Here is a 56,954-nt window from a genome sequence, read left to right on the forward strand (position 1 = left end):
GAACCGGCTGCACACCATCAAGGCCCTCCTCGTCGCCACCCTCGGCGACTGAGCGCGCCGGCCACATCCCCACCGCCACACCCGTACAGGAGAAACCATGCGCATCGTCGTCGCGCTCGGCGGCAACGCCCTGCTCCGCAGGGGAGACCGCCCGGACGCCGCCGTCCAGCACGCCAACATCCGGGCGGCCGTGGCCGCCCTGGCCCCTCTCGCCGCCCGGCACGAGGTGGTGATCACGCACGGCAACGGGCCCCAGGTCGGCCTGCTCGCCCTGCAGAACGCCGCCGACCCCGCCCTCACCCGCCCCTACCCCTTCGACGTCCTCGGCGCGGAAACCCAGGGAATGATCGGCTACTGGCTGCTCCAGTCCCTGCAGAACGCCCTGCCCGGACGCCAGGTGTGCGCCCTGCTCAACCAGACCCTCGTCTCCGCCGCCGACCCCGCCTTCCACGACCCCACCAAGTTCGTGGGCCCGGTCTACGCCCGCGAGGAAGCCGAACGCCTCGCCGCCGAACGCGGCTGGACGATACGGCAGGACGGACCGCACTGGCGCCGGGTCGTCCCGTCCCCCGACCCGCAGCGCGTCGTCGAGACCCGGCTGATCCGCCTGCTGCTCACCTCCGGCGCGGTGGCCGTGTGCGCCGGAGGCGGCGGCGTCCCCGTCATCCGCGACGAAGAGGGCCAACTCGCCGGCGTGGAAGCCGTGGTGGACAAGGACCTCACCGCCGCCCTGCTCGCCGAAGCCCTCGACGCGGACGCGCTGCTGCTGCTCACCGACGTGCCCCAGGTCGTGCGCGGCTACGGCACCGCGCAGGCCGAGCCCATCGGGCACACGACCCCCGCACGCCTGCGGGCCGAACACTTCCCGTCCGGCTCCATGGGACCGAAGGCCGAGGCGGCCTGCCGGTTCGTGGAACTCACCGGCGGCACCGCCGCCATCGGCGCCCTCGACGACGCCCAGGCCCTCCTTGACGGCACCGCCGGGACCATCGTCACCCCCAGCGGGCACGCCCCCCGCGGCATCGAGGATCCGCGGAACCCCACCGACACTTCCCGGGACCAGACATGACGACACACTCCGCCGCACCCGCCGCACCCACGTCCGGCGGCGCACCTCCCGCCGCCCCGCCGGCCGAGCGGAGAAGACCGCACTTCCCCTCGGCCTTCACCGTCCTGGTGCTTGTCACCCTCGCGGTGTGGGCCCTGACCTTCGTCATCCCCGCGGGCCGCTACGACACCAAGGACGGCAGCCCGGTCCCGGACACCTACCACTCCGTGACACTGACCACCGGGTTCTGGGACCGCCTCAAGGACCTCTTCCTCGCGCCGGTCAACGGGCTGTACGGAGTCACCGACACCCAGAGCGGACTCACCGCCCCCGGTGGCAGCGGGGCGTTCTTCGGAGCGGCGGGCGTGTTCCTGTTCGTCCTGGCCGTCGGCGCCTTCATCACCGTCACCCTGCGCACCGGCGCCCTCACCTCGGGCGTGGCCCGCCTCGCCGAACGCCTCGCGCACCACCGGACCCTGCTGCTCGTGGTGCTGGTGACCGTGTTCTCGCTGGGCGGTACGACCTACGGCATGGCGGAGGAGACCCTCGGCTTCTACGCCCTGATGATCCCGCTGGTACTCAAGCTCGGCTACGACCGGATGACCGGCGCAGCAGTGATCATGGTGGGGGCCGGGACCGGCACCCTCGCCTCCACCATCAACCCGTTCGCCACCGGAGTGGCCTCCGACAGCGCGGGCATCGGCACCGGCGACGGCATCGTCCTGCGCCTGCTGATGTGGGCTGTCCTCACCGCCCTGGCCGCGGCGTACCTGGTGCGCTACGCCCGCCGCGTCCACGCGGATCCGGCCCGCTCTCTGGTGGCCCCGCTGCCCGAGGACGACGAACTGCGCTCCCAGGGCAGCACCGCCGAGCCACTGACCCTGCGTCAGCGCATGGTCCTGGCGGTCTTCGCCGCGACCTTCCTCTTCATGATCTTCGCGATCATCCCCTGGGCGGACCTGAACATCACCTTCCTGCCCACCCTGGGCTGGTACTTCCCCGAACTGGCGGCCTTGTTCATCGTCGCGGCCATCGCCGTGGGGCTGTTCGCGGGGCTCGGCGAGAAGGGCACCACCGACGCCATCGTGGCGGGTGCCGGAGACTTCATCGGAGCGGCGATGATCATCATGCTGGCCCGCGGAGTCACCGTCATCATGAACAACGCGAGCATCACCGACACCATCCTGCACAGCCTGCACAGCGCCGTCTCCGGCACTTCCTCGGGGCTGTTCGCCGTCTTGATGTTCCTGGTGAACCTGCCCCTGGCCTTCCTTGTCCCCTCCTCCTCCGGACACGCGGCCCTGGCCATGCCCGTCCTTGCCCCGCTCGCTGATTTCGCCGGCGTCAGCCGCGCCCTGGTGGTCACCGCTTACCAGTCCGCCTCCGGCTGGATCAACCTCATCACCCCTACCTCCGCGGTCGTCATGGGCGGCCTGGCCCTGGCGAAGGTCCGCTACGACCGGTACCTGCGCTTCATGGCCCCCCTGATGGGCATCCTGCTGGTCGCGATCGCCGCGTTCCTGGCCCTGGGGGCAGCATTCGGCTGAACGGGACTGTCATGTTGGCGGTCGGCCTGGTGTGGGAAGTTCGGCCAGGACTGCGCCAACAACCTGCGCCGACGACGGCCCCGCGCCCCGGTGGCAAGTGGCATCTCGACGAAGTGGTCATCAAGGTCAACGGTGAGTGGAAGGACCTGTGGCGGGCTGTCGACCAGCACGGCATGGTGCTGGACACCCTCGTGCGAAATCATCGTGACAAGGCCGCGGCCAGGGTTCCTGGCAGATGCAAGGGAGTTGTATAGACCTCCCGGAACTCGCGCCTCCGTTGCCATGTCCCTGCCACGCTGCTTACGCAAGATCCCTAGACATGACCAATCGAGAGGATCGACGACGTGAAGCTGATGCCGGGGAAGAAGAGTCTGGTGCGGGTGATGGGCCTCGTCGCTGCGGCCCCTGGGATCATTGGGATCGTGGCAGGTCCCGCCTATGCTGATCGGCCGCACGTGTACGTCCAGCAGTCTGCCACCGGCCACTGCCTGACGTTCCAGAACGGGGGAATATTTGCCGGGAGCTGCGACAATGGACTCGCCAACGACTTCGCCGAGCATGATCTGGGCAACGGATATTTCCAGTACGAGGCAACGCAGCAGCCCGGCACCTGTCTGGGCATGAACCCCGACAACAACGACACAGTCGGAGCGTGGCCGTGCAGCGCAGGTACTCAGTCGACTTGGTGGGTCGACAAGCGCAGCGGTGGCATCGGCGCCAAGTTCTGGAATCAGTACGCCGAGGACGCGGGGCGCGCCGAGCAATGTCTGGACGCTGGTAACGACGGGATTCTGCGTACCTCGGGCTGCAATGAGGGTGGCTACCAGCGCTGGTCGGCCCGCGCCCGATAACTGTGGCGACCCCCCTTCGTCGCTCTGGAGGGGGCTGTGAGGTCCGACAGTGGGCCGTCCGGTGGCGGAGAGCTCATCGTCACCTGACGGCACGGACGAATGCGGCACTTAAGCTCGCCGGCACTACACCGGAGCCGGGGGCCGTGGGCTCTTGGCTTCGCCTTCTCCCTCGCGAGACTCTCCAGGTAGCCGCGGCAGAGGATCATCTGCGCGTGGGCGTGCAGGGTGACCTCCTGGCGGAGGGTTTCGCGCAGGTGGGGGATCTCCAGCGGCTGGCTGTGGCGTGGGGGACGCTGAGGGGCTTCGGTGGATCTCGGCTCGATGTGCGGAACTGGGCCTCAGTTCCCGTGAGTTGGCCCGGCGCCTGGAGGAGATCCGGGCCGCGCCCGGCGGGGTCGCGGTGGCCCTGCCGCCACGGCCCGTGCCGCAATGGTGTGGGCCCACAGTCCGTGCTGCTGCGGGGTGGGGTGCAAAGCCATGGTGGCCCCTGAAACCCCAGATGTAACGTCCGGGTAACTCCGAAGTCGCACACCGGCATTCGAAGCAGGGCACGGCCGCATTTCTCCCTCCCCACCCGTCGCGATCACCCAGGTGGCACGATGAATCCCGCTTCCTCCTCATCCATGCCGCGCCGCCCGGCGCACCGCCCCCGGCCACGGCACGCCTCCGCCCTTGCGCTGGTCATGTACCTGATCGCCATGGTCCTCGGGCTCTCCCCGGCCCCGGCACGGGCCGCGAGCCTTCAGCAGGTCACGGGTTTCGGCTCCAACCCCGGCAACCTGCAGATGTTCCAGTACATCCCCGACAGCCTGCCGTCCGGCGCGCCGCTGGTCGTCGCCCTGCATGGCTGCACCCAGAGCGCGGATGACTACTACAGCCACTCGGGCTGGCCCAAGTACGCCGACATGTACGGCTTCGCACTGGTCTTCCCGCAGACCACCAGCTCCAACAACCCCAATTCCTGTTTCAACTGGTACCAGTCCTCCGACTACATCCGTGGCCAGGGCGAGGCCCTGTCCATCAAGCAGATGGTGGACTACGCCAAGTCTCATTACGGCAGCAACCCTGGCCGCGTCTACATCACCGGGCTGTCGGGCGGCGGCGCGATGACCTCGGTCATGCTTGCCGACTATCCCGACGTGTTCGCGGGCGGAGCGATCGACTCCGGCATACCGGCGGGCTGCGCGACCGACCTCTCCAGCGGTCTGACGTGCGAGTACGGCGCGGTGAACAAGACGCCGCGGCAGTGGGGCGACGCGGTGCGCAGCGCCTCCGGCAACTGGGGCGGGCCCTGGCCACGCGTCGCGGTCTGGCAGGGCACCGCCGACAGCACGGTCAATCCGGCCAACGCCACCGAGGAGCGCGACCAGTGGACCGACGTCTGGGCCATCAGCCAGACCCCCTCCTCGACGACGAGCCTGCCCGGGGGTACCACGCAGGCCGTGTACGACGACGCGGGCGGGAAGCCCGCGGTGGAGACCTTCACCGTCTCCGGCATGGCACACGGCCTCGCGGTCAGCCCCGGATCCGGCACCGACCAGTGCGGCAGCACCGGCACGTACTACCTCAACTACATTTGTTCCTCGTACTGGACCGCGAAGTTCTGGGGCCTCGACGCCTCGGGCACCGGCGGCCTCCCGGCGCCCGCGGGCCTCGCGGTCACTGGCACGACCGACACCACGGCGTTGCTCTCCTGGTCCGCAGTGGGCGGCGCAGCGTTGTACAACGTGTATCGCGGCGGTAGCAAGGCCGGCTCGGTCAGCGGCACGTCGTACACCGACACAGGGCTCAACACCGGCACGACATACACCTACACCGTCGCCGCGGTGGACGCCGACGGCAAGGCCGGCGTCCAGTCGTCGGCGGTATCAGCCACCACCACCGGGTATCGGCCGCAGTGCTTCACGGACAACAACTACAACCAGGTCGCGGCGGGCCGTGCCCACCAGAGTCTCGGTTACGTCCACGCCGACGGCTCCAACCAGAACATGGGCCTGTACAACCACTACACCACCCACACCCTCGAAGAGACCTCGTCCGGCTACTACGTGATCGCCGATTCCGGCTGTCCGTCCTGACCGCCGTGCCGTGAGGACACTAGGAGGGGTGCCCGAGCCACGGCGCTCGTAACGCATCACTGCGGACTCCTTGCCGAGACCGTGCGCGCGGACCGTGTCAGGACCCGAGCCGGCGACGGCCGTCCCTCACACGCTCTTCGCCGTGCGGGTCGAGGACGACCGGTGGGGCGGTGTCGAAACGAATCGTGGACGGGTGCTCGGCGTCGTACGCCGGCCAGCCGGGATCGCCGGTGCGCGCGAAGGGGATCCAGGCGTCGTGCATGGCGTGGGCGAGTCGCTGCGGCGGCGCACCGGTCCGTCCACCGGTCACGTCGGCTCCGCCGTCGGACGTGCCAATGGCAGCCGGGCCGCGGGCCCCGGCTGACATGAGTGAATGAGCGACGGAGCGGTGATCACACGGTCTCAGCCACCCCGTTCAGCACGGGGCCGGGGATCGTCTTGGCGATCTCGACGGGCGGCGCGGGGGATGCGGCTGCTGCCGCCTCCCGGGCGAGGAAGCGTCGGGTGTAACCCCACACTCCAGGACCCGGTGCTGCGTATCGGCGGGAATGATGAACCCCTGTCAGCAGATACGGGGCAGTTGCTCGCCGACCGGCATGTCGACGACGCGGCGCGCTCCGACCAGGGTGCGCATCACGACCCGCCCCGCATGCCCGGTGACCACCTCGCCGATGCGTACGGCGTCGGCGCCCCCGGGAAGCCCCCGCATGGCGTCGAGCGCGGCATCGGAGGCGTCCGGGGCGACGAAAGCCACCAAGCATCCCTCGTTGGCGACATGCAGCGGATCGAGGCCGAGCAGGTCGCACGCGGCGGCCACGGGAGCGGGGACGGGCACGGCGGCCTCGTCGATCTCGACCTGTACGGCAGAGTCCCGGGCGATCTCGTTGAGTGAGGCGGCCAGGCCGCCCCGGGTGGGATCGCGCAGTACGTGGAGATCCGTGCCGAGGCCGGCAAGGCCGCGGACCAAGTGGTGCAGCGGGCGGGTGTCGGAAGCGATGTCGGCCTCGAAGCCGAGGCCCTCGCGGGTGCTGAGGACCGCGGTGCCGTGCAGTCCGATGGGGCCGGAGAGCAGGACGGCGTCGCCGGGCCGGGCGCGGGCGGCGGAGGGGGCCAGGCCGGGGATGCGGTGGCCGATGCCGGTGGTGGTGATGAAGACCTTGTCGGCGGCGCCCCGGCCGACGACCTTCGTGTCGCCGGTGATCACGGGCACGTCCGCCTCCTGGGCGGCCTTGCCGAGCGAGTCCACGACCGCCCGCAACTCGCTCAGCGGCAGCCCTTCCTCGATGACCAGCGCCACCGACAGCGCAACCGGAATCGCCCCGCGCATGGCCAGGTCGTTGACCGTGCCGTGGACGGCGAGCGAGCCGATGTCGCCGCCGGGGAAGAACAGCGGGCTGACCACGAAACCGTCGGTGCTGATCACCAGTTCGGGCAGACCGGGGAGCTCGGCTGCGTCTTCCAGCGCACCGGACGGCGTGCCGAGCGCGGGGAGCACGAGCTCGTCGAGGAGTTCGGCGGACAGTCGCCCGCCCGCGCCGTGGCCGAGCAGCACCCGCTCGGTCTCGGGAACGGGCACGGGGCAGGACAGGTTCTGGGGGGACACGGGAGCGGCGGTCATGGGTCAGCCCTGCCTCAGGTCGGTGGTCACGGTGTCCGGCCGTCGGCGTCCCGCCGTGTGGAAGGCGGCGCAGGTGCCCTCGGCGGAGACCATGGGCGCGCCCAGCGGAGTACGGGGGGTGCAGCGGACGCCATAGGCCGAGCAGTCGGTGGGGAGCGCGGTGCCGATGAGGATGGCACCGGCGATGCACTCCGGGTGCTCGGCCGGGCTCAGAGCGGCGACGTCGTAACGGCGTGCCGCGTCGAACCGGGCGTACTCGTCGGCGAGCGTGAGGCCGCTGGCGGGCAGGGGACCGATGCCCCGCCAGGCGCGGTCGGTGACCCGGAAGACCCGGCGGATGGCCGACTGCGCCTCGGTGTTGCCGGTACGGCGGACCGCGCGCACGTACTGGTTCTCGACCTCGGCCCGCCCCTGTTCCAGTTGCCTGACGGCCATCAGGATGCCTTCGAGGAGGTCCAGCGGTTCGAAGCCGGTGACGATCACGGGTACCCGGTAGCGCTCGACGATGGGTTCGTACTCGGTCCAGCCCATGACCGCGCACACGTGCCCAGCGGCCAGGAAGGCTTCGACCCGGCAGTCGGGGGAGTCAAGGAGCGCCGTCATCGCCGGTGGTACGAGGACGTGGCTGACCAGCATGCTGAAGTTGCCCAGGCCCAGGCGGGCGGCGTGCAGCACGGCCATGGCGTTGGCGGGCGCGGTGGTCTCGAAGCCGACGGCCAGGAACACCACCTCGCGATCCGGCCGTTCCTCGGCGATGCGGACGGCGTCCATGGGCGAGTAGACCACCCGTACATCGGCGCCCCGGGCGCGCAGGGCGAGCAGGTCGGTCCCGGAACCGGGCACGCGCAGCATGTCGCCGAAGCTGGTCAGGGTCACTTCTGGCCGGGCGGCGATCGCCATCGCCCGGTCGAGGGTCTCCAGCGGTGTGACGCAGACCGGGCAGCCCGGCCCGTGGATCATCCGGATGCCGGCGGGCAGGAGTTCGTCGATGCCCTGGCGGACCAGGGTGTGGGTCTGGCCGCCGCAGACCTCCATGATCTGCCACGGCCGGGTGGCGGTCCGGCGCAGCTCGTCGAGCAGCCGCCGGGCCAGTGCGGGATCGCGGTACTCCTCCAGGTACTTCACCCGGACTCCCCTCGCGAGGTGTTGCCGGTCGGGCCGGTGGCCCGGTCTTCTCGTGGGGGTACTGGGGGTCGCTCCCCGGGAGAGTGCGGCATGCCGGTGGGGTCCCTTCAGGTGCGCTCGATGCTCAGTTCGAGGAAGTGGGTGGAGCAGGAGATGCACGGGTCGTGGTTGCGGATGGCCCGTTCGCACAGGGCGGTCAGTTCGGTGTCGCCGGGGTCGCCGTCGTCCATCGCGGCCTGGACGAGGCGGCGCAGGTCCTCTTCGATCGCCCCCTGGTTCTGGGCGGTGGGCGGGACGAGGCGCGCGTCGGTCACCGTGCCGTCGGCGTCGAGTGCGTAGCGGTGGTAGAGCAGGCCGCGCGGTGCCTCGGTGGCGCCGTGTCCGATGCCGGCGCGGGGCGGCACCTCGACGGACGGGCGGGGTGGTGGTTCGTAGGCGTCGATGATCCGCATGGCCTCGTCGATCGCGTACAGCACTTCCACGGCCCGGACGATGATGCTGCGGAACGGGTTGCGGCACACGGCCTTGAGCCCGGCCTCGGCGGCTGCCTGGCGGGCTGCCGGGGACAGCAGGTGACCGTTGATCGCGTAGCGGGCCAGTGAACCGGTCAGATGGCGGCGCCCGTCGAGTTCCGACTGCAGCGCGGTGGAGTGCGGAACCTGGCGTTCGACGACGTGCTCGCAGAAGTCCTGTACGGGGAAGGAGCGTTGGGGGCCACCGTCGCCGGGCAGCACTGTGGGAGTGCCCGCGGCGATCGCGTATCGGCCGGGTTCGGCCAGGGCGAGGAGGTCCTCGTCACAGTGCGCGTCGGGGAAGTCGAAGCGGCCGACCCAGCGCACGGTCGACCAGGCGTCGTCCAGGCCCCGCTTCAACCGCTCGTACAGCGGCCGGAGTTCCTCACGGGTCGGGACCCGGTGGAAGCCGCCGACACGGACGTTGACCGGGTGGATGGCCCGGCCGCCGAGCAGCTCCATGAGCGCGTTGCCGGTCTGCTTCAGCCGCAGTCCCCGCTCGACCTCGGCGCGATGGGTGCGGGCCAGGTCGATGGCGCTGACACGGCCGAGGAAGTCCGGGGCGTGCAGGAGGTAGATGTGCAGCGTCTGGCTCTCGATCCACTCCCCGCAGTACAACAGCCGCCGCAGTTCGGCGAGTTGGCCGTCCACGGTGATCCCGCAGGCATCCTCGATCGCCGCGCACGCGCTCATCTGGTACGCGACCGGGCAGATTCCGCATACCCGGGCGGTGATGTCCGGCGGCTCGATGTACCCGCGGCCGCGCAGGAACGCCTCGAAGAAGCGGGGCGGTTCGTAGATCTGCAGCCGGGCCTCGGCCACCCGGCCGTTGTCCACCCGCAGGTGCAGGGCACCCTCGCCCTCGACACGGGAGAGCGAGCCGACATGCAGGACGCGGGATCCGCGATGGGTCACGGGGTGCTCCCTTTGTCATGTTCCAGGGTTGTCGAGGCCTCGGCGAAGGCGGGGGCGTAGGCGTTGAAGGTCCGCAGGAGCCGCACCACGTCGCGGTCGTCCAGTCCGTCGGTGCGCAGCCGGGGGATCAGAGCGGGCAGGTTCGTGGAGGCCGACGGGCCGAAACAGCCGTAGCAGCCCCGTCCGTACGCGGGGCAGATCGCACCGCAGCCGGCGTGGGTGACCGGGCCCAGGCAGGGTGTGCCGTGCGCGACGGTGACGCACACGGTGCCGCGCCGCTTGCACTCGAAGCAGACGCTGTGCCCGGGGATGCCGGGCGTGCGCCCGGAGAGGTGGGCGGTGATGACTTCGAGCAGCTGGCGGCGGTCGATGGGGCAGCCCCGCAGCTCGAAGTCCACCGGCACGTGGGCGGAGACCGGGGTGGAGGTGGCCAGGGTGTCGATGTAGTCCGGGCGGGCGTAGACCGCGGCCCGGAACTCCTCCACGTCGGCGAAGTTGCGCAGCGCCTGGATTCCTCCTGCGGTGGCGCAGGCACCGATGGTCACCAGGCGGCGGGAGACGGTCCGGATGTGCTGGATCCGCTCGGCGTCGGCCGGGGTGGTCACCGAGCCCTCGACCAGCGAAAGGTCGTACGGTCCGGGACCCGCGGCGCTGGACGCCTCAAGGAAGTGCGCGATCTCCACCTGTCCGGTCAGGGCCAGCAGTTCGTCCTCGCAGTCGAGGAGGGTGAGCTGGCAGCCGTCGCAGGAGGCGAGCTTCCAGACGGCGAGCTTCGGGTGCGCGGGCATGTCACAACTCCCTTACGGCGAGCAGGGGTTCGGCATGGTCCCAGCCGAGGACCGGGCCGTCGCGGCACACCAGCACGGTCCCGAGCTGGCAGTGGCCGCAATGGCCCGTCGCGCAGCGCATGTTGCGCTCCAGCGACACCCGGATCCGCCGGGCGGGGACACCGCGGCGGACCAGGTCACGGGCTGTGGCGCGGATCATCGGCTCGGGACCGCACACGAAGGCCACGCTGTCGGGCGGGTGGAACCGCGCCCGGTCGAGCAGGGTCGTGACCATGCCGACCTCCCCCGTCCAGCGGTCGTCGGGACGGTCGACAGTGACGGCGACGTGGGCCGCGGGCGCGGTCGACCAGTGGCCGATCTCGGTGCGGTACAGGAGGTCGTCGGGGGCGCGCGAGCCGACCAGCACATTGACCCGGCGGTGACGGTCCGGCTCCGCGAGCGCGTCGACCACCACCGGGCGCAGCGGCGCCAGCCCGATGCCGCCGGCCACGATCAGCAGATCGCGTCCCCGGGCGGCGGGCAGGTCCCAGCCGGTGCCGAACGGGCCGCGTACTCCCACCGTGTTGCCGGGCCGCAGCCCGCACAGGGCTTCCGAGACCGCGCCCACCGCGCGGACGGTGTGGACGAGGCCCTGGTCGTCGGGCGTGATCCCGCTGACGGAGACCGGGATCTCGCCGACCCCGAACGCGTACAGCATCGCGAACTGGCCAGGCTGGAACGGCGCAAGCGCCGCACCGACCGGCCGCAGGGCGACGGTCACGGCGTCCGCCGTCTCGCTCTCCCGGCGCACCACCTGGTACGGCATCGGAGTCGTCATGGCGTCGGCCCGCTTCCGTAAGGACCGTAGAGGTCGAGCAGGCGCATACGGGTGGCCTTGAGCCGGTGCGCGATGATCTCGGCCACGGCGTGTGTCAGCGCGTACCCGAGAGCGAGGTCCTCCCCGCACAGGACGCGCACCGTCGCCGCGTCGAACTCGTCGGCGCGCACCGGGCCGCGAGCCTCGGCGCCGAGGTGCCACGCGTAGGGCGGGAACAGCCACGACCAGCCGAGCAGGTCGCCGGAGCCCAAGGTCTCGACCGTGGGCGCGCGCCGCCCCGGGATGTGGACGGTGAGCGAGACCGATCCGCTGCGGATGATCCAGAAGCGGTCGGCGCGGCCGCCTTCCTCGAAGATCAGGGTGCCGGCGGGGAAGGCCACCTCGTGTCCCAGCCGCAGCAGCCGCTCCCGGCTCCCGGCGGGCAGTGTGTCGAGCAGATGCGGGACGACGGTCACTGAGCCACCGTCCTTTCTGCGGTTGCCAGTTGGGTGCTCGTGGTGGAACGTCGGTGAGAGCCGGCGTGACGGCCCGCGATCACGGGCCCGCTCCGCCCTCGGGGCCCTCGGCCGTGGGCGAGGACTCCGCGTGGAGGGCGGCCGCCTCCTCGGTGATGTCGATGCCGACCGGGCACCACACGATGCAGCGGCCGCAGCCGACGCAGCCGGACGAGCCGAACTGGTCGTACCAGGTGCCGAGTTTGTGGGTCAGCCACTGCCGGTAGCGGCTGCGTCCCGAGGTACGGACCGGGCCGCCGTGAAGATATGAGAAGTCGAGATCGAAGCAGGAGTCCCAGGTGCTCCACCGTTCGGCGTGGTCGCCGGTGAGGTCGGTGACGTCCTCGGTGGTGGTGCAGAAGCACGTGGGGCAGGCCATGGTGCAGTTGCCGCACGTCAGGCAGCGGGCGGCGACGTCGTCCCAGCGTTCCGCGTCCAGCGAGCCGGCCATCAGCTGCCGCAGGCTGACCGGTGGCATCGAACGTCCCATCCGCCCGGCAGCGGCCGTCACGCTCTCCCGCGCCGCCGTCGCCGTGGCCTCGGCCGTCGCCGGGTCAGCGCCCGCCTGCCTCGGCAGCAGGGCCAGTACCTCGGCTCCCTCGGCACTGCCCGCGCGTGCCCAGAACCGGTGCCCCGCGTCGTCGAGAACCTCGGTCAGCGCGAGGTCGTAACCCGCGTCGGCACCCTCGTCGACGCCCGGTCCGGTACCCATCGACACGCAGAAGCAGGTGGCGCCCGGCTCGGTGCACTCCACCACGACCAGGAAGGCACCGTCGCGGCGGTCGCGGTAGGCGGGATCGGCGTACTTCCCGCCCGTCAGGACCCGGTCCTGGATCGCGATCGCCCGCAGGTCGCACGGCCGCACCCCGAGGAACGCGTACGACGGAGCGGGATCGCTGTCCGCCCGCATCGTCACCTCGCCGCCGGGGCCGCGCTCCGCGCTCCACTGCCGTACCCGCTGCGGGTGCAGATACGTCTTCCAGGACTGAGGGCCCGCGCTGTGCGCGAACGCCATCCCGTCCTCCCGGGGGCGCAGCCGGTAGTACCCGGCCTCCAGCTCGACGCCCCAGCCGTACGGCAGTTGCTCGGCGGAGGCCAGCTCGGCCAGGACGATCGCACCGTCACGCACCGAGGGGCCGATGACGGTGCGTCCGCGTTCGACGAGCACCTCGACCAGCGTTGCCAGGCCGTCCTTTCCGATGACCACGCCCGCCGGTCCGCCCGAGTCCGTCATGGGAAGTCCCTTCCGTGCGAGGGCCGCTTCGTTACTCATCCGCAGAACTCATCTTCAAAGCGACCATGGGTGGGGGCTCTCCGGCTAGGGCCGAATGGTCCCGAGGCCGGTGCGGCGCGGTCACGGCCGTGCGTCGGGCAGCGGCTCGCCCAGTTCGCCTTCCACCGCTCCGGCCATGGCGCGCAGCACGCCGAGGGTGCGCTGTGCCTCCGCTTCGTCCACCGTGGTGATCGCGAACCCGACGTGCACGATGACGTAGTCGCCGAGGGCGGCCTGCGGCGTGTACTCCAGGCACACCTCCCGGCGCACCCCGCCGAAGTCGACCGTGGCCATACGCAGCCCGGCACTGTCGCGGACCTCCAGGACTCTGCCGGGGATGCCCAGGCACATGCCGCTCACTCCTTCCCGAGCCGGGCGGCGGCCACCGCCGCCTGGCCGTAGCTGATGCCCCCGTCGTTGACGGGGATCGCGCTGCCGACCAGCACCCGCAGTCCCTGCGCCCGCAGGGCCTGGCCGATGCCGGTGAGCAGCCGCCGGTTCTGGAGGCAGCCACCGGACAGGCATACGGTGCGCGGTGCACCGGCCGCCACGGCGCGCTCCACCAGGGCTGCGGTGACGTCGGCGAGCGTGGTGTGGAACGCTGCCGCGAGCCGGGGGACGGCGGTTTTGGCGGCGAGCTCTTCGAGGAGCGCGGTGAGGGTCGGTAGCGGATCGTAGACCCACAACCCGCCCCGCCGCACGAGCCGCCACGTCAGCGCCTTCGCCTTCAGATCTCCGGCGGCGGCCTCCAGGGCGATCGCGGCCTGGCCCTCGTACGACACCTCGTCGCCGAGCCCGAGCAGGCTCGCCACGGCGTCGAAGAGCCGCCCGGCGCTGGAGGCGCGGGGGCAGTTCACCCCGCGGGCGATCATCGCCCGCACCGCTGCGGCTTCGCGCTGCTCAAGGCGGGCGGTGAACGGCTCGGTGAGTTCGGGCGCCGGTGCGGGGCTGCCGAGGACTTCGCCGCCGTGGAGGTAGCCCAGAGCCATGCGCGAGGGGTGCCGGACAGCCGCCGAACCACCGGGCAGCGCAGCCGTGGCGAAGCGGCCGACGCGCCGGTATCCGGTGAGGTCGGCGACGAGGATCTCCCCGCCCCACAGCGTGCCGTCGTCACCGAGCCCGAGCCCGTCGTAGGCGACACCGGTGAAGGGCCCGCGTACGCCGTGCTCGGCCGCGCAGGCCGCGACGTGGGCGTGGTGGTGCTGGACCGCGATGCGCCGGTGCGCCGGCCAGTGTGCGGCGGCCCACTGGGTGGACAGGTAGCCGGGGTGCAGGTCGTGGACGACGGTGTGCGGGTCGATGCCGGTCAGGCGCACCAGGTCTGTGTACGACGCCTCGAAGGCATCCAGGGTGCGTGCGTCCTCAAGGTCACCGCCGTGTGGTGCGACGACGGCCCGGTCGGCTGCGGCGAGCGTGAAGGTGTGTTTCAACTGCGCCCCGGAGGCGACCAGTGGCACGGGAGTGTGCCGGGGCAGGCTCAGGGGAGCCGGGGCGTAGCCGCGAGCGCGGCGGATGGTGAGCATTTGGTGGTCCGCGATGTGCACGACGGAGTCGTCATGGCGGGCGTGGATGACGCGGTCGTGGGCGAGGAATCCGTCCGCGATGCCGGCCAGCTGGTCGAGGGCTTCCGCGTCACCGATCGCGAGGGGCTCTTCTGCGAGGTTCCCGCTGGTGACCACGAGCGGCCGGTCCAGATCGCGCAGAAGCAGGTGATGCAGACCGGTGGTGGGCAGGAACAGCCCGATCCGGTCCGTCCCGGGGTGGACGGAGGGAGCCACGCGGTCGACCGCATGGGCGACTTGGGCGGGGTGATCGCCCGGCCGCACCTCCGCGGCGGGTCCCGGCTCGCTCGCCGGCGGACGGGCCACGAGCAGGACGACGGGCCGGGCCGACGACGTGAGCGCGGCCCGCTCCGTACGGCTGATCCGCGCCAGGCACTCCGCCGCCGCGAGGCCCCTGACCATGACGGCGAAGGGCTTCGCGGGCCGCGACTTGCGACGGCGCAGCTCGCCGACCGCCGCGGCGTTCGTGGCGTCGCAGATCAGCTGGTACCCACCCAGCCCCTTGACCGCGACGATCCGTCCCATGCCGATCGCGGCAACCGCCTGCCGCAGGGCTTGTTCGCCGAGGCAGTCGGCGCCGCAGGTCGGGCTGTCCTGCCAGGACAGGCGGGGGCCGCAGGCCGGGCAGGCGAGTGGCTCGGCGTGGAAGCGGCGATCGCCGGGATCGCGGTACTCGTCGGCGCACTGCGGGCACAGAGGGAAGGCCCGCATGGTGGTGCGTTCCCGGTCGTACGGCAGGTCGGTGATGACCGTGGCGCGCGGGCCGCAGTCGGTGCAGTTGATGAACGGATAGCGGTAGCGGCGCTCCCGGGGGTCGAACAGCTCCTGCAGACAGGCCGCACAGGTCGCCGCGTCGGGCGGGATCTCCCGTACGGCCCCCGGGTGGGAGGGCGCGGCGCTGCCCAGCACCGTGAACCCCGTGCCGGGCGGTGGCGCCTCGCCGGCCGTCTCGCCGACCCGCACCGTACGGACCACGGCCAGCGGGGGCGCATCCCGGCGCACTCCGGCCACGAAGGCCTCCAGAGCGGCGGGCGATCCGGCGGCAGCCACCATGACGTGGCCGTCCACGTTGCGCACCCAGCCGTCCAGACCGAGCCCCGTGGCCAGCCGGTGGACGAACGGCCGGAAGCCCACCCCCTGCACCGTCCCGGTTACCTCGACGTGCCAGACACGGCGTGACGTCTCGGACGCGGCAGCCTTCGTCGCATGTGTCACCGCGTCACTCCTGCCGGCTCTCGGGCGTGCGGGCGGCGACGTCGCGATGCTGGACGATCTCCTGCTCGATCCGCCGCGCCAACGGCTCCACCACCTCCGCCACGGGCTCCGTCAGACCCGTGCCGAGGGTGTGGTCCTGCCCCTCCACCGCAAACACCACCAGTCGCGCCGGCAGTCGGCCCAGCGTGCGCGACAACTCGACGGCCTCACCCAGGCCGAGCCCGTGGGAACTCGTCTGCCCGGACCGCCGCAGCTCCCCGCCCTCCAGCTCAATCCGGTGCACCCGCCCCGGCCGCCCGGGATGGGCATGGGCGGCGTCCACCACGATGGCGAGATCCGCGCCCTCCCACAGGCCGATCAGCCGGCCGGGGTCCCCGTCGCTCACCGTCAGCTCCACCCCGCCTGGCAGCGGCCCGCGCTCCGCCCGTTCCCTGAGCCGGGACACCACTGCCCAGCCGACTCCGTCGTCGCGCCGGAAGTCGTTGCCGACGCCGATCACGACGGTCCAGGCCTGGGAACTCATGGGCACCTGCCGTTCCGTCGCGTTTTTCACTCGCGCGTCCTTCCCAGGATGTGGGTTCGCATCGCCGCCCGCTCGGTGGGAGCGGCCGGTGCGAGGCGGCGTCGAGTGTCACCGTCAGTGACGCCCGGTGTATCCGATGACGCCGACTGCATTCGGCTTCTCCGAGGCCCGCGCCTCGCTGTCGTCGGTGTCGAAGCCGAGCTCTTCGTGTACGGTCACCACTCCGTCGACCGCGCGGCACAGCCGCACCGCGATGGGGATCAGGCTCTTGCTCGTCACCCTGCCGCGCAAGGTGACGACTCCGTCGGCCACAGTGACGCCGACCGCGCCGGGCCCCACCCGCAGGACGCGGTGCAGAACCTCGCGGGTGATCTCCTCGCAGATTGCGGTGTCCTGGCGGAGGAAGACCCGCAGCAGATCGCTGCGGCTGACGATGCCGACGAGTTGTCCGGTCTCGTCCACCACGGGCAGCCGCTTGACCTTGTGCCGGTCCATCGCCCGGGCCGCTTCCACGACGTTCCAGTGCGGGCGGGCGGTGATCGCCGGCGCGCTCATCAGACCGCCGGCGGTGTCGGCCTCGGCGCGGCCGCGGTCGCGCGTGCCCAGCCGCAGCGCGGGGGCGTGTCCCTCGGGGTCCGGCAGGACGGCCTCGTGCCGGAGCAGGTCAGCCTCGGAGACCACGCCGATCGGGCAGTTCCGGTCGTCGACGACAGGGACGGCCGTGATGTCGTTGTCGGCGAGCATCGCCGCGACCGCCTTGAACGGAGTGTCCTGGCGTGCGTGCACGACGCCATGAGTCATCAGATCCTGCACGGTGCGGTGCTGCAGCATGATCCTCACACTCCTCCTCGAAACTGCTGGGGGTTGTTCCACACGTTCCTCGAGTGGCGCGGTTCTGCACAGGGGCCGGACGGCCCTTCTCAACGACCTCCTCGACCGGGTCCGCACGCAGGCCGGAATGCGGATCCTGGTCATGGCTGGCCAACGTCTGGTGGGGATCGTCACCCCGCACGCCTGATGCGGCTGCTCCGGCAGCGCAACTCTGAGGCACTGCGGGGGCAGCGCGCAGCCGGTGGCCTGCCGGTGTGACGCGCGGGCTCACCGCCCGCCGGACCGATGCTCGGCGGCACCTTTGACCGCGTTCAGCGTGGTGCACAGCACACGATGCTGACGCCGCCCGGGACGAGCGTCCGGTACGGCAGGAACCGCGCGGTGTACTCGGCATCGGTGCTGAAGGTGCGGGCTTCGTAGGTCAGCAGCGTTCACCGTGCCCCGTACGGATGGACGACGCCGGCGGCGGCCATCTTGGCCCCTCCCGGCTCGTCGAACAGCGGGAAGTCCTCCCGCTCCATTCACCGTGCACAGCAGGCAGGAATGCAGAGGCTTCCAGCAACGCGTCCCGCCCGCTGCGTAACGGCGTGCCGCGTTCGCTCCGGAGGTTGCAGCATGGGCCGTTCGGGGTCGCCCTGCCTGTGGCGCGGTCCGGCGGCTCCCCTGGACGCGGGGGTTCCATTCGAGATGCCGCTGCGGAAACCACGCGGACGGCAAGCGCTCGGACCTCCATTGCAGTCGCCCTGCCCCAGAGGCATGGGCCGGTCAGACCCTCGCGGATAACGCCCACTCGGCCCCTTGTTCCTGACCCCCTCGGCACTGCGGCCCAGGCACCACCCGGCGTGATCATGGAAGCCGAACCCCGCTCAGGCAGCCGCCCCCGAAGAGGTGACAACGATGCAGCGCATAAAGATCCAGACCCGTAACCAGACCCGTAAGCAGCCCGACAAGCACGCGCCGCTGGACCTGCGCACCCCGTCCGGCCGCCCGATGCCCTACTGAGCCCCGCGATCACCACACGTTCGATGGACGAGGTACGCGTCATGCCATTCGCAGAACCCGGCCGGAACGATGTCGGCCACCTTGGGGGCAAGAACGCCTACCTGGGAGAGATGACCGCCAGCCTGGCCTCTACAGGAGCCCCCTCCGCGGGCCTCCGCCAGGCCAACCCAATGATCGGCCGGTGCGGCCCGAGCCGTTACTACAGGGACAGACACCGGAAAGGGATTCGCCCTCGGATGCCGCGCACGCCGGGTCCGCGAGGAGATGGGCCTGACGCGCATCATCGTCATGGTCCCTTCTGCTACGCAGGTCGTCTCATGCACGGGCCGATCGGTGCACCGCCCGGGTCCGGACGGCCCTGGGCCGGTCCTTGGGTCCGGCGAGAGGCTGGAGGGGACAGACCCGCGTCCGCCGGGTCGGGCGGACGGGACAGGGAACGGCTCGGAAAGGTGATGATCATGCCCAGCACAAGCAGGCGGACCGCCGCCACGCTGGCGGCCCTCGCGCTGGTCGGCACACTGGCGGCCGGATGCGCGGCAGGCGACAGCACCTCCAGCGGCACCTCCCTTCGCCAGGCCGTTGCTCAATCCAGCCCCTCCGGCAGCGACTGCTGGAAGCCGGGCACATCTGGCGACGACTGGGACCACTGGGACTCTTGGGGGCCCGGCATGGGACCGGGCATGATGGGCCGCGATGACTGCTCGTGGGGGCCGGGCATGATGGGCGGGCACTACTGGCAACGGGGCGACGGCACCCGGGTCAAGACCCTGAACCAGGCCCGACAGCGGGCCGATGCCTTCGCCAACCGGCTCGATCTGCGTGTCGGTGAGGTCATGCAGTTCTCGAAGAACTTCTACGCCGAACTGGAAACCCCTGCCGGGAAGCTGGCCACCGAGATCCTTGTCGATCCGGCCAACGGTGACACCGGCATCGAGTACGGACCGGCGATGATGTGGAACACCGACTACGGCATGCACGGCGGCGGTCAGACCCAGCCCCGGATCTCCCCCGACCAGGCCCAGGACCGCGCCCAGAAGTGGTTGCGCGACCGGGGCAGCGACCTGACCGCCGGCGAGGCCGAGGCGTTCCCCGGCTACTACACCCTGCATACCCTGCGCTCCGGGAAGATCAACGGCATGCTGTCGGTCAACGCCTCCACCGGCGCCGTGTGGGACCACACCTGGCACGGCACTTACATCGCCACCAGCGAGCACTGACCCCACGGGCCCGCCCCTGGCCGGGCCACCCAGCCGTGCGTGCTTACGAATGCTGCTCGGCGTGGTCGTCACCTGCGGCGCGCGGGCCGGGCACCGTCACCGCCCGGATGGTCAGGTCCAGGGTCCAGAACAGCGGGGGACAGTGCCTGCCGATCCGAGTCGGTGAGCGTGTCGGCCCACTTCGCATCGGCCAGGACCTGCTGCATCAGCAGCGTGTTGACACGAGGGCGGACTCGGGCAGGCGCAGTGCGAGCATGGACACCTCCTGGCGCTCCTTGTCCGCACCGGCCAAGCCCCCGTCCTTGCCGTAGAAGAGGTCCTTGCCCGCCGAGTTCCAGTTCTCCACGACCTGGAAGCACTCGTGGATCTCCTGCCGCAGCCGGGCGTCGGGAGAGGGCAGTCGCAGACGAACGCCGTGCGCACAGCCCGCCCGAGTTCCTCGATCGCCTGATAGGTGGGGTGCTTCAGCCCGCCTCGGGTGAAGCGCCGCAGGACCTGCTCGGCTTCGGCCGGGGGCTTCCAGTTGCGTACGGCGTGGAGCGTGCAGCTCCGCCGGGATGCCTCTTCGAACGCGAAGACCAGGAGTGCCTCGCACGGTCGGCTGGGGTCCTGCCCCACCACCAATTCGCAGTAGCGGTGGCGGCCACCAGGATACGCTTGGGTGTCTTGGTCGGCCCGCACCAGGACGACGGGCCGTTCCGTGGTGTGGATGAGTGCCATGGCTACGGATCCGAGGATGAATCCGGTGTGGCCGCCCAGACCGCGGGAGCCCAGGACGAGCATGCATGCGCTCTCTGCCAACACCGCCAATCATGTCGCTGGCTGGCCGTCGAACGATTCGGTGCTGACAGCTACCCCGGGGTGACTCGTACGAAGTTAGTCCGCCGCCTCGCGCAGCAGCGTATCTGCCCCTCGACGGCGTACGTCAGCGGCGGTGAGGGGATGTCGAGCGGCGTCGACCATTCCTCGGCAGGGACAAGGTGCAACGGCACGCTGCGAAGGCGGGCTCCTCGGGCGGCCCAGTGGCTCGCAGCTACGCTTTCTTTGGCTCCGTCGACGCCGACGATGATGCGATCATTCATAGCGGCTTCCTTCTCAGCCTTCTCGGAGTGGGCCCGGCGTTCGGTCGGCGGGCTCGTCTGGCCAGAGGCCGCATGCGGGGCGATGGGGTTGCTGGAGCCTCGGTCAACTCCTTTCCTTCAGGCTGTCGCTGTGTCGTCGATTGCGTAGCCGAGATGCTCAGCCACGGAGATCACGCCGTCGACGGTACGACACAGCCGCTCGATCACCGAGATGAGGCTCTTGAACTCCACTGTTCCGTGCAGCTCGACCCGGCCGTCGGTCACGTCTACGGTGACGTTGGTAGGGCTCTGGTGCAGGGTGCGGTCAAGGACATCTCCCGTGATCTCGTGGAGGATCTCGTCGTCCTTGCGGAGGAAGATGCGCAGCAGGTTCCCGCGGGTGACGATTCCGACGAGCCTGTCCGCGTCGTCGACGACCAGGAGCCGCTTGACTCCTTGCGCTTCCATGAGCCTGGCGGCCTCGGCCACGGTCCAGTCGGGCCTGGCACACACCGGGGGAGCCGACATCAGTTCTTCCGCCCGCAAGGCCTCCGCCTTCTCCTGCTCCCAGGACTCGCGCTCGGGCAGGGACCTGAAGTATTCACCCTGGTTCGCGGACTTGGGCAGCAGGTCCCTCTCCGAGATGACGCCGAGGGGACGGCCGACGGGGTCGACGACTGGGACCGCTGACACCTGCCGTTCGGTGAGCGTGCGGACAACGTCCTTGAAGGCGGCGTCCCGGGGGACAGTGACCACATCTCGGGTCATCAGCTCGCGTACTTCTCGATGTCTCATGGCACCTTCCTCGTTCGTTGGCCATTGGCGTGTCGACCGACATGTCGCTCTCGCGTCTGCGGAACGGACGGCCTCGCAGACGGCACCGACATTCCGACCCGTCCACGACGGGTATGACAGTGAAGCCGAACTCGCAAGGAGCCGGGCGATCTCCTTGAACCGGGTGCCGCGCTGGATCCTGACGGCCGTCCGAGTCGTAGGCCGGCGACGCTGCGGCGCCCTGTCGTCGTTCTCCTTCAGGCGGGAACTTCGCTGCCGAGGCGCACCGCCGTGACGTCTACGACTCCCGGCACGGTGCGTGCGACACGCACCAGGACGTCCTTGAGGGACGGATCGGGGATGGTGCCGTTCAGGTCGACGATGCCGTCGGCCACGTGGACGTGCACCTCGGCCGACCCCGAGGGGATGAGTGCAGCCATGATCACCTCGCGGAGCTCCTCCCCGATGTCCGCGTCGGGCCGGAGATAGATCTTCAACAGGTCTCCCCGGCTGACTACACCGATGAGGTGGCCGTCGTCATCGACGACGGGGAGGCGCTTGAGGTGACCGCGGGCCATTAGGCGTGCGGCGCCAGGGATGGCGGCGTCCTTGTGTACGGTCACGGCCGGTGCGGTCATCAGCTCGCCGGCGCTCTTGGCCTGAGACTCGTCCGTGCCCTGTGCCTTGAGCAGCAGGTCCGCCTCGGAGACCACACCGGCGACCCGCCCGTCTTCTGACAGGACCGGCAGAGCGCTGATCCCCCATTGCCGCATGCTCTGCACGATGTCTTTGAATGGAGCTCCGAGGTCGACGGAGATGACGGCATGCGTCATCACGTCGTCGACGGTGCGCAGGTGCTTCATGACTCCTCCTGTGACGGTGACCCGATACATCCAGCCTCGGCGCCGTCGGCTGACGAAGGTAGGGCCGCTGAGGCCCCACAGGGGGCTGGTCGGCCCTTTCACACGGATACAGGCGGTGCTTCCATGGAATGGACGGAAAGAGTCCTTACGAGGATGCGGAGAAGCGGCCTTGGGCCGTGCACCGCACAATCGGGATCCGCGAGAAGCGGGCGGGCTCTTTCCGCCCTTGGTGTTCAACGGGTCTTGGGCGTGCGGCCGGGGTTCGGATTCTGCGACAGGTCGTCGAGGGCGTAGCCAAGGGAGCGGTCCATACTCACGACACCGTCCACGGACCGGCACAACCGCTAGAAGCCACTGTCTTGCTGCGGGCCCTGCTCGTCCTGACGCACAGCGAAGTCACCGCTGACAGACGACCACCACCACGCGATCAAGGCCCTGGTCGGCGACGAACCCTTAGCCGCCTCCCACACCAGCCTCCGCGACCAGCAACTTTTTCAAGATGAAACGATCTCACTGGTCGGCTGGACTGATGCGGCGCCCGGTGAGGCGGGCTGGCTGGATTGACACCCACATCTCGCGTTCGCCCCCCGCCCAAGGCATGGTGTGGGCGCGCTCGGCTAGCCGTTGCACCTCATCGGGCTCTGTCACAACCCGTGCGGGGCCGACGACGAGCACGCTCCAGCCCTGGCTCATGGCCTCGTCCACGTGGTCGACCTCAAAGGCGACTTCCGATCCCGCAGCTGCAGCGGGGCCCGTGCCCGGAGCGGTCCGGAAGGCGATCGCGCCATCGATGACCTCGTAGTTCACCGGGATGACCGCCGGGCCGTCGGGTGTGGACACTGCGATGCGTCCGACACCGTGCGTGGAGAGCCGGGCGCGGCATTCGTCGGGTCCGAGGTCCCGCAGCTGAGGGTGCAGGAGCGCCTGGCCCTGGCCGGGGGGCAGATCGATGCCGCCCCCACGCAGGGCCGCGACGCTGGTGCCGAGTGCGTCGGCCAGCCTGATGAGAGTGGCCAGGTTCGGGTCGGCCTGCCGTTCTTCGAGGTATGCCAGGTAGCCCGGCGCCATTCTGGCGCGGCGGGCTGTCTCTGTCCTGGTCAGTCCCTGTCGCTTGCGTTCGGCGGCGATACGTCGGCCGATGTCGCCCGGATCGGGCGTCTTGCCCGGCGGAGTTCTGCCGGACACGGCACTTGCCTGCTCACCAGCTGCGCCGGGCTGGTGCTCGATGTGACGGACATGCGCGTCGGGCCCCGGGAACACGAGCGTCACCTCGTCCGTGTCCGACCAGCGCACATCGTAGGGTGGGGTTCCGTCCGAGTGGTGGAGTCCGACAATCTCGCCGTCGCGCCGGGTGGCGCCGGTGGCCGGGCGTTCGACAACGAGTTGATCGCCGAGTTGAGCTCGCATGATCGCCACCGCTTCCTCAAAAAGGTGCTGTATCCAACGTGCCATGCGCGACGTGCCACCGCATGGGCCGACCGGCCCTGATCCGGGCAGCTCCTGACACGCTTGACACGTGACCGCCCCTGGGCGTCGCCACCCGGAACGGAGAGGCGAGATGCGCCACCGTACGGTCGGTGAACTCATGCCCCGGAACGCCATCCGGGCCGGGCGCAACATGCCGTTCAAGGAGATCGTCAAGCTGCTGGCGGACAATTACGCCACCGCTCTACCCGTGGTGGACGACCTCGACCGGCCCGGGTGCGTGTGAGGTGGCCGGATTGCGTGGCGGCTGGTGATTGTTTGCTGACGGGGTGTCAGTGGTGGGTGCTGTCCTGTCGGGTGGCGGTTCGCAGGGAGCCGACATCGAGGGTTGGGAGGGGACCGGAGACGATGCCGTGGGTGGAGGAGCACGTACATGGCAGTCGGCGGGTGCGGCGGTATTTTCGGTGGGCGCCGGGGCGGTGAGACATGGCGGTGCTGGTGGTGTTCGGGATGGCGGTGGCTGGGTATGGCGGGATGGTCGGGATGAGCTCGGGGGTGGCCGTGAGGTGCCGCGTCCGCTGCCGGCCGGTGTGTATCCGGTGAAGCTCGACTGGCACAACCCCTCGCCGCGGCCGGCGCCGGCGGTGTCGTACCGGATCCGCTTCGACCAGTGACCGGCAATGGCCTACGTGGGCGGTCTTGCCGGGCGGGGCGGGTGTCTGACACAGAGGTCCTGCGGGACGGCACGTACATACGACGGCGACGATCGAAGAAGGCCCGGTGATGGGGGGGCGGGCTTGGGGATCTTCAGTCGGAGATCGTCATCGCTGTCCGGTAGGTCGGGTGACTCGCCGGCGTGGAAGGACTCATCGTCGCCATCATCTGGTGGGGCGCCTGGCTGCGTCCTGTCGGCAGGGCGGTTGATAGGGCAGACCGGGGAGGTACTTGTCCCATTCCGCTCGGGTGATGGCGGGGAAGGCCGTGGCACAGACCCGGGTGGCTATGCGGTCGGCGTCGGTGTCCCACAGGAGGGCGGTTGTGTCCCTGCTGCCGGTGGCAAGGGTGTGCCCGTCAGGGCTGAAGGCCACGGAGTGGATTCGGTCGGTGTGGCCGGTGAGGACCGCTTGTTCCGCGGGGTGGTGTGGGTCGGTCACGTTCCAGAGGCGGGTGGTTTGGTCGTCGCTGGCGGTGGCGAGGGTGTGTCCGTCGGGGCTGAAGGCTACGGCTCGTACGCCTTCGGTGTGGCCGGTGAGGACTGCCTGTTCTGCGGGGTGGTGTGGGTCGGTCACGTTCCAGAGGCGGGTGGTTTGGTCGTCGCTGGCGGTGGCGAGGGTGTGTCCGTCGGGGCTGAAGGCTACGGCTCGTACGCCTTCGGTGTGGCCGGTGAGGACCGCTTGTTCTGCGGGGTGGTGTAGGTCGGTCACGTCCCACAGGCGAGCGGTGTTGTCCTGGCTCGTGGTGGCCAGGGTGTGGCCGTCAGGGCTGAATGCCACCGCCCATGCGATGTTGTTGTGGTCGGCCAGGGCGGCCAGTTGCGTGGGAGTCTGACGGCGGGTCACGTCCCACAGGCGGATGTTGTGGTCGTCGCTGGCTGCCGCCAGGATGTGGCCGTCAGGACTGAACGTGACTCCCTCCGGATTGCTGCTCTGGATGGTGATCTGAGACAGGGCGGCCGGGTTGCGGCGGTCGGTGAGGTCCCACAGCCGCACGGTGTGGTCCTCGCTCGTGGTGGCGAGCGTGCGCCCGTCGGGACTGAACGCCGCGTTGTAGACGTTGTCGGTGTGGCCGGTGATGACGGCCAACGCGGTGGGCGTACCACGGTGGGTGAGGTCCCACAGGCGCACGGTGTGGTCCTGGCTCGTGGTGGCGAGCGTGCGCCCGTCGGGGTTGAAGGCCACTCCGAAGACGAAGTCCGTGTGTGCGGTGATCGCGGAGCCGGGCAGGTCCCACAAGCGGGCTGTGTGGTCGTCGCTGGTCGCGGCCAAGGCGTGCCCGTTCGGACTGAACGCCACGGAGACGACGTTGTCGCTGTTCCCCGTCAGGGGAGCGCCCCGTTCTGCGAGGTGGCGAGGGTCCGCGATGCTCCACAGACGCACGGTGTGGTCGTTGCCGGCGCTGGCCAGGGTGTGTCCGTCGGGGCTGAAAGCCACCGAACGTACCGCATCCGAATGGCGTGCGGAGACCGACAATTGGACGGGCCGGTGGGGATCGGCGATGTCCCACAGGCGGACGGTATGGTCCGCGCTGCCGGTGGCCAGGAGCCGTCCGTCGGGGCTGAAGACGGCCGACCACACTGTGGCGGTATGGCCGGTGATGTCGGCCAGCTGCTGAGGGGCGCGAGGGTTGGTAATGTCCCACAGGCGCGCGGTGTGGTCGTCGCTCGTGGTCGCCGCCATGTGCCCGTCCGGGCTGAACCTGACCGAGAGCACGGTGTCGGTGTGGCCGGTGAGGGCGGCCAGCCGGCTCGGCGTGTGCGGGTCGGTCACGTCCCAGAGCCGCACCGTTTTCTGCTCGTCGCTGGCGACGGCGAGAGTGTGCCCGTCGGGGCTGAAGGCCACCGACCAGACGTTTTCGGTGCTGCTGGCGAGCGTGGCGATGTGCACCGGGCGGCGTGGGTCGGCAACGTCCCACAGCTGGGTGGTGGCGTCATCGCTGGCAGTGGCCAGGGCATGCCCGTTGGGACTGAAGGCTACCGACCGGATCGCGTTGCTGTGTCCGGTGAGGGTAGCCAGCCTGATCGCGCGGTGCGGGTCGGTGACATCCCAGAGCCGGGCGGTGCGATCGTCACTGCTGGTGGCCAGCGTGCGACCGTCAGGGCTGAATGCCGCCGATTCGACGATGCTCTCGTGTCCGGTCAGCCGGGCCGCATAAGGGAGGGCGAAGGCGCTGAGGAGGCTGCCGCGAGCCTCGGGGGTACCGGCGAGGCGGTAGGCGGCGAGGCTGAGCTGAGCCGAGAGCGCGGGGTTGGCGGCCCGCATCACAGTGGCCTGGGCGGCTGCCTTCTGAGACAAGGCGATGTTGCGCTGCCCCGTGGCGTTCTGCTGGGCCCGGAAGGCGATCACCGTCGTGGCGGCGGCGACCAGGACCAGGACCGTGAGCAGCGCGACGAGCCGGCGCAGTCGCCGGGTACGGCGGAGGTCGGCTGCCCGCTCGCGTTCCTCGGCGGCAACTGCCGTGTCCAGGAACGTTCGTTCCCGCAACGACAGGGCGCTGCGGTGGCGGGTGGCCCACTGGCGGGCCAGAGATAATCGGATTCCTCGGTAGAGCGCGCCCGGGTCGTGGCCGAGGCGCTCCCAGCCGTCGGTGGCCTCGGTGAGCTGGCGATGAATGCGCAACCCCTCGCGGTCGTCGCTGAGCCAGTCGTGCAGTCGTGGCCAGCAGCGGATGAGGGCCTCGTGGGCGATCTCCACGCTGTCGTGATCCACAGTCAACAGCCGTGCGTCCACGAGGTGTTGGAGCACCATGGTGATGTCCGGGCCGTCGTCGAGCTCGCCTCGCGCAACGCGGCGTTTCGTGTCCTCGGTGCCCTCTCCCGGGGCGGTGAGACGCAGGAACAGGTCCTTGGCGAGCTGCTGCTGACCTGAGGGCAGCGCAGCGTAGACGGACTCGGCGCTCTGGGCGAGGGCTCCGTCGATGCCGCCCGCCGCGCGAAACCCGTCCAGCGTCAAGGTGTTGCCGCGGCGGCGACGCCAGGTCTCCCGCAGCGCATGGGAGAGAAGGGGAAGCACGCCGCTCTGGCCGGCGGCGTCGGCGACCAGGGCGGCCAGCAGGGCCCCCTCGACCGTGCAGTCGGCACGCACCGCAGGCTTGGTGATCGCCTGACGCAATTCCTCCGTGGTCATCGGACCGACCATCATGTGGGCATCGCGCAGGGCCGCCACCAGATCCGGGTGACGGGTGCAGTGCGCATAGAAATCGGCGCGTACGCCCAGCACGACGCGGCAGTTGCTGGTCTCGGCGTTGGCGGCGATCAGCAACGCCTCAAGGAACCGATCTCTCTCCTCATGATCCTGGCAGAGCGTGAAGATCTCCTCGAACTGGTCCACCACCACCGTCACTTGGCGGCCCGTCTGCCGCAGCGCCCGGTGAAGGTTGCGGGGATCCGCGGCAATCTCCGCAAGCAGTGCGCCCGGCATGGAGCCGACCAGCCGGGCGAGGTGGATCGCGCACTCCTCCAGCGGGCGGGCTCCCGGAGTGAACACCACCGCGTCGTCGAACCGGGGAGCCAGCCCGGCCCGCAGAACCGAGGACTTCCCCGCGCCAGAAGCACCGAACACCGCGACGAACCGATGCCGGGCCACCAGGGCAGCCAAGTCCTCAACGACCCGCGCCCGCCCGAAGAACCACTGCGCGTCCGCGGGCTGGAATGCCGCCAGCCCCATGTAGGGAGAAGCCTCGACGTCCGCGTCGTCCGGCTGCTCGTCCCCGGCTGCGATCTCGGCGGCCAGGGTGCGCCACCGCTGCTCCCACTCCTGGACGTCCCCGCCGCAGGCCCGCACGTACGCGAGTGTCACCGGCAGACTCGGCATCTTCTTCCCGGACGCGGCCCCGGCCAGCGTCGCCACCGAATAATGCGCCCGCTCCGCCAGCACCCGGTACGTCGGACTGCCCGCCTTCTCCCTCAACCGGCGCAACTCCGCCGCAAGTTGCAAGGCCGGCTCGTCCCCCTCGTCCAAAGGATTCTCACTCCGCGGCACAGCATCGCCCCCTCAGGCATCCGCGCCATTGTCCACAGACCGTTTGTCCACCGTCCAGGCACCGACACAAGACAACCCGTCCGAGCTAGACAGGACATGCGGCACCCCGGTCCGCCAGTCATGAGCCCGACGTGACGACGCAGGTCACAACGGTGCGGGCCGCGGCGGAGGGGCAAAGGCACCCCCTTGTTTCGCCGTTTCGCCGAACTCGGAACTCTCGAACGGAGAAAGCATGAAGGCAGTGAGCAAAGGCTTGGCAGCAGCGTTCGCTGTGGCGGCACTGGCCTTGGCAGGTGCGCCCTCGGCCTCGGCGCACACCCCCTCCAGCCCCGCCGCGCAGGCAGGAAACCGGCCCAATGACATCCCGTGCTACACCTCGTTCGACCCGGGCGACCCCGAGGGCGGGAGCATGGTCCAGTACTACAACAACTGTTCACCGGAAACGGCGACGGTGTGCGCCTACGACATCGAGGACAACTACCGGCACTCCGACGGCCCCAAGACGGCCGTCCACGGGCAGATCGTGAAGTGGTACTGGAGCACGACGACCCCGGGCCACCACTACACCACCAGGTTCTGCTGAGCCTGATCCTGAGCACGGCCGCGCCGGAGACACGGCGGCCGTGAACCCCCGTCGTCGCGCCGACTCCGACTGCCCGTCCGGGAGTGACACGAGGACGCGCAGCGCATCCGGGCGCAGGCGGAATCCGAGCCGGGCTGCACACGGGGGAGTGGCCCGGCCCGGCAGCAGACAGGACCTCGCCTCCAAGAACGCCGGCACTGAGGGACAACGCCGCTCGAAAGTAACTGACCGAAGGGGAAACACATGTTGAAGCACAGAACGATCTCTGCTCGCCTCGGACTCAAGCGCATGCTCGCCGTATCGGCTGCGACTGCCGCGCTCGCCGGCGGCTTCGCCGTCCCGGCCACCGCGCAGACCGCAACCCCGGACAGTCCCGCGGCACGGGAAGTGCCGTGCGATCCGACCATTCCGTACACCAAGGTCTACAGCGATGCGGGCGATCGGTGCTTTGCCGACGGCGGAGTCCTGGAGGTCCGCATCGACCAAGTCAGCCGGATCTGCTCGGGGAACAACAACCTCAACTACGGGTGGCGGGACAACCCCGACCAGGACCCCGTCCACTACGAGCACCTGGACGCGGGCCCGGGCTGGGAGGGCAACTGCAGGTCGTTCACCGACGTTCCGGGCAACACGACCATCGTCTATCTGGCCCTGGGGTAGCAGCCAGGACAGCGTGACCGGGTGCAGGCCGACCTCGTGCGCCGGGTCGGCCTGCGCCCCTGCTGACAGCCGTCAACTGCCGGGGAACGAGGGATGGTTGATGGCCAAGGGGCGTTACGTGATGCACACGAGGGCCGTACATAGGGTGTTTCCCCCTCGTCGATGGCGAATGCGGCGCATCGAATGTCTATCCGACGGACCGTCCCCTTCACAATGTCTCCACCTTGACGATGTTCGCGGGGCACGGGTGTAGTTGGGATCTTGGGGGACTCACTGGTCGAAGCTCAGGACCACGAACAGGACGCCCAGCAGCGTGGAGCTCCCGGTGATGAGGATGTCGAAGTGGCTGCCGAAGAGCGGCGACCACGTTCCTCCGCTCTTCGAGCACGAGAGCACCTGGGCGTGAGCCAGCTCCGCCGGTTGGTGCGGGCGCGTCCGTCTCCGCACGCCACAACGACATCCGGCTCTTCGTCCCGGGCGGCCATCGGTGAGGGCCCGGGGATGGCGCCGCTGAAAGCGGAGAATGCGGCCCCGCGCAGGGAGAATGCGGAGCTGAAGACCGAGCAGGAGATCCTGCGGCGGGCCGCGAAGTGTTTCGCCGGGGAGACCGAGCCGGTCGACTCGCGGCTCGGCCGGTTCCATGCCCACGGTTGTGTACCAAGTTTGTGCTTTGGGGCCGCGAACACTGCTCCTCTTGGACTCCGGGGTGGGATGCTGGGTGAGAGTGCCTGGGAGGGCCGCCGCCCCGGCTGAAGGAGCGGCGGCCTCCTACGCGTGAGGAACGGTGAGCTCCCCCCGACGTCCCCCGCGCGAGGCGCCCTTCCGGCGGCGGGGATGCGGGAATCCCTGCCCTGAAGTCACCGGACGGGCATGGGCTGGAGCCGCTGAGTCGGCGCTGCGACTCCAGCTGGCCTGTCTGTCCTGGTGTTCGTGCTGCTTTGGGGTCTGGGAGAGCAGCAAGTGCACAGTCACCACTCCCGGTACTGACACTGGGTGGACTGCACCTCCCTGTAAGCAGCGTAGGGCGGATACGTCGACTGCGGAACCTTGGCCCTTGGCATTCGGCCATGTAATCGATCCTGGTGACAGCCGTTCGCCACCATGCCCCCACGGGGGCGACTACCCCGTAGAGCCAACCGTTGTTCCAGCGTGGAGGGGTGGTGGCCTGGGCCCTTGTTGGTCGGATACGCCCCTCACAACGCCGCCCCGCTCCGCCCTGGGTCGCCAGCAGGAGCGCATCGATTTCCCGTGGAGGCACCTGGCAACTCCGGCAGCCTGAATGCCTCATGGTCGAGGGGCGCGGCCATCAGCTGTCGACCGGCGGAAGAGGTGGTGGTTGCGCCGGCCCCTGATCGCACCGGCCGATGACCATATCGGTCAGAGGCGGGGCGCGCGGGCTGCTGGAGCCAGCACCGCTCACATGGATGAATCAGCGACTGCCTGCACGTTTCTGCACCCAAGTGCCTCCATACCGTGGGCAGGTGCCACTCCAGATCCCGGTGGCTGTCTGAACCAGCCACGCCCCATCCATGCGGGGCTTGTTCAACCGGGGGACTGCCATGGCAGACGAAACTCAAACTACGCACGTGGGGCAGGTCCCGGCAGCACAGGGGAGCGCACGCACCTACACCCTGGACGGTTTCACCGTGGTGGAGTGCCACGGCGAGCTCGACCTGTGCTCGGTTCCTGCGGTCCGGGAGCAGTTGGACGCGGCGACCTCATCTGCGGGTGCCCGCGTGATCGTGGACCTGCGGCCCGCGAGTTTCCTTGACTGCTCAACCCTTGCGTTGATCTATCGCGCCCGACGCCGGGCCCTGCACACCGGCGGTTCCATCGGGTTGGTATGCACACACCTGTGGCACCTGCGGGTACTGCAAGCAACAGGGCTGAGCACGGATCTTCGCCCGGTCGCCACGGTGGAGGAGGCCATGGCGCGCGAACTGCACGATGGAGGCTGACCCGTCCAGGGGGCCCTCGTCCCCCTCCCGCGGAGGGCGAGCACACCCTTGCGGTCGATCGTGTCCCGCGAGGGACACCGTTGGCGAATTCGGCGGTGTTTATGCCGGGCGAAGACGTGCGAAGCGCGAGGTCCTGGTCTTGGCGAGTGGGGTCTCGGTCAGCCAGGCGTCGGTTCGGATGAGGTTGAGGGCGGCGGCGGTGAGTATGTGTTGGAGGCGGGTCTTGTTGAGGCCGGTGTAGCGGCTTCTGCGCAGGCCGCAGCGGCGTAGCCCTTGGGCGATGGTGCCTTCGACGCCAGCGCGGGTGGCGTAGTGCCGCTGCCACTGGTCGGTTTCCTGGAGTTGGCGCCTGGCGCGGATCGCTTCGTGTTCTTCGCGCGGTGCCAGGGCGAGTTTGCGTGGCTCGGTCGTCGAGCGGGTGCATTTCGACCGTACTGGGCATGGGGTGCAGTCGTGGCGGTCGAAGAACACGTTGGACTGCCAGTAGCCGGGCCGCTGCTGCTGGTGGGGTTTCCAGCGGATGCTGTGGTGCCCTTGGGGGCAGATAGCGGTGTGGGCGTCCCAGGCGATGAGGAAGCCGTCGATGGCGAAGCCCTCGTCGGCCTTGCCCTGCCAGGTGATGTCGTGGCGGATCGGGCCGGTGAGTTCGACGCCGTGGCTGGGGACGCTGGTGGCCAGCAGTTTGGCGTTGACGTAGCCTCGGTCGACGAAGTGCTCGTCGGCCAGCAACCCGGCTTGGCCGAGGGCAACGTGGATCGTCTCGGTCATCTCGACGTCGGTGACGGTGGCCTCGGTCGTGGCGACGTGCGTGATCAGGTGCGGGGAGTTCGCGTCGCAGGTCTCGGTCAGGTGGACCTTGTAGCCGCTCCACTCGGTGGCGTTCTTGACGCAGTAGCGAGCCTCGCGGTCGTAGGGGGCCTCGATTCGGTCGCGAGAAGGCGGCATGTCCTTCGGTTCGCGCATCCGCACCCGGTCCTCGGCGAGGAAGAACTCCTGTATCCAGCACAGACGCAGGGCCTCAACTGCAGGAATCTGCCGAAGCCAGGATGGGGCACGGGGATCGTGCACCGCGGTCAGCAGGCGTATGCCGTCCTCGCCGGTCTGCTCCATGTACTGGGTGCGGGGGCCTTCTCCGCGCGGCAGCCGGTAGTCCTCGATGCGCCGCTGGTAGCGGTCGAACCAGTCGGCCGGCACCGTCGTCAGCAGCCAGTCGGGAGCCGCGGCGGCCAGCACACGCCGGGGCGCCCGGTCGGCCACCAGGCGGTCCCGGAACCCGCTCAGCACCGAATGGTCGAACCCGGGATCGGTTAACTCCAGCCCCAGGAGAAATTTCCAGTCGATGCGCCCGCGCAGGGCAGTCGCCGCCTGGCGGTCCGACAGGCCCTCCACGAACTGCAGCACCGAGACGATGGCCAACTGATGGGGTGGCCAGGCGGGTTGACCGCGACGCGGGAACAGATCCACGAAGTCCTCGTCGGCGAACAGCGGTCCGATCACCTCCCGGATCCGCATGCACAGACAGCCCTTCGGGAACGCCAGCCGGGCCACCTCGGCGGTCTGGGCCGGAACCTCGCCCGGCAGACGTGGGCGCAGCGACACCACGATCACCTCACACTCGCGCCCCGCACGCCGACCCGGCCATCATCCCGCCACCACAACATCACTTGAAAGCCGCCGCCGAATTCGCCAACGGTGTCCTCGGCGGGACGCCATCGCATGACGTGGGCGCGGGCACGGAAGCACGTACTGACCCGCACGGAACTCGCCTCCGGGCTGGCCAAGCGGCCATACGATCTCCGACACGCCGGGATCTCGTTCTGGCTGTACTCCGGTGTGGACCCGGCTGAATGTGCTCGCCGCGCGGGCCAGAGCATCGAGGTCCTCTTCCGTCACTACGCCAAGTTCCTGGACGGCGTCCGGGAGCAGGCCAACCGCCTCATCGAGCAGTCCATGGAGGAGTGGGACCGCGTCAGCCAAGGGCCGGCCGCCGCAGGGCTGAGCCGGGATTTGGACCGGAAATAGACCGGAACAGCTGGTCGGAAGTGGGATAGCCGTGGGATGAATCGGGAGTTACCGTCCATTCCGAACCCAGCGCTCAACAGATCGAGTGGAAGGCGCCTGAAGGGCAAAAGCCCAGGTCAGGCGCCTTTCCTCGTGCCTCTAGAAGAAGCCCAGCTTCTTCGGCGAGTACGAGACGAGAAGATTCTTCGTCTGCTGATAGTGCTCCAGCATCATCTTGTGGGTCTCCCGGCCGATCCCCGACTGCTTGTAGCCGCCGAAGGCGGCGTGGGCCGGGTAGGCGTGGTAGCAGTTGGTCCAGACTCGGCCGGCCTGGATCGCTCGGCCGGCGCGGTACGCCGTGTTGGTGTCGCGGGTCCATACGCCCGCGCCCAGGCCGTACAGGGTGTCGTTCGCCGTGCCGATCGCGTCGTCGAAGTCGGTGAACGAGGTCACTGCCACCACCGGGCCGAAGATCTCCTCCTGGAAGATCCGCATGCGGTTGTCGCCCTCGAAGATTGTCGGTTGGACGTAGTAGCCGCCCGCCAACTCGCCGTCGTACGAGATTGGCTGACCACCCGTCAGGATCTTCGCGCCCTCCTGCTGGCCTATGTCCAGGTACGAGAGGATCTTCTGGAGCTGGTCGTTGGAGGCCTGGGCTCCGATCATCGTGTCGGTGTCCAGGGGGTGGCCCGGGACGATCTGTTCCGTGCGGGCTATCGCCGCTTCCAGGAATTCGCCGTAGTGGCCGCGCTGGATCAGGGCGCGGGACGGGCAGGTGCAGACCTCGCCCTGGTTGAGGGCGAACATCGTGAAGCCTTCGAGGGCCTTGTCGCGGAAGTCGTCGTCCTGGGCCCACACGTCGTCGAAGAAGATGTTGGGGGACTTGCCGCCCAGTTCGAGGGTGACGGGCTTGATGTTCTCCGAGGCGTACTGCATGATCAGCCGCCCCGTGGTGGTCTCGCCCGTGAAGGCGATCTTCGCCACGCGCGGGCTCGACGCCAGCGGCTTGCCCGCTTCCACGCCGAAGCCGTTGACGATGTTCACCACGCCCGGGGGGAGGAGATCCGCGACCAGGCTCATCCAGTAGTGGATCGAGGCCGGAGTCTGTTCGGCCGGCTTCAGGACCACCGCGTTGCCCGCCGCCAGCGCCGGGGCCAGTTTCCACACGGCCATCAGGATCGGGAAGTTCCACGGGATGATCTGGGCGACCACGCCGAGCGGCTCGTGGAAGTGGTACGCGACCGTGTCGTGGTCGAGCTCGCTGAGGGAACCCTCCTGCGCGCGCAACGCACCCGCGAAGTACCGGAAGTGGTCGATGGCCAGCGGGATGTCGGCGGCGAGGGTCTCGCGGACGGGCTTGCCGTTCTCCCAGCTCTCGGCGACCGCCAGGTCCTCCAGGTGCGCCTCCATCCGGTCCGCGATCTTGAGCAGGATGTTCGCGCGGGACTCCGGCGAGGTGCGTCCCCAGGCGGGCGCGGCCGCGTGTGCCGCGTCCAGCGCCAGCTCCACGTCCTCGGCCGTGCCGCGCGCGATCTCCGTGAAGGGGCGGCCGTTGACGGGGCTCGGGTTCTCGAAGTACTGGCCGAGCCGGGGCGGCACGTACTCGCCGCCGATCCAGTTGTCGTAGCGGGACTGGAACGAGACGAGCGCGCCCTCGGTGCCGGGCGCTGCGTAACGGGTCATCTCCGTGGCCTCCCTCTGCCGCGCCGCCCGCCTTTGGACGGCGCACGGTGCGCAGATTAGGCATGCGGACGTTGCAACCCCGTTGCGAAGGCCTGTTCTTCCTCCAGTTCCATCAACTTGGCTTGCACGGGCGCCTGTTGACTCCTCGGCAGTGAGGTCGCCAGGGCCTGCCACACCGGCAGGTCGTTCTCGGCCCAGGGGCTGTACGCCCAGTCGGCGAGCAGCCCCGGGTCGGCGCGGGCGATCAGCGCCGACCGCAGCTGGTCGGCCAGGCGTCGGCGGAGGCGGGCCACCGCGGGGGCCTGCGAGGAGGGGAGGAGCGGGCCGGCGTAGGCCGTCATCGCCGCGGCCACCGCGCCCGAGCCGAGCCGTCGCGCCACCGTGTCGAAGTCCGCGTCCACGGGTGCGGTCAGCCGGTAGGGGCGGGAGGCGAGGAAGCCTGGGCCCAACAGCCGCCGTAGCCTGGAGAGTTCGGCCCGCAGCGTCACGGGGCTGACGGTCTCGTCCTCGTACAGGGACACCAGCAGTCCGTCGCCGCTCAGGCCCTCGGGGTGGCGGGCGAGCAGGACCAGGATCTCGCTGTGGCGGTGACTCAGGCGCAGCTTGCGGCCGCCCGCGACGAGCAGTGCCTCGTCCCTGCCCAGAGCACTGAGGGAGAGTGCCTCGCTGGTCGACGGAGGCGCGAGCAGGGCCAGTTCGGACTCCGCTGCCCGCGCGACGGCCTGGACGAAGCCCAGGCTGTGCGGGTGGGCGAGACCGTCGCCGCCGGTCAGGTCGACGGCGCCGAGCAGTCGTCCCGTACGCGGATCGTGCACGGGGGCGGCCGCGCAGGTCCACCGCTGGACCGGACGGCGGAAGTGCTCGGCCGAGAAGACCTGGACCGGGCGGTCCTCGGTGAGGGCGGTGCCCGGCGCGTTGGTGCCCACGGCCGACTCGGCCCAGCGGGCGCCGGGTACGAAGTTCATCCGTGCGGCCGCGCCGCGCGTTCGCGCATCGCCCTCGACCCACAGCAGCCGCCCCTGTGCGTCGCACACGGCCACCAGGTGCTCGCCGTCACCGGCGTACGCCCCGGTCAGCTCCCGTATCACCGGCATGACGCGGGCGAGCGGGTGGCCGTCGCGGTATCCGGCCAGCTCCTCCTCGCCGAGCTCCACACAGGCCGCGCCGTCCGGACTGACCCGGGCCCGCGCGGACCGCTGCCAGGACGTCGCCACGAGGGGGCGGACCGGGCGCACCACCCGTCCGCCCGACGTGAACTCCTCGTGGGCGCACCTGAGTTGGCGACTGCGCTCGGCCGGGTCGGCTCCTGCCTCCAGGGCCACCCAGGACTCGTCCCGCCTGTCCGTCAACTCGGCCTCCCCGCGCATCGTATGGCCGCTACCATCGTGGTCCCCAAGGCGCCGCCCGACAAGGAGCCCCGGGGAATCAGCCCTCACTCAGGCGAAGTTGACGAGCCTGATGTACCGCACCCAGTCCCACTCCGGTCCCGGGTCCGTGTGGTCGGTGCCGGGGACCTGGTAGTGGCCGAGGATGTGCTTGCGGTCCTTCGGGATGCCGTACCGGTCGCAGATGGACGGGGTGAGCGCCGCCGACCTCTCGTACAGCGCGTTCGTGAAATAGGCGGGCCGGTCGATCCAGCCCTCGTGCTCGATGCCGATGCTGCGGGTGTTGTAGTCCCAGTTCCCGGCGTGCCAGGCGATGTCGTGCTCCCGGACCATCTGCGCGATGTATCCGTCCGCGGAGCGTGTCACATAGTGCGCGGAGACCTTCTTCGCCGGGTTCTGGAAGATGCCCACGGTGTTCGACCAGGTTTCCTGCGTGACGTGGATGACGACGTAGTCGATCGGATACGCCGAAGGCCTGGTGGACGCGGTGTAGTTGGAGGTCGACGCAGGCAGCCAGGGCGCGCCCGGATGATCGGTGGTGCCGTCCGCCGCCGCCTCGGCCGCCGGGAAGAGGAAGCCGGCGGCGGCCGAGGCGGCCGCGCCCTGGAGGAGCCTTCTTCGGTTCATGGGCCTACTCCTCGACTAGTCACTGAAGGAAGGGAGTTGACAGGCCTGCTCCCGCAGGTGGCGGTGCAGGCCCCGGTGCGGCTCGCCCTGTCGGGGCAGCCACTCCTTGCGGATCTTGGCGACACAGGTGTAGTTGGTGTCGCAGACGTTGGCAAGCGGAGCCTCACCCGCCTGGCTCACCAGCTGGTATGCATCCAGCGCGGACAGGCCGTAGTCGCGCTCCAGCCAGCGCACCAGGTCCACCTGTGAGATGCGGAAGGCGTCTTCGAGGGGGCGGGCCGAGCCCGTCGACATGATGTGGGTGTCGGACTCGATGCGCGGCCAGGGTGTGTCGACGCCCTTGAGCAGCTCGACCACCACCACCGTGTTCATGGCGCACTCGACGGCGACCCCACATGTCTCGCCCTCGCCCTGGCGGGCGTGCCCGTCGCCGAGACTGAACAGGGCGCCCTCCACATTGACCCCGAGATAGCAGGTCACACCCGCCCGCATCTCCGGGGTGTCCATGTTCCCGCCGTGCGCGTCCGGGACCAGCGCGGAACGTACCTCCAGGTTGGCCGGGGCCACGCCGACCGTGCCGTGCATCGGGTCCATCGGCAGCTCGATCTCGATGTCGCTCTCGCGGGCCCGGAACAGACACGTCCCGCGCGCCCGGTCGAGCTCCCACATCCACACCACCTCGGGCAGTGGCGGCTGGAGCGTCGCCGTCGCATGGGTGGAGGTGAGTGCGCCGAACAGCGGGACGGTCGTCGACGCCGCCCAGTCCCGCGCGGGCCGGATCGACACGAAGTGCACGGCGAGGGTGTCGCCCGGTTCGGCGCCCTCGACGTAGAAGGGGCCGGTCTGCGGATTGAGGAACGGGAACGCGCAGACGCGGGACACCAGATCGCGCTCGGAACGCACCCGCCCGGCGAAGCAGTCCTCGGTGTACAGGTCGAGCGCCGTCCCCGGGGTGATGCGCGCGATGGGGGCTGCACCTCCGAACGTCCAGGCGTACTCGTTCTCCTCGGGCCGCACGGTCAGGATCCGGGGATCGTCGCTCATCCTCGTACCGCTCCTGTCTCCTCGTGGTCCTCATCGGGATCGATGAGGTGAACGCGGCCGGTCTGCGCAAGGCGCTCGGGGTGCCGGCGCGCCACCACCACGAGCACGACGACCCCGATCGCCATCCACACCCCGACCACGGGTCCGGCGTACGACACCGGCGGCGCGAGCTCGGCGACGAAGCTGAAGGCCGGGATCCCCGCCGCGGTGAGCAGCGCCGGGACGAACGCGGCGATGCCGAGCACCGGGAACAGCACATGCCTTACGGGGCTGAACAGTTCGCGGCGCCGCCGCAGAAAGTATCCGGCGCAGGCCAGGTCGGCCACGATGTACACGCCGATGATCACGGTGACGATGACCGTGGCGAGCAGGGCGAACGCCGTCACCGGGCCGTACCGGAGGCCGAGGCCCAGCATCGCGGCGACCGCCACGGCGAACTGCACGGCGACGCCGGTGACGGGGGAGCGGTGGCGGGGGTGGAGCCGGGTGAACGCGCGGGGGAACAAGCCGATCCGGCCGAGCGCGAAGGCGGTACGCGTCGACACGTTGGAAGACGCGTTGGCGTTCGCGATCGTCGAGTTGACCACGGCGAGGAACAGCACCACCCAGAACAGGCCGAACGAGGCCCGTGCCACGCCCTCCCACGAGGCGTCGCCGGACGCGCCGAACCCGGAGAACCGGTCGGGGCCGAAGTAGACCGCCATCGCGTACGTGGTCACGACGTACACCACCCCGATGGAGAGGGCCGCCCCGAACACCGCCCGGCGCATCGTGCGCTGCGGGTCCCTGGCCTCTTCGGCGAGCGGGGCGGCCGACTCGAACCCGGCGAAGGCCAGCACCGTATAGACGGAACCGGCGAACACCCCGCCGATTGCGCTGTAGCCCTGCGCGGTGTGCGAAGTGCCGAATACGGAAAGGGTGTTGTGCGATCCGGCCGCCTCGATCAGCATCACGGCGAAGGCCACGAACACCACCACCTCGAAGATGCCGAGCGCCGTGCCGAACCGAGCCGAGGCACGCACTCCGAAGAAGCCCGTGACCGCTATGACGACCGCCCCGGCCAGCGACCACGGCCACCACAGATCCGCCGGATACGACGCCCACTGCTGATGCAGGGTGCCCGCCGTGGTGAAGCCGAGCTGGAGCAGCGGCAGGGGCGGCACGAGGACCTCGACGAACACATAGCCCCAGCCGACCAGGAACCCCACCGCCGGATGCAGACCCTGCGCGCTGTAGGTGGCGACCGAACCGGCGGCGGGCAGGTGCTGGGCGAGCTCCGCCACGCAGGACGCCGTGAACAGGCACGCCACGAGCGCCACCAGGACCGACAGGGGCAGGCTGCCGCCCGCGAACGCGGCGCCCGCCGGAATGGACGCGGCGACGGCCGCCGCGGGCGCCATCGCGGTGACGCTCTGGAAGAGGACCTCACGCAGACCGACGGCGTTCCTCGCCAGCTCCGTACCCGTACTGGATTCCGCCGGCACCGTCCGCTCCCTCTGTCGGTCAACAGGCAAGAGGCTAGCGACAGTTACCGTACGGTCCGGGGTGCTCGGGGCGGAAGAGGACGGGCGGTGCGCGCGGGGCGCCTCCCATGGTGCGGCCGTTCGGCCAGGTTGACGCAACTTCCGCAGAAGGGTCGCGGGGTGCCCCCTTTCCGCCGACTCTGGAGGGTATGGCCACACCGCCCGTACCGCCCAAGCCGCCCGGTCCGCCGTACGGGCGGGGATTCGGACCGCCGCCGGGAGGGGGCTTCGGGCCACCGGATCCGCCGCCCCGGCCGCCGGGTGGGGGACGGCGCAGAGGCCCGTTCCTCGCCGTCGCGATCGTGGTGGCCTTCGTGGCGATCGCCGCGATCGCCTTCGCGGTCACGCGGGGCGGCGGCAGCGAGAAGCCGCGTGGCCCTGCCGGGAGCAGTCCCGCGAGCCCGACGCCGACTCCTTCGCTGAGCCTGCCGAGCGGGTTTCCGACCTCGCTCCCCACCGCTCTGCCGTCCGAACTCCCCTCCCTGCCGACGGAGTTGCCGAGCGGGTTTCCCACCGTGCTGCCCAGCGGGTTTCCGAGCGAGATCCCCTCCGGGGTGGAGGGGCTGGTGTCGGCCGGCCGGGCACCGGGGTGAGCGCGCCTCCCAGCCTCTCTGCTCCCCCCTCAAGCGCCGGAGCCGCACAATTTCACAGCCCCGCGCCCCTGGTAGAGCTGCGCCCGACTCCCTTGATCAGTGCGGGAGTCGGAGGTACAGCAGCTTTGTCCTTGCTCCGCTGTCCACGATGCGGCCCGACGGGTCGAAGGCGCCGGGGCCGTCCGTCATGCCGAAGTCGTTGTCGTTGATCAGGGCGAGGGTGCCGGGGCCCGCCAGGGCGACGCCCTCGATCTTGCCCGGGATGCCCGGTACCTTCCCGAGGTCCACGACGAGCCTCTTGCGCAGCACCGGCACCCCGGCCGCTGCGGGATCGGCGAGTTGCTCGTACGAGGGGCTGGTGGCCGGGCTGTCCCACGGGCTGCCGAGGAGGCCGGCGCCGCGCGGCAGCCGCACTTCCTGGAGGCGGGCGGCCCGGTCCGTGCGCTCCTCGACGAGCAGCCGGTCGCCCCCGAGCGCCACGACCGAGGAGATCTTCAGCTGAGAGGTGTCGTCCTCGCCCGGGTCGACGACGCCGACCGGATCGAAACGGTACGCGTACTCGGCCGTGACCGCCTGGCGGCGCGGCGAGAAGCGGAGCAGCCGCACATTGCGCGAGCCCTCACCGGCGGCCGTGTCCGGCACCGACAGGGGACTCTGCACCGCCAACACCAGGTCCCCGCCCGGGAGTTGGGCGAGTCCCTCGAAACCTCGGTTGGTCTTCCGCCGGGTCAGGATCGCGGGCAGTGCCTCGACGACGGGGTAGTCGGTGCCGGTCAGGTTCAGGTCCTTGGGCACGTATCGGGTGAGCACCTGGCCCCGCGCGGAGACGTGCACCAGCGAGGGCCCGTACTCGTCCGCCAGCCAGAAGCTGCCGTCCCCCGCCCGCACGATGCCCTCGGTGTCCAGACCGTTCGGGTTGTACGCCAGGGGCTGCCGCGCGTCGTAGGCGTACGGCGCCTCGTCGTGGCCCGCCTGGTTGGACAGACCGGTGACGGGCGCTCCCGAACGGGTCGTGACCGGGATCGACTTGAGCACCTTGAGGGCGCTGCCCTCGACGCGCACCTTCACGATCGCCGGGTCGAACCCGGGCACCGGGAAGGTGCGCCGCTTGGTGCCGTCGACCTTGATCTGGCCGTTGGGGCCCCGGTCGGTGACGGTCCAGAACTCGCCCTTGCGCTCGGCCGGGTAGATGTCGCTGCCGATGCCGCCGAGGTGGATCCCGCGGTCGTTGTCGACCGTGCCGGGGAGCAGCCCGTTGCTGAACGTGCCGAGCGGGATGTCGCCCAGGACCGCCGTGTTGGTGACCTGTGCGTCGCGGTGGCGGTGGCCGGTGCGGGGCGCGCCATCGGCGGGGCCGGTGACCGCGACGGCGGTCAGCAGGGCGAGCGGCAGTGCGACGGCGACGGACCGTCCGACGGCGCGAGGGGACACGCATCCTCCAGGGCGGGCAGGGCGGGCAGGGCGGGGGGCGAGCCACAGCCTGGGAGGCGGGCGCGAACTCCCGCTGTCCGCGCGGTGAACCCCGGGAGGCGCCGGGGCGTCCGGTTCGGCGCGAACGGCCGTGGCCCTCCTCTTCCGGTGGCGCCCTGGGCCGCCATGCGCTGTGACGTACCCGCGCTCAGCCCGGCCGCCCATGCCGCCCGGGGTTCGACCCGCCCCGCGGCGCCCCTGCCGGTGGAGCCTGGGTCTGCCCCGCCACGTAGCGCCCCCGCACTCCGCCCCGGCTCAGCCGCCCGCGCCCCCCTCCGCCAGCATCGTCTCCAGTGCCGCCGCCGGGTCCCGGTCCGCCGGGCCCGCCGGGGTCCAGCGGCCGCGCTCCCTGCGGTAGGGCCACCACCGGCCGTCGTGGCCGAGCCGCAACTGGGCGTCCCGGCCGGTCACGGTCCAGCGGTTGCCGCCGGCCGTCCGCAGCGCCGGGCGCTCGCCGTCGGGCCAGGCGCGGTCGAGCCCCGCGACGGCCCGGGCCAGCTCCTCCGCACCCGGTGTCCACTCCTCCTCAAGAGCCCGGAGCGACGCGGCTCCGCCGAGCTGCCAGGCGCGGACCGCTGCCGCCAGCTCTGCCGGGCGACGCCCCGAGGCGGTGGCGAGCCGTGCCGAGATCCGGCTTTCGTGACAGCCGGCGACCAGGCGCACCGTATCCTGATCCTCCGTCAATTCGGCTTCGAATGCGTGGAGTTCATGCCCGCTCGCCAGAGCCTCCGCCAGCAGGCGGTGCGCCCGCGCCGCCGCGTGAGCCGCCAGGAACTCCAGTGCCGCCGGGTCGACACCCGGCTCCGGCGCGGTCTCGGTGTCCAGGTGCGGCGGCTCGCCCGGCTCCGGTGGGAGCCGGGGCAGGGCGGGCAACGGCGGCACGATGTCCCTGGCCGCGAACGCCTCCTCGGCCGGGACGCCCCGCGGTGTCGCGGGCTCGTCCGCGATCGGGGCGGCACTGCGCTCCTGCAGGGCGTCGAGCAGCGGCCGTTCCGCGCGGCCCCGCATCAGCAGCAGGACGAACGGATCCTGGTCCAGGAGCCGCGCCACCTGATAGCAGAGGGCCGCCGTGTGCGGGCAGTGGTCCCATGCCTCGCAGGTGCACTCGGGCTCCAAGTCACCTATTGAGGGGAGGAGTTCGACCCCGGCACTCGTCGCGTCCTCCACCAGGTGGGGCGGCATCTCGCGGTCGAGCAGCGCCGCGATGTGCCCCGCGCGCTCCGCCGCCATCGTCAGGAAGCGGTCCCAGTCGTCCTCGTCCAGCTCCTGGAGCAGCACGTCGCTGCGATGGTGCGAGCCGTCCCGGTCGCGTACCACCGCGGTGATCCGGCCCGGCCGCACCGTCACCGCGCCGACCGCGCCTTCCCTGGCGAGCCGGCGCCCCTGCTTGAGCTGCTGACCGTCGAGCGCGGTGTCTTCCAGTGCCTTCAGCCAGGCGAGACCCCACCAGCTGGTCGCGAAGCCGCGTCCGTGCGCGGGCGGCAGCGGCTCGAAGGTGCGCTCGTTCTCGTACGTGTCGCTCATCGTCCGCTCCCTCGCAGTGCCACCAGGTCCGTCAGCTCGGCATCGGAGAGTTCGGTCAGCGCGGACTCGCCCGAGCCGAGCACCGCATCCGCCAACTCCCGCTTGCGGTCCAGCATGTGAGCGATCCGGTCCTCGACGGTGCCCTCCGCGATCAGCCGGTGCACCTGGACCGGCTGGGTCTGGCCGATGCGATACGCCCGGTCGGTGGCCTGCGCCTCGACGGCGGGGTTCCACCAGCGGTCGTAGTGGATGACATGGCCGGCCCGAGTGAGGTTCAGGCCGGTGCCCGCCGCCTTCAACGACAGCAGGAACACCGGGACTTGACCGTCCTGGAAGCGCCGCACCATTTCCTCGCGGCGTTCCACGGGCGTGCCGCCGTGCAGGAACTGCGTCGGTACACCGCGCGCCGCCAGGTGCTCCTCGATGAGCCGGGCCATCTGTACGTACTGGGTGAAGACGAGGACCGAGCCGTCCTCGGCGAGGATGGTGTCCAGGAGTTCGTCGAGCAGCTCCAGCTTCCCCGAGCGGCCGGTGATCCTGGGGCTGTCCTCCTTGAGGTACTGGGCGGGGTGGTTGCAGATCTGCTTCAGCCCGGTGAGGAGCTTCATCACCAGGCCGCGCCGCTCCAAGCCGTCCGCGCCGGAGATCTCGGCGAGCGTCTCGCGCACCACCGCCTCGTACAGACCGGTCTGCTCCTTGGTGAGCGAGACGGCCCGGTCGGTCTCGGTCTTGGGCGGCAGTTCGGGGGCGATGCCCGGGTCGGACTTGCGGCGGCGCAGCAGGAAGGGCCGCACGAGCCGGGAGAGCCGTTCGGCGGCCGCCGGGTCGGAGCCGCTCTCGGCGGCGGACGCGTACTTCGTGCGGAAGGCGGCGAGTCGGCCGAGCAGTCCGGGCGTGGTCCAGTCGAGGATCGCCCACAGCTCGGAGAGGTTGTTCTCGACGGGCGTGCCGCTGAGCGCCACCCGGGCCCGGGCTCCGATGGTGCGCAGCGCTCTGGCCGTCGCGGAGTACGGGTTCTTGACGTGCTGGGCCTCGTCGGTGACCACCATGCCCCACTGAGCGGCGGCCAGCTTCGCGGCGTCCAGACGCATCGTGCCGTACGTGGTGAGCACGAACTCGCCGTTGGACAGCGAGTCGAGCGAGCGGGAGGACGCGTGGAAGCGGCGCACGGGCGTGCCCGGCGCGAACTTCTCGATCTCCCGCTGCCAGTTGCCCATGAGGGAGGTGGGGCAGACGACGAGGGTCGGGCCCGCCGTCGCCGGGTCGCTCTGGCGGTGCAGATGCAGGGCGATGAGCGTGATCGTCTTGCCGAGGCCCATGTCGTCGGCGAGACAGCCGCCGAGGCCCAACGAGGTCATGTCGGCAAGCCAGTTGAGGCCGCGCAGCTGGTAGTCGCGCAACTGGGCGGTGAGCGCGGGCGGTTGGGCGACGGGCTGCTCGCGGTCGCCCTCGGGGTCGGCGAGCCGGTCGCGCAGGCGGGCCAGCCAGCCGGTCGCCTCGACGTCGACGCGGCGTCCGTCGATCTCGGCCGAGCCGGTCAGGACGGCGGCGAGCGCGTCGACGGGGGTCACCTTGCGGTCCTGGGCCGAGCGGGCGCGCCGCACCTCCTCCGGGTCGACGAGCACCCACTGGTCGCGCAGCCGCACCACGGGACGGTTCGCCTCGGCGAGCGTGTCCAGCTCCTGGCGGGACAACTCGGCGCCGCCCAGCGCGAACCGCCAGTCGAACGCGAGCAGAGCGTCGGCGGACAACACCGACGGCGCCCCGGACTCGATGCGCCCGGCCCCCTGCCCCTGCGGGTCGAGCGAGTGCTGCGAGTCCTGCGGGCCGATCACCGCACGCGCCGTCAGCTTGCGGGACAGCTCCTTCGGCCAGTGCACCTGCACGCCGATCGCGGCCAGCGTGCGCGAGGCAACGCCGAGCAGCTCGGCCGCCTCCTCGTCGGCGAGCTCGACCGCGTCCGGCACGGCGGCCGAGAGCAGCGGGGTCAGCGGGGCCCAGGCGCGGGCCGCCCGGCGCAGGGCGAGCAGCGCGTCCATGCGGGAGCGGGGCCCGAACGCGGCGGCCGTGCCGGATCCGGCCCATACCTCGGCGGCGTCCGCGACCAGCGCGGGATCGCTGACGCTGTGCATCTGGAGCACTGCGCGGAACACCGGCCCCTCGCTCCCGGGATCGGCCGAGGCGAGCCCCGGCAGCTCCACCCGCAGCGAGATCCGTACGCCCGCGTCGTGTCCGGCGGCCACATCGGCGGCCCAGGCCCGCTGCTCGGGCAGCCGCTGCGGCGCTTCGGCGGCGAAGGCCGGCGTGCCGGTGGCCCGCATGGCTGCGGGGGTGCGCGGAAGGCCGTCGGCGACCGCGTCGAGGAAGGCGCGCAGAAGCCGCTCTGGCTCCGGAAGGAGAACGGGTCCGGGTGCGTCGAGCGGTACGGCGTGTGCCTCGGGAGGCATCGCGGCGGCCAGCTCGCGCACCTGGTCCAGCTCGTCGGCGCCGAGCGGACCGACCCGCCACGCGTCGTGGTCGCTCGCGGTGAGGCCGGGCAACAGCAGCCCCCGCGCGGCGAGTTGAAGGGCGAGCAGGGCGGCCGTGCCCCAGAACGCGGCCGGGCGCGATGCCTGGGCAAAGGCGCGGGCCCGGGTGAGCACGGGCAGCGCGTCGCGGACGGGCAGCAGGAGGGCGCGTACGTCGTGGAGCGTGGCGTCCGGGCCGACGACGGTGAGGTCCTCGACGGTGCCGGGCGCGGCCGGGGGCTCTTCGCCCTCGGGGTGCCAGAAGGCGATCAGGCCGGTGCGGGAAGGGTCGGCGGGCAGGAAGGTCACGGAACAGCGGGCGAGTTCGGCGAGCTGGGGCGGTGTGGGAGCGGGGAGCCTCTGCACAGCGATAACGCATTCCTCAAATTTGACTACGTTGCCGGAGCGGCCGAGGGTACAGGAAGGGACGGCCCGGCGGAGGCCTTGCGGGAGTGGCCTGCGTCACATGCGATCCGAGTGGGTGTTGCCAGCACCACCCATGGGCGCGGGGCAGGCCCCCGCGAGCAGAGGGGTGGTGGCTCCATGGTCGTCAAGGGGTGCCGATCCGTACGTTCGGTCAGGTCAGCGCAGGGGACTGCGGGGGACGACCGACCACCGGAGACGACATGTCACAGGCGACCATGCCGCAGCCCGCCACGGGCCTCGGCGCCCCTGCCGAGCCGCGGGCGGGCAGCGAGTTCGCTCCGCTGCTCAAGACGGTGAAGGGGCAGGGCCTGCTCGACCGGCGCACCGGCTGGTACGCGACCCGCATCGCCGTCAACCTGCTTGCCCTGGCCGCGACGGTTGCCGGGATCGTGCTGACCGGCGACACCTGGTGGAATCTGCTGCTCGCCGTGCCGTTCTCGGTGTTCTGGGCCCGCAGCGCCTTCTTCGGCCACGACGCGGGGCACGCCCAGATCACCCGGGGCAAGGGCGCGGGCCGGCTCATCGGCCTGTTCCACAGCGACCTCCTGCTCGGCATGAGCTACGCCTGGTGGAACGACAAGCACAACCGCCACCACGCCAACCCGAACCACATCGACAAGGACCCGGACGTCGGGGTCGGCGCCCTCGTGTGGACCCAGCGCCAGGCCGAGCAGCGCGAAGGCTTCGCCCGCTGGCTCACCCGCAACCAGGCCCGTCTCTTCTTCCCGATGCTGCTCCTGGAGGGCATCGCCCTGAAGGCGTACGGATTCCAGGACCTCAAGCGGCAGCCGCCCCGCGAGCGGGCCGTGGAGGCGCCCCTCCTGATCGCCCACCTCGTCGGTTACGCGACCCTGCTCCTGGGCGTCATGTCGCCGGGCAAGGCGCTGGCCTTCGCCCTGGTGCACCACGCCCTGTTCGGTCTGCACCTCGGCATGACCTTCGCCCCCAACCACAAGGGCATGGAGATGCCCGACCCGAACGACCCCGGGGACTCGGCCTGGGGTCATCTGCGCCGCCAGGTCCTGACCTCGCGCAACGTACGCGGCGGCTTCCTCACCGACTGGCTCCTGGGCGGCCTGAACTACCAGATAGAGCACCACCTCTTCCCGAACATGCCGCGCCCGCACCTCAGGCTCGCCCAGCCGATGGTCCGCGCCCACTGCGCCGCCCTCGGCATCCCGTACGCGGAGACCTCGCTGACCGACTCCTACCGGCAGGCACTGGGTCACATGCACGAGGTCGGCGCGCCGCTGCGGAAGTGACGCATAGTGGAAGCAGAGCTGGAACCAGCGGGCGCCGCCGTGCGTTCTCTGGACAGGAAGAGCGGCCACAGGCCGCGAAAAGGAAGGCGACGGACATGTCGAAGCGCGCGATGATCGCCGCCGGTGGAGTCGTGGCGGGGCTCATCCTGATCCCGCTGATCGGTTTCTGGCTCTCGCTGCTGGTGCTGATCGGCGTCCCCGTGGCGGCCTACCTGATGCTGGACCCGAGCCAGCGCCGCAGGCTGCGGAACATATCCCGCAAGGAGCTCGGCCGCTAGGCAGCCCCTGGATGCCCCCTGACCTGCCGGATAGGCTCGGGCCGATCATTGTCACGGCAGAGGGGAGCTCCGCGCGATGAGCGGCACCAAGGGCACGGTCACGGCGGTCAGCAGCAACGGTGAGTACTCGTTCACCAAGCCGAACCGGGACAGCATCACGCTGCTGCCCGGGCTCGGGGTGGAGGGGGACGTCCACGCGGGCGCGACGGTCAAGCACCGCTCGCGTGTCGCCCAGGACCCGACGCAGCCGAACCTGCGCCAGGTCCACCTGATCCACGGGGAACTGTTCGCCGAGGTCGCCGAGCAGGGCTTCGAGGTCGCCCCCGGGCAGCTCGGCGAGAACGTGACGACGCAGGGCATCGACCTCCTCGGCCTGCCGACCGGCACCCTGCTGCACATCGGTGCCGAGGCGGTCGTCGAGGTCACCGGCCTGCGCAACCCGTGCCTCCAGATCGATGGCTTCCAAAGCGGCCTCCTGAAGCAGGTCGTCGGCCGCGACGCCGACGGCACCATAGTCCGCAAGGCCGGAATCATGAGCGTGGTCCGCACGGGCGGCGAGATCCGCCCGGGCGACCCGATCACGGCCGAACTGCCGGCGGGCCCGCACCGGGCGCTTGAGCGCGTTTAGGGCATTTGGCGCCGAGGGGGGGCTCAACTGGGGTGTGGTGCGCGGGAGTTGAGGCAGGTGCGGGCCGGTCGCCCGCGCTGCCCGAGATGGTGGCACGGGTGGGGACAGCGGGCGTACCGCTCGCCTGCGTCACTCCCCGACCCGCACCCGAGTCACTCGTAGTACTCCCGCATCAGCTCCACCGACCACTCCGGCTGTGCGGTCTCGCCGCGCGGGCCGAACTCGGTCATGTGCGGCTTGATGTCGAGCACCGGCGTGCCGTCCACCGCGTCGAGTCCCGCGACCCGCACCTCCAGACCCTCGACCGCGAGGAGACGGCAGCGCGAGACGCCGAGGCGGTTGGGGCGGTTCTTGCCGCGCTGGGCGAAGATCCCGACCAGCGGCCAGTCCGGGTTGCCGCGCGGGCGCCGCGCGCCGGACTCGATCTTCTCGGGAGCCACCCGGTCGAAGTGGAAGACCACTTCGAGATGCGAGAAGTCCGCGAGACCGTACAGCGCCTCGGGTCCGAACTGCTCCGCGTCGAGCCGGATCACGGCCGTCTCGCGGTCCCAGTGATCATCGGCGACCTCGGCCCGCCCGCCGACCACCCAGCCGACGGGCCGGCACACCACGTCCTGCCCGCCCGAGGCATCCTCGTCCGGGTTCCCGGCCTTGCCTCCGTCAACGGCCTTGCCTGCCATGTCGGTTCCTCCCCGTCGTGCCCGCTCTGCGTGGTGCGCCTCGTCCGGCACTCGATCGGATCGAAGCGCCGGGGGCGATCGTAGGCATGGTGGTGCCGAACGCCTGGCCGGGGTCCGGTCCGGCGAGGCGGCAACCGCGCCTCACGACGGCCGTACGGCCATGGCCTCCAGCGCTTCGAGGAGGGCGGGCAGTTCCGTGCCGCGGCCCACGGGGTGCACCTCGCCGGGGCACTCGTCGAGCAGGACGAAGGCGATGTCGTCCGTCCTGGCGACCAGGGACCAGCCTGGGCCGTCGGCGCGCAGCGTGCGGGCGCCGCCCGGGGCGAAGGCCGAGCGGACGCGGCCGACGGGCGGCGCGGAGTCGAGGTAGCCGCGCAGCTCGGCCAGCACGCGTCGGACCCCGGACAACTCGGCTCCATGGTCGGGGAGTTCGGTGGCGTCCGGGTCCGGGGCAGGGTTCGCGGAGCCCTCTGTACCGCTGGTGGCTCCGCGGGTCTCGGTGTCGTCGGCGTCACCCGGGGCGGGGGAATCCTCGTCCGAGGAGGCGGACACCGCGGGGTCCTCGTGCGGTGCGCGACTCGCAACGGGGGAGCGGTCGCCGTTGCCCTCGCCGGAGCCGGAGCCTGTCGTGTTCTGCGGTGCCGGCCCGAACGCGTCGTCCCCCAGCTGTTCCCGCCACGCCGCCCACTGCAGCGCGACCTCGTCCGCGCCGAGGCGGCGCTGGGCCGGGCCCCACTCGGTCGTGTCGGGGGGTGTGAGCGGAGCCCGGCCCTCTGCTTCGGGGCCGGGGTCGGGGTCGTGCGGGGCCGGGACGTCCGGGGCCGAGATGGCCAGTTCGAGGGGCCAGCCCGGCAGGGCCGCCACCACCGTGCGCTCGTCCGGCGACAGCTCGTACTCCATGCCGCAGTCCCAGGACGCGATCGCGACCGCCACCAGCGACACGTCGTCGACGACCACCGTCCAGCGGGCGCCCGCGCCGTCCTGGCCGAGGACGAGACCGTAGCCCTGGGCGTACGGCCCGAGGCCGAGCGCCGCGCACGCCTCGGGGTAGTCGTCGCCGAGCACGCTCGGGAACTGCGCCGGCGTCAGCAGCACCGCCGTGAGCACGTACAGCGCCTCGTCTGCGGCGGTTGCGGCCGCTTCGGCCTCGTCCGTCCCGGTCACGGAATCCTCCCCTTCGGTTCGCTCGTCGGCGCACCTTAACCAGTGGGTAACGCGGACGTCGAGGGTCGCGAACCATCAACCCGCGGGCGCTCTCCTCAAGCCGTCGGCAGGCCCATCAGCTCCTGGACGACCGCGCTCGGGGACTCGTCGCGGTCGCGGGCCAGCGCGATGACCGCCCGGCACGCAAGCTCGCGCACCCCGAAGGAGAGGGCCTCCGGCGAGACCCAGCCCGCCGCCTCGTCGAGCGCGTCCTGGTCGTCCTCCGCACAGGCCGCGACATACGCGGCCGCCGCCTCGAAGATGTTGTGGTGGCGATCGTCGGCCGCTTGCGACCGGGCCGGCTTCCGGAATCTCCCGAACATCAGGACCACCTTCCCTGGATTCCCCGGGAGTCACCTGGATTCCCGGGGGCGACCCGGCCGCAACGCGGCAGCGCCGATCTCTCAAACGGTCCTGTCCAACGTAGGGTTGAACCTCCGTCGACACATAGGGGGCAGCGGTGACTCGCTTCGACCGGCTCAAGGAAATCCAGCGGCTCGACCCCGAACGGGACTTCCTCGCGATCTACCGGATGTCCTCGACGCTGGAATTCCCCTGGGACTACACGCGCGCCCTGGAGCTCGCGCTGTACCGCACCTACGCCGTGCCCAGCATCGGCCGGCTCCTCGCCGAGACAGCGGAACTGACGGACCGTCCGCAGAAGAGGTACGACGACACCGTCCTCCTCCTCGACACCGTCGTCGAGCACGGCTTCGACAGCGTGGGCGGACGCACCGCCGTGCGTCGCATCAACCAGATGCACCGCTCGTACGACATCAGCGACGACGACATGCGCTACGTGCTCTGCACCTTCGTCGTCATGCCCAAGCGCTGGATGGACTCCTACGGCTGGCGGCGCCTGAGCGACCACGAACTGCGCGCCTCGGCCCGCTACTACCAGACCCTCGGCAAGCACATGGGCATCAAGGACATCCCGGAGTCCTACGAGGAGTTCGAGCGCTGCCTCGACGAGTACGAGGCCGCCCACTTCGGCTTCGACGAGGGGGCGCGGCGGGTGTCCGACGCGACCATCGATCTGATGGCCTCGTGGTATCCGAAGCCGCTGGCCCCTGTGCTGCGCACCGCGAGCCTCGCGCTGCTCGACGACTCGCTGCTGCGGGCGTTCCGTTACGCCCCGCCCGCCCCCGCCGCCCGGACCCTGGTCCGCGGCGCGCTGCGCCTGCGGGCCCGCGCCGTACGCCTGCTCCCGCCGCGCTCCGTTCCTCATCACGCGCGGCAGAACCCCGAGGTCAAGGGCTACCCCAAGGGCTACCGCGTGCCGGAGCTCGGCACGTTTCCGACGCCGGGCGTACGCGGCTGTCCCGTACCGCATCTCAAGGCGACCGAAGGCGAGTGAGCCCGGCTCACTCCAGTGAACGCAGCGTCGTGCGGAGCCACTTGAGCTCCGCAGCGCTGGTGGCCCGGGCGATCGTGAGGATGCCGCGCCGGAACGGGTCGTTCAACTCCTCTGCGGCGATGGGCCGTTCGCCGTCGTAGAAGAAACTCGCGGGCTCCTCCAGGAAGGCCAGCCTGCGGCGCAGTACGGCCGACTGCTCGGCCGGGTCCGGCAGATGGCGCAGAAACGCGAGCAGCGTGAACCAGCGGTTCTCGTCGGTGACATCGAGGCGGTCCGGTTCGGCGAGCCGGTGCAGCAGATCCTGGCGGCCGGCCTCGGTCAGGGTGAGCATGTGCCGGGGTGCGGCCGCCGCCCCCGGCTGGGTCTCGCGGGCCAGCAGTCCCGCCTTCTCCAGGCGCTTGATCGCCGGATAGAGCGTGCTCTCGCCGACCGGGCGCACATGGCCGGTGAGCGCGGTGATGCGCTTGCGCAGCTCGTAGCCGTGCAGCGGCGCTTCGTAGAGGAATCCCAGGATCGCGAGTTCGAGCATGCCCGCATTCTGCCTCATGCATGGTGTACATCGGTGGCACAGTACTGCGTAGCCGATGTATGGTCTCGTTCGAAGGAAGCGACCAGCGACGGGGAGTGCGTCATGCGGCAGGCGGAGTTCGACGGGCGGGGCAGCCGGATCCGGTGGACGGAGGGCGAGGGGGAGGGGCCCGCGCTCGTGTATGTGCACGGCCTGGGTTCCATGTCGGCCGTCTATCACGCGCACATCGCCGGGCATCCCGCGCTCGCGGGCCGCCGCCGGCTCTTCGTCGATCTGCCCGGCCACGGCATCAGCGACCGGCCCGCCGACTTTGGCTACACCCTGGAGGACCACGCGGGCGCGCTCGCGGCGGCCCTCGACGCGGCGGGCGTCACCGGGGCCCAGCTGGTGGCGCACAGCATGGGCGGCGCGGTCGCCATCGTGCTCGCCGACCGCCGCCCCGACCTGGTCACGCGGCTCGTGCTTGCCGAGGCCAACCTCGACCCCAACCCGGCGCCGACGGCGGGCAGCAGCGGCATCGCCTCGTACACCGAGGAGGAATTCGTGCACGGCGGCGGCTTCGCGGCGGTGCTCGGACGCATCGGCCCGCTGTGGGCGGCGACCATGCGGCTCGCCGACCCGCTCGGCCTGCACCGCACGGCCGTCGGCCTCGTGCGCGGCACGGAGCCGACGATGCGCGAGCTCCTCATGAAGCTGCCGGTCGACCGCACCTATCTGGTGGGCGGGCTCGACGACTCTCTGCCCGGTCGCACCGAGCTCGTCGGCTCCGGCGTCCGGGTCGTGACGGTTCCGGACGCCGGCCACAACATCATGTTCGACAACCCGGCCGCCTTCGTGCGCGAAGTGGCCGGGCTGGGCTGACGGCTTTCACTCCTCGCGCACGGCCACCGCGAGGTAGCGCTCGTCCTCGTCGGCGTACGACATCAGCCGCCAGCCGGCCGAGGCGAGCAGCGGGCGCAGCCGGGGCTCCGCCCGCAGGTCGTCGTCGGTGATCCGGCGGCCCTGGCGCGCGGCGAGTGCGGCCCGGCCGATCGGGTGGAACAGGGCGAGGCGGCCGCCGGGGCGCGTGACCCGCGCCAACTCCCTTAGATTCCGGGCTGGTTCGGGCAGATGTGAGATCAGCCCGGCGCCGAACACGACGTCGACGGACGCCGTACGCAACGGCAGCAGGGCCACATCCGCGTGCAGCAGGACGGCATACCGGTCGCGCCCGGCCCGTACGGCTTCGGCGAGCATTTCAGGCGTGAGGTCCGCCCCGAGGACGGTGCCCTCGGGGCCGACCGCGGCGCGCAGCGGCATCAGGGCGCGGCCCGTTCCACAGCCCGCGTCGAGGACGGCATCGCCCTGCGCGAGGCCGAGTTCCGCGACGGCCGCGGCATAGGCCGGGCCGTCGTCGGGGAACTTGCGGTCCCAGTCGGCCGCCCGGGCGGCGAAGAATTCCTGAACGTGTGTGTGGTCTTCGGCCATACCGTCATGATCCCTCATGGGGCACTGATCCGGTGGTGGCTGAAAACCGACTGTGGTGGGCAGGTTCGAACAAAGGGTGGTCGCTCTGGAACATCTCTTCGTCATATTCCAACAGCTTTCGAACTGCGCCCCCGTCGTGCGCCCCTCCCCGGACTAGCGTCCCTGGGCCATGGGACACCTGGACCACGCCGCCTTCGGCTGGCTTACCCCCGTGCTGTCGTACGTGATGGCCTGCATAGGCGCCGCCCTCGGGCTGCGCTGCACCGTTCGCGCCCTGGGGGCGAGCGGGCGTTCCCGGCGCAACTGGCTGATCACCGCCGCGTCCGCCATCGGCACCGGCATCTGGACGATGCACTTCGTCGCGATGCTCGGCTTTGCCGTCACCGGCACCGACATCCGCTACAACGTGCTCCTGACCATCCTGAGCCTCCTCGTCGCCATGGTCTTCGTCGGCGCCGGGGTCTTCGCCGTCGGCTACGGCAAGGACCGCACCCGCTCGCTGCTGCTCGGCGGCCTCGCCACCGGACTCGGTGTCGCGGGCATGCACTACCTCGGCATGGCGGCCCTCAGGCTGCACGGACAGGTTCACTACGACCCCGTGCTCGTCGCGCTCTCCGTCGTCATCGCGGTGGTCGCCGCGACCGCCGCCCTATGGGCCGGGCTCAACATCAAATCGCCGATCGCGGTGGCCGTCGCCTCCCTGGTGATGGGCGCGGCCGTCAGCAGCATGCACTACACGGGAATGATCTCGGTGAGCGTGGACGTCGCGCCGAGCGGCTCCGAGCTGCCCGGGGCGACGGCGATGCAGTTCATCTTCCCCCTCGCCGTCGGCCTCGGGTCCTACCTCTTCATCACCGCCGCCTTCGTCGCCCTCTCCCCGACGGCCCGCGAACGCGCCGAGTACGCCTTGGCCGAACAACTCGCCCCCACCTCCTGAACTGCCGTGCACTGTCCGGTAGTTGGCCCTCATCCGTAAGCGAGGAGATCCGTGCGCATACCCCGCAAGGCCCCGGACGCCGCGCCGCCGATCCCGGTGGGCGCCCGCGGGCGACGCGCCCACGCAGGACCGCCTGCCGCCGACGAACACACCCTCGGGGAACCTCCCGCGCCCCAGGAGACCGAGGCCGTGTGGCGGCTGCGGCCGCGCACCGTACGCGCCAAGATCGTCTCGCTCCTGATGGTGCCCGTCGTCTCACTGCTCGCCCTGTGGGGCTTCGCCACCGTCACCACCGCCCAGGACGTGTCCGCGCTGCGCCAGTCGCGCCGCGTCGACGAACAGGTCCGCACCCCGGTCGCGGCGGCCGTCGCCGAGCTCCAGGCGGAACGGCGCTCAGCCGTACGGTACTTGGCGGCTCCCGCCGACGACCGGGCCGCCGAACTCGACCAGCAGGCCAAGCGCACCGACACCGCGATCGGCAGGCTGAGGCTCGACCAGAAACACACCGTCGCCGACGCGGGCGACCTGCCCGCAGGCGTGAGCGACCGGCTGCGCGCCTTCGTCGCCGAGGCCCTGAAACTGCCCGCGCTGCGCACCGGCGTCCACGACCGCTCCACCGGCTGGGACGCCGCCTACCAGCGGTACACCGACACCATCGGCGCGGGCTTCGATGTCGACGGCGCGCTCGCCGACGTCCGGGCCCCGGCCCTCGGCTCCGGCGCACGCGTCCTCTACGAGTTCGGCCGGGCCGGCGAAATGCTGGCCCGCGAGGACGCGCTGGTGTCCTCCGCGCAGCTCGGCCGCACCTTCACGGCCGAGCACCTGCGCCGCCTGACCGGCGCCGTCGACAGCCGCCGCACCCTCACCGCCGGCGCCACCGCCGACCTGACCGGCCCCGAACACACCGCCTGGGCCACGCTCAGCGGGCAGAGCGCCTACGCCTCCCTCGGCACCGCCGAGGACAAGATCCAGTCCGCCGAGCCGGGGCGTGCCGCCGCCACCGCCGTGGACCCCGCCGCCTGGGACGCCGTCCTCTCCGCCGTGCAGAAGGGCATGCGCGACATCGAGACCGGCGCAGGGGCGAGCGCCGCCGACCGTGCCGACCCGATCGGCCGCGGACTGCTCACCGCGGGCGGCGCCGCCGTCCTGTTCGGCCTCGCCGCCGTCGCCGCCTCCCTCGTCATCTCCGTACGCATCGGACGCGGCCTAGTCGTCGAACTGATCAGCCTTCGCAACAGCGCCCTGGAGATCGCCCGGCGCAAACTCCCCACTGCCATGGGCCGGTTGAGGTCCGGCGAGGAACTCGACATCCAGGCCGAGGCGCCGCCCGGGCCGCCCCCGCGGGACGAGATAGCCCAGGTGGGCGAGGCCCTCGGCACCGTCCACCGGGCCGCCCTGCACGCCGCCGTCGAACGCGCCGAACTGGCCAGCGGCATCTCCGGCGTCTTCGTCAACCTCGCCCGCCGCAGCCAGGTCCTCGTCCACCGCCAGCTCAATCTGCTGGACCGCATGGAGAGGCGCGCCGACGACCCCGCGGAACTGGGCGACCTCTTCCGCCTCGACCACCTCACCACCCGCATGCGCCGGCACGCCGAATCCCTGATCATCCTGTCCGGCGCCGCGCCCGGCCGCGCTTGGAGCGTGCCGGTACCGCTCACCAATGTCGTACGGGCCGCGGTCTCCGAGATCGAGGACTACGCCCGGGTGGAAGTGCGCCGGCTCCCCGAGGCCGCCGTCACCGGCGGCGCCGTCGCCGACCTCACCCACCTGCTGGCCGAACTCGTCGAGAACGCCGCCCAGTTCTCGCCCCCGCACACCAAGGTGCGGGTCACGGGCGAGCCGGTCGGCAACGGCTACGCCCTCGAAATCGAGGACCGCGGGCTCGGCATGGGCGACGAATCCCTCGCCGAGGCCAACCGCAGGATCGAGCAGTCCGAGGCGCTCGACCTCTTCGACAGCGACCGGCTCGGCCTGTTCGTCGTGAGCCGCCTCGCCGCCCGCCACGCCATCAAGGTCCATCTGCGGACCTCGCCGTACGGCGGCACCACCGCGGTCGTGCTGCTCCCGACCGGCCTCCTCCAGGCCGCCGTCGCAGCCGCCCCCCAGCCCGCGCGGGCCACCGCCCGGCGCGAGGACCGGCCGCGCGACGAACCCCGCAGGAGGATCGAGGTGCCCCTCGAAGAACCGCCCCGGCCGGCCCTGGTCGCCCAGCAGGCACCCCCGGCCGCCCGGCCCGAACCGCCCGGCGTCACCACGCTGCGCCAGCGGGCCCGCAGCATCGCCCCGGACGGCGCGGAGGCCGGACTTCCGCGCCGGGTACGCCAGGCGAGCCTCGCCCCCCAACTGCGCGAGGCCCCCGTCCCCGAACCCGACACCGGCCCGGACGCCGCCTC

At 70.8% G+C, this 56,954-nt stretch carries 51 protein-coding genes and 2 pseudogenes (2 of these 53 cut by a window edge); 20 read left to right on the plus strand and 33 right to left on the minus strand.

The features are described 5' to 3' along the window. The 6 genes and pseudogenes from argF to ACSHXC_RS35995 form a co-directional block, all read left to right on the plus strand. Positions 1 to 52, plus strand: partial view of an ornithine carbamoyltransferase gene (argF, locus tag ACSHXC_RS35970; RefSeq protein ID WP_438295528.1) — the end only. The gene continues 950 nt to the left of window position 1, outside the view; only the last 52 of its 1,002 coding nucleotides appear in the window; its start codon lies beyond the left edge, outside the window; it ends in the stop codon at positions 50 to 52. 45 nt (positions 53 to 97) lie between these two features. Beyond that, a complete protein-coding gene (locus ACSHXC_RS35975; RefSeq protein ID WP_438295529.1) occupies positions 98 to 1,069 on the plus strand; it encodes a carbamate kinase in 972 nt (323 codons plus the stop codon). Continuing rightward, complete coding sequence (locus tag ACSHXC_RS35980) at positions 1,066 to 2,595, plus strand: YfcC family protein (protein ID WP_438295530.1); 1,530 nt, start codon at positions 1,066 to 1,068, stop codon at positions 2,593 to 2,595. The genes ACSHXC_RS35975 and ACSHXC_RS35980 overlap by 4 nt, the downstream gene beginning before the upstream one ends. 27 nt (positions 2,596 to 2,622) lie before the next feature. Next, positions 2,623 to 2,819, plus strand: a pseudogene (locus ACSHXC_RS35985) (DDE-type integrase/transposase/recombinase); the annotation flags it as partial. Positions 2,820 to 2,939: 120 nt separating this feature from the next. Further along, the gene (locus ACSHXC_RS35990; RefSeq protein WP_438295531.1) at positions 2,940 to 3,446 is read left to right on the plus strand and encodes an RICIN domain-containing protein; all 507 of its coding nucleotides are present in this window, start codon (positions 2,940 to 2,942) and stop codon (positions 3,444 to 3,446) included. Between the two features lie 599 nt (positions 3,447 to 4,045). Next, a complete protein-coding gene (locus ACSHXC_RS35995; RefSeq protein ID WP_438295532.1) occupies positions 4,046 to 5,524 on the plus strand; it encodes an extracellular catalytic domain type 1 short-chain-length polyhydroxyalkanoate depolymerase in 1,479 nt (492 codons plus the stop codon). A gap of 97 nt (positions 5,525 to 5,621) precedes the next feature. On the opposite strand, the gene ACSHXC_RS36000 is transcribed toward ACSHXC_RS35995, so the two are convergent. From ACSHXC_RS36000 to ACSHXC_RS36055, 12 genes are all read right to left on the minus strand, one after another. Next, a complete protein-coding gene (locus tag ACSHXC_RS36000) occupies positions 5,622 to 5,834 on the minus strand; it encodes a hypothetical protein (protein WP_438295533.1) in 213 nt (70 codons plus the stop codon). 252 nt (positions 5,835 to 6,086) lie between these two features. Continuing rightward, positions 6,087 to 7,142: a hydrogenase expression/formation protein HypE gene (hypE, locus tag ACSHXC_RS36005; RefSeq protein WP_438295534.1), complete on the minus strand. Its 1,056-nt coding sequence runs from the start codon at positions 7,140 to 7,142 to the stop codon at positions 6,087 to 6,089. Between the two features lie 3 nt (positions 7,143 to 7,145). Continuing rightward, positions 7,146 to 8,267 (minus strand): hydrogenase formation protein HypD, encoded by a 1,122-nt coding sequence (gene hypD / locus ACSHXC_RS36010; RefSeq protein ID WP_438295535.1) that lies wholly within the window; start codon positions 8,265 to 8,267, stop codon positions 7,146 to 7,148. Positions 8,268 to 8,374: 107 nt separating this feature from the next. Further along, complete coding sequence (locus ACSHXC_RS36015; protein ID WP_438295536.1) at positions 8,375 to 9,694, minus strand: Ni/Fe hydrogenase subunit alpha; 1,320 nt, start codon at positions 9,692 to 9,694, stop codon at positions 8,375 to 8,377. Next, entirely contained in the window at positions 9,691 to 10,482 is a 792-nt protein-coding gene (locus tag ACSHXC_RS36020; protein WP_438295537.1) for an oxidoreductase, read from the minus strand. The genes ACSHXC_RS36015 and ACSHXC_RS36020 overlap by 4 nt, the downstream gene beginning before the upstream one ends. 1 nt (position 10,483) lies before the next feature. Then, complete coding sequence (locus ACSHXC_RS36025; RefSeq protein WP_438295538.1) at positions 10,484 to 11,299, minus strand: FAD/NAD(P)-binding protein; 816 nt, start codon at positions 11,297 to 11,299, stop codon at positions 10,484 to 10,486. Then, positions 11,296 to 11,754 carry a cyclic nucleotide-binding domain-containing protein gene (locus tag ACSHXC_RS36030; protein WP_438295539.1) on the minus strand — a complete coding sequence of 153 codons (459 nt, stop codon included), beginning with the start codon at positions 11,752 to 11,754 and terminating at the stop codon, positions 11,296 to 11,298. The genes ACSHXC_RS36025 and ACSHXC_RS36030 overlap by 4 nt, the downstream gene beginning before the upstream one ends. A gap of 79 nt (positions 11,755 to 11,833) precedes the next feature. Continuing rightward, complete coding sequence (locus ACSHXC_RS36035) at positions 11,834 to 13,027, minus strand: 4Fe-4S dicluster domain-containing protein (RefSeq protein ID WP_438295540.1); 1,194 nt, start codon at positions 13,025 to 13,027, stop codon at positions 11,834 to 11,836. 120 nt (positions 13,028 to 13,147) lie between these two features. After that, complete coding sequence (locus ACSHXC_RS36040; protein WP_438295541.1) at positions 13,148 to 13,417, minus strand: HypC/HybG/HupF family hydrogenase formation chaperone; 270 nt, start codon at positions 13,415 to 13,417, stop codon at positions 13,148 to 13,150. Positions 13,418 to 13,422: 5 nt separating this feature from the next. Further along, positions 13,423 to 15,843, minus strand: a complete 2,421-nt coding sequence (locus ACSHXC_RS36045) for a carbamoyltransferase HypF (protein ID WP_438295542.1) — start codon at positions 15,841 to 15,843, stop codon at positions 13,423 to 13,425. Between the two features lie 4 nt (positions 15,844 to 15,847). Continuing rightward, positions 15,848 to 16,366: a hydrogenase maturation protease gene (locus ACSHXC_RS36050; RefSeq protein ID WP_438295543.1), complete on the minus strand. Its 519-nt coding sequence runs from the start codon at positions 16,364 to 16,366 to the stop codon at positions 15,848 to 15,850. Between the two features lie 114 nt (positions 16,367 to 16,480). Next, positions 16,481 to 17,194: a CBS domain-containing protein gene (locus tag ACSHXC_RS36055; protein ID WP_438297026.1), complete on the minus strand. Its 714-nt coding sequence runs from the start codon at positions 17,192 to 17,194 to the stop codon at positions 16,481 to 16,483. A 1,463-nt stretch (positions 17,195 to 18,657) separates the two neighbouring features. On the opposite strand from ACSHXC_RS36055, the gene ACSHXC_RS36060 reads away from it, so the two are divergent. Further along, positions 18,658 to 19,416 (plus strand): hypothetical protein, encoded by a 759-nt coding sequence (locus ACSHXC_RS36060; protein WP_438295544.1) that lies wholly within the window; start codon positions 18,658 to 18,660, stop codon positions 19,414 to 19,416. A 205-nt stretch (positions 19,417 to 19,621) separates the two neighbouring features. Here the strand turns inward: ACSHXC_RS36060 and ACSHXC_RS36065 are convergent, their stop codons facing one another. From ACSHXC_RS36065 to ACSHXC_RS36085, 5 genes and pseudogenes are all read right to left on the minus strand, one after another. Next, positions 19,622 to 19,762 carry a hypothetical protein gene (locus ACSHXC_RS36065; protein WP_438295545.1) on the minus strand — a complete coding sequence of 47 codons (141 nt, stop codon included), beginning with the start codon at positions 19,760 to 19,762 and terminating at the stop codon, positions 19,622 to 19,624. Between the two features lie 104 nt (positions 19,763 to 19,866). Beyond that, positions 19,867 to 20,220, minus strand: a pseudogene (locus ACSHXC_RS36070) (universal stress protein); the annotation flags it as partial. A gap of 395 nt (positions 20,221 to 20,615) precedes the next feature. Beyond that, the gene (locus tag ACSHXC_RS36075) at positions 20,616 to 21,272 is read right to left on the minus strand and encodes a CBS domain-containing protein (protein ID WP_438295546.1); all 657 of its coding nucleotides are present in this window, start codon (positions 21,270 to 21,272) and stop codon (positions 20,616 to 20,618) included. Between the two features lie 236 nt (positions 21,273 to 21,508). Beyond that, positions 21,509 to 22,114, minus strand: a complete 606-nt coding sequence (locus ACSHXC_RS36080) for a CBS domain-containing protein (RefSeq protein WP_438295547.1) — start codon at positions 22,112 to 22,114, stop codon at positions 21,509 to 21,511. Positions 22,115 to 22,624: 510 nt separating this feature from the next. Then, positions 22,625 to 23,521: a pyridoxamine 5'-phosphate oxidase family protein gene (locus tag ACSHXC_RS36085; RefSeq protein WP_438297027.1), complete on the minus strand. Its 897-nt coding sequence runs from the start codon at positions 23,519 to 23,521 to the stop codon at positions 22,625 to 22,627. A gap of 151 nt (positions 23,522 to 23,672) precedes the next feature. Between ACSHXC_RS36085 and ACSHXC_RS36090 the strand changes: the two genes are divergently transcribed. Further along, on the plus strand, positions 23,673 to 23,825 hold the full coding sequence (locus tag ACSHXC_RS36090) for a hypothetical protein (protein ID WP_438295548.1): 153 nt from the start codon (positions 23,673 to 23,675) through the stop codon (positions 23,823 to 23,825). Between the two features lie 592 nt (positions 23,826 to 24,417). On the opposite strand, the gene ACSHXC_RS36095 is transcribed toward ACSHXC_RS36090, so the two are convergent. Then, the gene (locus ACSHXC_RS36095) at positions 24,418 to 28,191 is read right to left on the minus strand and encodes an nSTAND1 domain-containing NTPase (RefSeq protein ID WP_438295549.1); all 3,774 of its coding nucleotides are present in this window, start codon (positions 28,189 to 28,191) and stop codon (positions 24,418 to 24,420) included. A gap of 298 nt (positions 28,192 to 28,489) precedes the next feature. Here ACSHXC_RS36095 and ACSHXC_RS36100 point away from each other — a divergent pair, with 298 nt between their 5' ends. Together ACSHXC_RS36100 and ACSHXC_RS36105 are read left to right on the plus strand one after the other, a co-directional pair. After that, positions 28,490 to 28,819, plus strand: a complete 330-nt coding sequence (locus ACSHXC_RS36100; protein ID WP_438295550.1) for a hypothetical protein — start codon at positions 28,490 to 28,492, stop codon at positions 28,817 to 28,819. Positions 28,820 to 29,062: 243 nt separating this feature from the next. Then, complete coding sequence (locus ACSHXC_RS36105; protein WP_438295551.1) at positions 29,063 to 29,479, plus strand: beta/gamma crystallin domain-containing protein; 417 nt, start codon at positions 29,063 to 29,065, stop codon at positions 29,477 to 29,479. A 270-nt stretch (positions 29,480 to 29,749) separates the two neighbouring features. Here ACSHXC_RS36105 and ACSHXC_RS36110 read toward each other — a convergent pair whose 3' ends face one another. Further along, a complete protein-coding gene (locus ACSHXC_RS36110) occupies positions 29,750 to 29,926 on the minus strand; it encodes a hypothetical protein (RefSeq protein ID WP_438295552.1) in 177 nt (58 codons plus the stop codon). Positions 29,927 to 31,038: 1,112 nt separating this feature from the next. On the opposite strand from ACSHXC_RS36110, the gene ACSHXC_RS36115 reads away from it, so the two are divergent. After that, entirely contained in the window at positions 31,039 to 31,437 is a 399-nt protein-coding gene (locus ACSHXC_RS36115) for an anti-sigma factor antagonist (protein ID WP_438295553.1), read from the plus strand. A gap of 99 nt (positions 31,438 to 31,536) precedes the next feature. On the opposite strand, the gene ACSHXC_RS36120 is transcribed toward ACSHXC_RS36115, so the two are convergent. Further along, entirely contained in the window at positions 31,537 to 33,036 is a 1,500-nt protein-coding gene (locus tag ACSHXC_RS36120) for a transposase (RefSeq protein WP_438295554.1), read from the minus strand. A gap of 117 nt (positions 33,037 to 33,153) precedes the next feature. Between ACSHXC_RS36120 and ACSHXC_RS36125 the strand changes: the two genes are divergently transcribed. Next, positions 33,154 to 33,459, plus strand: a complete 306-nt coding sequence (locus tag ACSHXC_RS36125) for a hypothetical protein (protein WP_438295555.1) — start codon at positions 33,154 to 33,156, stop codon at positions 33,457 to 33,459. Between the two features lie 138 nt (positions 33,460 to 33,597). Here the strand turns inward: ACSHXC_RS36125 and adh are convergent, their stop codons facing one another. The 5 genes from adh to ACSHXC_RS36150 form a co-directional block, all read right to left on the minus strand. Next, entirely contained in the window at positions 33,598 to 35,121 is a 1,524-nt protein-coding gene (gene adh / locus ACSHXC_RS36130) for an aldehyde dehydrogenase (RefSeq protein WP_438295556.1), read from the minus strand. 56 nt (positions 35,122 to 35,177) lie between these two features. After that, positions 35,178 to 36,488 carry a GAF domain-containing protein gene (locus ACSHXC_RS36135; RefSeq protein ID WP_438295557.1) on the minus strand — a complete coding sequence of 437 codons (1,311 nt, stop codon included), beginning with the start codon at positions 36,486 to 36,488 and terminating at the stop codon, positions 35,178 to 35,180. Positions 36,489 to 36,557: 69 nt separating this feature from the next. After that, positions 36,558 to 37,133 carry an N-acetylmuramoyl-L-alanine amidase gene (locus ACSHXC_RS36140; protein ID WP_438295558.1) on the minus strand — a complete coding sequence of 192 codons (576 nt, stop codon included), beginning with the start codon at positions 37,131 to 37,133 and terminating at the stop codon, positions 36,558 to 36,560. A 15-nt stretch (positions 37,134 to 37,148) separates the two neighbouring features. Further along, entirely contained in the window at positions 37,149 to 38,177 is a 1,029-nt protein-coding gene (locus ACSHXC_RS36145) for an acetamidase/formamidase family protein (protein WP_438295559.1), read from the minus strand. Continuing rightward, the gene (locus ACSHXC_RS36150; RefSeq protein WP_438295560.1) at positions 38,174 to 39,661 is read right to left on the minus strand and encodes an APC family permease; all 1,488 of its coding nucleotides are present in this window, start codon (positions 39,659 to 39,661) and stop codon (positions 38,174 to 38,176) included. The genes ACSHXC_RS36145 and ACSHXC_RS36150 overlap by 4 nt, the downstream gene beginning before the upstream one ends. 188 nt (positions 39,662 to 39,849) lie before the next feature. On the opposite strand from ACSHXC_RS36150, the gene ACSHXC_RS36155 reads away from it, so the two are divergent. Further along, positions 39,850 to 40,293, plus strand: a complete 444-nt coding sequence (locus ACSHXC_RS36155; protein WP_438295561.1) for a hypothetical protein — start codon at positions 39,850 to 39,852, stop codon at positions 40,291 to 40,293. Positions 40,294 to 40,389: 96 nt separating this feature from the next. Here ACSHXC_RS36155 and ACSHXC_RS36160 read toward each other — a convergent pair whose 3' ends face one another. The 3 genes from ACSHXC_RS36160 to ACSHXC_RS36170 form a co-directional block, all read right to left on the minus strand. After that, positions 40,390 to 41,724, minus strand: a complete 1,335-nt coding sequence (locus ACSHXC_RS36160; RefSeq protein WP_438295562.1) for an esterase-like activity of phytase family protein — start codon at positions 41,722 to 41,724, stop codon at positions 40,390 to 40,392. Between the two features lie 294 nt (positions 41,725 to 42,018). Beyond that, positions 42,019 to 43,287: an SWF or SNF family helicase gene (locus ACSHXC_RS36165; RefSeq protein ID WP_438295563.1), complete on the minus strand. Its 1,269-nt coding sequence runs from the start codon at positions 43,285 to 43,287 to the stop codon at positions 42,019 to 42,021. Further along, positions 43,284 to 46,160 carry a DEAD/DEAH box helicase gene (locus ACSHXC_RS36170; protein WP_438295564.1) on the minus strand — a complete coding sequence of 959 codons (2,877 nt, stop codon included), beginning with the start codon at positions 46,158 to 46,160 and terminating at the stop codon, positions 43,284 to 43,286. The genes ACSHXC_RS36165 and ACSHXC_RS36170 overlap by 4 nt, the downstream gene beginning before the upstream one ends. A 275-nt stretch (positions 46,161 to 46,435) precedes the next feature. Here ACSHXC_RS36170 and ACSHXC_RS36175 point away from each other — a divergent pair, with 275 nt between their 5' ends. From ACSHXC_RS36175 to ACSHXC_RS36185, 3 genes are all read left to right on the plus strand, one after another. Further along, complete coding sequence (locus ACSHXC_RS36175) at positions 46,436 to 47,482, plus strand: fatty acid desaturase family protein (protein WP_438297028.1); 1,047 nt, start codon at positions 46,436 to 46,438, stop codon at positions 47,480 to 47,482. Between the two features lie 95 nt (positions 47,483 to 47,577). After that, positions 47,578 to 47,760, plus strand: coding sequence for a hypothetical protein (locus tag ACSHXC_RS36180; RefSeq protein WP_438295565.1), 183 nt, complete (start codon positions 47,578 to 47,580; stop codon positions 47,758 to 47,760). Between the two features lie 76 nt (positions 47,761 to 47,836). Continuing rightward, a complete protein-coding gene (locus ACSHXC_RS36185; protein WP_438295566.1) occupies positions 47,837 to 48,388 on the plus strand; it encodes an MOSC domain-containing protein in 552 nt (183 codons plus the stop codon). 152 nt (positions 48,389 to 48,540) lie between these two features. Here the strand turns inward: ACSHXC_RS36185 and ACSHXC_RS36190 are convergent, their stop codons facing one another. From ACSHXC_RS36190 to ACSHXC_RS36200, 3 genes are all read right to left on the minus strand, one after another. Further along, positions 48,541 to 49,068 (minus strand): SAM-dependent methyltransferase, encoded by a 528-nt coding sequence (locus ACSHXC_RS36190; protein WP_438295567.1) that lies wholly within the window; start codon positions 49,066 to 49,068, stop codon positions 48,541 to 48,543. A 141-nt stretch (positions 49,069 to 49,209) separates the two neighbouring features. Further along, entirely contained in the window at positions 49,210 to 50,232 is a 1,023-nt protein-coding gene (locus ACSHXC_RS36195) for a hypothetical protein (RefSeq protein WP_438295568.1), read from the minus strand. Between the two features lie 95 nt (positions 50,233 to 50,327). Further along, positions 50,328 to 50,594, minus strand: a complete 267-nt coding sequence (locus ACSHXC_RS36200; protein ID WP_438295569.1) for a hypothetical protein — start codon at positions 50,592 to 50,594, stop codon at positions 50,328 to 50,330. 137 nt (positions 50,595 to 50,731) lie between these two features. Here ACSHXC_RS36200 and ACSHXC_RS36205 point away from each other — a divergent pair, with 137 nt between their 5' ends. Next, the gene (locus ACSHXC_RS36205; protein ID WP_438295570.1) at positions 50,732 to 51,628 is read left to right on the plus strand and encodes an oxygenase MpaB family protein; all 897 of its coding nucleotides are present in this window, start codon (positions 50,732 to 50,734) and stop codon (positions 51,626 to 51,628) included. Between the two features lie 7 nt (positions 51,629 to 51,635). On the opposite strand, the gene ACSHXC_RS36210 is transcribed toward ACSHXC_RS36205, so the two are convergent. Next, positions 51,636 to 52,157 carry a PadR family transcriptional regulator gene (locus tag ACSHXC_RS36210; RefSeq protein WP_438295571.1) on the minus strand — a complete coding sequence of 174 codons (522 nt, stop codon included), beginning with the start codon at positions 52,155 to 52,157 and terminating at the stop codon, positions 51,636 to 51,638. Between the two features lie 102 nt (positions 52,158 to 52,259). Between ACSHXC_RS36210 and ACSHXC_RS36215 the strand changes: the two genes are divergently transcribed. Then, the gene (locus tag ACSHXC_RS36215; protein WP_438295572.1) at positions 52,260 to 53,018 is read left to right on the plus strand and encodes an alpha/beta fold hydrolase; all 759 of its coding nucleotides are present in this window, start codon (positions 52,260 to 52,262) and stop codon (positions 53,016 to 53,018) included. 6 nt (positions 53,019 to 53,024) lie between these two features. Here the strand turns inward: ACSHXC_RS36215 and ACSHXC_RS36220 are convergent, their stop codons facing one another. Further along, complete coding sequence (locus tag ACSHXC_RS36220) at positions 53,025 to 53,624, minus strand: class I SAM-dependent methyltransferase (RefSeq protein ID WP_438295573.1); 600 nt, start codon at positions 53,622 to 53,624, stop codon at positions 53,025 to 53,027. 169 nt (positions 53,625 to 53,793) lie between these two features. Between ACSHXC_RS36220 and ACSHXC_RS36225 the strand changes: the two genes are divergently transcribed. Continuing rightward, positions 53,794 to 54,561, plus strand: coding sequence for an MHYT domain-containing protein (locus tag ACSHXC_RS36225; RefSeq protein WP_438295574.1), 768 nt, complete (start codon positions 53,794 to 53,796; stop codon positions 54,559 to 54,561). A gap of 51 nt (positions 54,562 to 54,612) precedes the next feature. Further along, a protein-coding gene (locus ACSHXC_RS36230) for a sensor histidine kinase (protein ID WP_438295575.1) crosses the window boundary here: on the plus strand, positions 54,613 to 56,954 show its 5' portion. 136 nt of this gene lie beyond the right edge of the window; only the first 2,342 of its 2,478 coding nucleotides appear in the window; its start codon is at positions 54,613 to 54,615; its stop codon lies beyond the right edge, outside the window.

The organism is Streptomyces sp. HUAS TT7, assembly GCF_051550175.1.
Lineage (GTDB): Bacteria > Actinomycetota > Actinomycetes > Streptomycetales > Streptomycetaceae > Streptomyces.

Coding starts and splice junctions, on each gene's coding strand:
- ACSHXC_RS35975 (WP_438295529.1), top strand. CDS start 98: ATGCGCATCGTCGTCGCGCTCGGCGGCAACGCCCTGCTCCGCAGGGGA.
- ACSHXC_RS35980 (WP_438295530.1), top strand. CDS start 1,066: ATGACGACACACTCCGCCGCACCCGCCGCACCCACGTCCGGCGGCGCA.
- ACSHXC_RS35995 (WP_438295532.1), top strand. CDS start 4,046: ATGAATCCCGCTTCCTCCTCATCCATGCCGCGCCGCCCGGCGCACCGC.
- hypE (WP_438295534.1), bottom strand. CDS start 7,142: ATGACCGCCGCTCCCGTGTCCCCCCAGAACCTGTCCTGCCCCGTGCCC.
- ACSHXC_RS36020 (WP_438295537.1), bottom strand. CDS start 10,482: ATGCCCGCGCACCCGAAGCTCGCCGTCTGGAAGCTCGCCTCCTGCGAC.
- ACSHXC_RS36025 (WP_438295538.1), bottom strand. CDS start 11,299: ATGACGACTCCGATGCCGTACCAGGTGGTGCGCCGGGAGAGCGAGACG.
- ACSHXC_RS36035 (WP_438295540.1), bottom strand. CDS start 13,027: ATGACGGACTCGGGCGGACCGGCGGGCGTGGTCATCGGAAAGGACGGC.
- ACSHXC_RS36040 (WP_438295541.1), bottom strand. CDS start 13,417: ATGTGCCTGGGCATCCCCGGCAGAGTCCTGGAGGTCCGCGACAGTGCC.
- ACSHXC_RS36050 (WP_438295543.1), bottom strand. CDS start 16,366: ATGAGTTCCCAGGCCTGGACCGTCGTGATCGGCGTCGGCAACGACTTC.
- ACSHXC_RS36060 (WP_438295544.1), top strand. CDS start 18,658: ATGCCCAGCACAAGCAGGCGGACCGCCGCCACGCTGGCGGCCCTCGCG.
- ACSHXC_RS36075 (WP_438295546.1), bottom strand. CDS start 21,272: ATGAGACATCGAGAAGTACGCGAGCTGATGACCCGAGATGTGGTCACT.
- ACSHXC_RS36080 (WP_438295547.1), bottom strand. CDS start 22,114: ATGAAGCACCTGCGCACCGTCGACGACGTGATGACGCATGCCGTCATC.
- ACSHXC_RS36085 (WP_438297027.1), bottom strand. CDS start 23,521: ATGCGAGCTCAACTCGGCGATCAACTCGTTGTCGAACGCCCGGCCACC.
- ACSHXC_RS36090 (WP_438295548.1), top strand. CDS start 23,673: ATGCGCCACCGTACGGTCGGTGAACTCATGCCCCGGAACGCCATCCGG.
- ACSHXC_RS36105 (WP_438295551.1), top strand. CDS start 29,063: ATGTTGAAGCACAGAACGATCTCTGCTCGCCTCGGACTCAAGCGCATG.
- ACSHXC_RS36115 (WP_438295553.1), top strand. CDS start 31,039: ATGGCAGACGAAACTCAAACTACGCACGTGGGGCAGGTCCCGGCAGCA.
- ACSHXC_RS36125 (WP_438295555.1), top strand. CDS start 33,154: ATGACGTGGGCGCGGGCACGGAAGCACGTACTGACCCGCACGGAACTC.
- adh (WP_438295556.1), bottom strand. CDS start 35,121: ATGACCCGTTACGCAGCGCCCGGCACCGAGGGCGCGCTCGTCTCGTTC.
- ACSHXC_RS36135 (WP_438295557.1), bottom strand. CDS start 36,488: ATGCGCGGGGAGGCCGAGTTGACGGACAGGCGGGACGAGTCCTGGGTG.
- ACSHXC_RS36140 (WP_438295558.1), bottom strand. CDS start 37,133: ATGAACCGAAGAAGGCTCCTCCAGGGCGCGGCCGCCTCGGCCGCCGCC.
- ACSHXC_RS36145 (WP_438295559.1), bottom strand. CDS start 38,177: ATGAGCGACGATCCCCGGATCCTGACCGTGCGGCCCGAGGAGAACGAG.
- ACSHXC_RS36155 (WP_438295561.1), top strand. CDS start 39,850: ATGGCCACACCGCCCGTACCGCCCAAGCCGCCCGGTCCGCCGTACGGG.
- ACSHXC_RS36165 (WP_438295563.1), bottom strand. CDS start 43,287: ATGAGCGACACGTACGAGAACGAGCGCACCTTCGAGCCGCTGCCGCCC.
- ACSHXC_RS36175 (WP_438297028.1), top strand. CDS start 46,436: ATGCCGCAGCCCGCCACGGGCCTCGGCGCCCCTGCCGAGCCGCGGGCG.
- ACSHXC_RS36180 (WP_438295565.1), top strand. CDS start 47,578: ATGTCGAAGCGCGCGATGATCGCCGCCGGTGGAGTCGTGGCGGGGCTC.
- ACSHXC_RS36185 (WP_438295566.1), top strand. CDS start 47,837: ATGAGCGGCACCAAGGGCACGGTCACGGCGGTCAGCAGCAACGGTGAG.
- ACSHXC_RS36190 (WP_438295567.1), bottom strand. CDS start 49,068: ATGGCAGGCAAGGCCGTTGACGGAGGCAAGGCCGGGAACCCGGACGAG.
- ACSHXC_RS36200 (WP_438295569.1), bottom strand. CDS start 50,594: ATGTTCGGGAGATTCCGGAAGCCGGCCCGGTCGCAAGCGGCCGACGAT.
- ACSHXC_RS36210 (WP_438295571.1), bottom strand. CDS start 52,157: ATGCTCGAACTCGCGATCCTGGGATTCCTCTACGAAGCGCCGCTGCAC.
- ACSHXC_RS36215 (WP_438295572.1), top strand. CDS start 52,260: ATGCGGCAGGCGGAGTTCGACGGGCGGGGCAGCCGGATCCGGTGGACG.
- ACSHXC_RS36220 (WP_438295573.1), bottom strand. CDS start 53,624: ATGGCCGAAGACCACACACACGTTCAGGAATTCTTCGCCGCCCGGGCG.
- ACSHXC_RS36225 (WP_438295574.1), top strand. CDS start 53,794: ATGGGACACCTGGACCACGCCGCCTTCGGCTGGCTTACCCCCGTGCTG.